General features: G+C 69.4%; 53 protein-coding genes and 3 pseudogenes (1 of these 56 running past the window's edge). 25 read left to right on the top strand and 31 right to left on the bottom strand.

Features of this window, described 5'->3' with window-relative positions:
- From ACIQFX_RS38160 to ACIQFX_RS38140, 5 genes are all read right to left on the bottom strand, one after another.
- A protein-coding gene (locus tag ACIQFX_RS38160) for a Fic family protein (RefSeq protein WP_402472974.1) crosses the window boundary here: on the bottom strand, positions 1 to 185 show its start. It extends 469 nt beyond the left edge of the window; 185 of the gene's 654 nt are visible here — the first part of the coding sequence; its start codon is at positions 183 to 185; its stop codon lies beyond the left edge, outside the window.
- On the bottom strand, positions 185 to 856 hold the full coding sequence (locus ACIQFX_RS38155) for a hypothetical protein (RefSeq protein WP_402472972.1): 672 nt from the start codon (positions 854 to 856) through the stop codon (positions 185 to 187). Before ACIQFX_RS38155 ends, ACIQFX_RS38160 begins: the two co-directional genes overlap by 1 nt.
- Positions 857 to 935: 79 nt before the next feature.
- The gene (locus tag ACIQFX_RS38150; protein WP_402472970.1) at positions 936 to 1,469 is read right to left on the bottom strand and encodes a hypothetical protein; all 534 of its coding nucleotides are present in this window, start codon (positions 1,467 to 1,469) and stop codon (positions 936 to 938) included.
- A gap of 92 nt (positions 1,470 to 1,561) precedes the next feature.
- Positions 1,562 to 2,020: a DUF6461 domain-containing protein gene (locus ACIQFX_RS38145; RefSeq protein ID WP_402472994.1), complete on the bottom strand. Its 459-nt coding sequence runs from the start codon at positions 2,018 to 2,020 to the stop codon at positions 1,562 to 1,564.
- Positions 2,017 to 2,166 (bottom strand): DUF6461 domain-containing protein, encoded by a 150-nt coding sequence (locus tag ACIQFX_RS38140; RefSeq protein ID WP_402472967.1) that lies wholly within the window; start codon positions 2,164 to 2,166, stop codon positions 2,017 to 2,019. The genes ACIQFX_RS38145 and ACIQFX_RS38140 overlap by 4 nt, the downstream gene beginning before the upstream one ends.
- A gap of 265 nt (positions 2,167 to 2,431) precedes the next feature.
- Between ACIQFX_RS38140 and ACIQFX_RS38135 the strand changes: the two genes are divergently transcribed.
- Entirely contained in the window at positions 2,432 to 3,082 is a 651-nt protein-coding gene (locus ACIQFX_RS38135) for a hypothetical protein (RefSeq protein ID WP_402472965.1), read from the top strand.
- Positions 3,083 to 3,143: 61 nt separating this feature from the next.
- Here ACIQFX_RS38135 and ACIQFX_RS38130 read toward each other — a convergent pair whose 3' ends face one another.
- Complete coding sequence (locus ACIQFX_RS38130) at positions 3,144 to 3,896, bottom strand: hypothetical protein (protein WP_402472963.1); 753 nt, start codon at positions 3,894 to 3,896, stop codon at positions 3,144 to 3,146.
- A gap of 441 nt (positions 3,897 to 4,337) precedes the next feature.
- On the opposite strand from ACIQFX_RS38130, the gene ACIQFX_RS38125 reads away from it, so the two are divergent.
- Positions 4,338 to 4,910, top strand: a complete 573-nt coding sequence (locus tag ACIQFX_RS38125; RefSeq protein ID WP_402472962.1) for a GNAT family N-acetyltransferase — start codon at positions 4,338 to 4,340, stop codon at positions 4,908 to 4,910.
- Here the strand turns inward: ACIQFX_RS38125 and ACIQFX_RS38120 are convergent.
- Positions 4,880 to 5,107 (bottom strand): hypothetical protein, encoded by a 228-nt coding sequence (locus ACIQFX_RS38120; protein WP_402472959.1) that lies wholly within the window; start codon positions 5,105 to 5,107, stop codon positions 4,880 to 4,882. The genes ACIQFX_RS38125 and ACIQFX_RS38120 overlap by 31 nt on opposite strands.
- A 44-nt stretch (positions 5,108 to 5,151) precedes the next feature.
- Positions 5,152 to 5,655, bottom strand: a complete 504-nt coding sequence (locus tag ACIQFX_RS38115) for a GNAT family N-acetyltransferase (RefSeq protein ID WP_402472956.1) — start codon at positions 5,653 to 5,655, stop codon at positions 5,152 to 5,154.
- Between the two features lie 387 nt (positions 5,656 to 6,042).
- Between ACIQFX_RS38115 and ACIQFX_RS38110 the strand changes: the two genes are divergently transcribed.
- Together ACIQFX_RS38110 and ACIQFX_RS38105 are read left to right on the top strand one after the other, a co-directional pair.
- Positions 6,043 to 6,345 (top strand): hypothetical protein, encoded by a 303-nt coding sequence (locus ACIQFX_RS38110; protein ID WP_402472954.1) that lies wholly within the window; start codon positions 6,043 to 6,045, stop codon positions 6,343 to 6,345.
- Between the two features lie 265 nt (positions 6,346 to 6,610).
- Positions 6,611 to 7,702 (top strand): hypothetical protein, encoded by a 1,092-nt coding sequence (locus ACIQFX_RS38105; protein WP_402472952.1) that lies wholly within the window; start codon positions 6,611 to 6,613, stop codon positions 7,700 to 7,702.
- A 773-nt stretch (positions 7,703 to 8,475) separates the two neighbouring features.
- Here the strand turns inward: ACIQFX_RS38105 and ACIQFX_RS38100 are convergent.
- Positions 8,476 to 9,561 (bottom strand): annotated as a pseudogene (locus tag ACIQFX_RS38100) (VanZ family protein); the annotation flags it as partial.
- Between the two features lie 266 nt (positions 9,562 to 9,827).
- On the opposite strand from ACIQFX_RS38100, the gene ACIQFX_RS38095 reads away from it, so the two are divergent.
- From ACIQFX_RS38095 to ACIQFX_RS38075, 5 genes and pseudogenes are all read left to right on the top strand, one after another.
- Entirely contained in the window at positions 9,828 to 9,971 is a 144-nt protein-coding gene (locus ACIQFX_RS38095) for a hypothetical protein (protein WP_402472950.1), read from the top strand.
- Positions 9,972 to 10,334: 363 nt separating this feature from the next.
- Positions 10,335 to 10,823, top strand: coding sequence for a GNAT family N-acetyltransferase (locus ACIQFX_RS38090; RefSeq protein WP_402472947.1), 489 nt, complete (start codon positions 10,335 to 10,337; stop codon positions 10,821 to 10,823).
- A gap of 82 nt (positions 10,824 to 10,905) precedes the next feature.
- Positions 10,906 to 11,034 carry a hypothetical protein gene (locus tag ACIQFX_RS38085; protein ID WP_402472944.1) on the top strand — a complete coding sequence of 43 codons (129 nt, stop codon included), beginning with the start codon at positions 10,906 to 10,908 and terminating at the stop codon, positions 11,032 to 11,034.
- 296 nt (positions 11,035 to 11,330) lie between these two features.
- Entirely contained in the window at positions 11,331 to 12,740 is a 1,410-nt protein-coding gene (locus ACIQFX_RS38080) for a DUF4157 domain-containing protein (RefSeq protein WP_402472942.1), read from the top strand.
- Between the two features lie 132 nt (positions 12,741 to 12,872).
- Positions 12,873 to 12,998: pseudogene (locus tag ACIQFX_RS38075) on the top strand (IS5/IS1182 family transposase); the annotation flags it as partial.
- A 73-nt stretch (positions 12,999 to 13,071) separates the two neighbouring features.
- Here the strand turns inward: ACIQFX_RS38075 and ACIQFX_RS38070 are convergent.
- Together ACIQFX_RS38070 and ACIQFX_RS38065 are read right to left on the bottom strand one after the other, a co-directional pair.
- Positions 13,072 to 13,575, bottom strand: a complete 504-nt coding sequence (locus ACIQFX_RS38070; protein ID WP_402472940.1) for a YfbM family protein — start codon at positions 13,573 to 13,575, stop codon at positions 13,072 to 13,074.
- 162 nt (positions 13,576 to 13,737) lie between these two features.
- Complete coding sequence (locus ACIQFX_RS38065) at positions 13,738 to 14,187, bottom strand: winged helix-turn-helix transcriptional regulator (protein ID WP_402472937.1); 450 nt, start codon at positions 14,185 to 14,187, stop codon at positions 13,738 to 13,740.
- A 120-nt stretch (positions 14,188 to 14,307) separates the two neighbouring features.
- On the opposite strand from ACIQFX_RS38065, the gene ACIQFX_RS38060 reads away from it, so the two are divergent.
- A complete protein-coding gene (locus ACIQFX_RS38060; protein WP_402472935.1) occupies positions 14,308 to 15,225 on the top strand; it encodes an NADP-dependent oxidoreductase in 918 nt (305 codons plus the stop codon).
- 303 nt (positions 15,226 to 15,528) lie between these two features.
- The gene (locus ACIQFX_RS38055; RefSeq protein ID WP_402472932.1) at positions 15,529 to 15,918 is read left to right on the top strand and encodes a DUF4267 domain-containing protein; all 390 of its coding nucleotides are present in this window, start codon (positions 15,529 to 15,531) and stop codon (positions 15,916 to 15,918) included.
- 204 nt (positions 15,919 to 16,122) lie between these two features.
- Here the strand turns inward: ACIQFX_RS38055 and ACIQFX_RS38050 are convergent, their stop codons facing one another.
- The gene (locus tag ACIQFX_RS38050; protein WP_402472930.1) at positions 16,123 to 16,596 is read right to left on the bottom strand and encodes a hypothetical protein; all 474 of its coding nucleotides are present in this window, start codon (positions 16,594 to 16,596) and stop codon (positions 16,123 to 16,125) included.
- Positions 16,597 to 17,131: 535 nt separating this feature from the next.
- Here ACIQFX_RS38050 and ACIQFX_RS38045 point away from each other — a divergent pair.
- The 3 genes from ACIQFX_RS38045 to ACIQFX_RS38035 all read left to right on the top strand — a co-directional run bounded on the left by ACIQFX_RS38045 (position 17,132) and on the right by ACIQFX_RS38035 (position 24,439).
- On the top strand, positions 17,132 to 18,136 hold the full coding sequence (locus tag ACIQFX_RS38045) for a trypsin-like serine peptidase (RefSeq protein WP_402472927.1): 1,005 nt from the start codon (positions 17,132 to 17,134) through the stop codon (positions 18,134 to 18,136).
- Positions 18,126 to 23,135: a trypsin-like peptidase domain-containing protein gene (locus tag ACIQFX_RS38040; RefSeq protein ID WP_402472924.1), complete on the top strand. Its 5,010-nt coding sequence runs from the start codon at positions 18,126 to 18,128 to the stop codon at positions 23,133 to 23,135. The genes ACIQFX_RS38045 and ACIQFX_RS38040 overlap by 11 nt, the downstream gene beginning before the upstream one ends.
- A 113-nt stretch (positions 23,136 to 23,248) precedes the next feature.
- On the top strand, positions 23,249 to 24,439 hold the full coding sequence (locus ACIQFX_RS38035; protein WP_402472922.1) for a hypothetical protein: 1,191 nt from the start codon (positions 23,249 to 23,251) through the stop codon (positions 24,437 to 24,439).
- 301 nt (positions 24,440 to 24,740) lie between these two features.
- On the opposite strand, the gene ACIQFX_RS38030 is transcribed toward ACIQFX_RS38035, so the two are convergent.
- The 5 genes from ACIQFX_RS38030 to ACIQFX_RS38010 form a co-directional block, all read right to left on the bottom strand.
- Complete coding sequence (locus tag ACIQFX_RS38030) at positions 24,741 to 26,852, bottom strand: trehalose-6-phosphate synthase (protein ID WP_402472919.1); 2,112 nt, start codon at positions 26,850 to 26,852, stop codon at positions 24,741 to 24,743.
- Between the two features lie 143 nt (positions 26,853 to 26,995).
- Complete coding sequence (locus ACIQFX_RS38025) at positions 26,996 to 27,214, bottom strand: hypothetical protein (protein ID WP_402472916.1); 219 nt, start codon at positions 27,212 to 27,214, stop codon at positions 26,996 to 26,998.
- Positions 27,215 to 28,002: 788 nt separating this feature from the next.
- The gene (locus ACIQFX_RS38020; RefSeq protein WP_402472992.1) at positions 28,003 to 28,470 is read right to left on the bottom strand and encodes a DUF2199 domain-containing protein; all 468 of its coding nucleotides are present in this window, start codon (positions 28,468 to 28,470) and stop codon (positions 28,003 to 28,005) included.
- Between the two features lie 301 nt (positions 28,471 to 28,771).
- On the bottom strand, positions 28,772 to 29,296 hold the full coding sequence (locus tag ACIQFX_RS38015; RefSeq protein ID WP_402472914.1) for a VOC family protein: 525 nt from the start codon (positions 29,294 to 29,296) through the stop codon (positions 28,772 to 28,774).
- Positions 29,297 to 29,663: 367 nt separating this feature from the next.
- Positions 29,664 to 30,104, bottom strand: coding sequence for a VOC family protein (locus ACIQFX_RS38010; RefSeq protein WP_402472911.1), 441 nt, complete (start codon positions 30,102 to 30,104; stop codon positions 29,664 to 29,666).
- Positions 30,105 to 30,466: 362 nt separating this feature from the next.
- Here ACIQFX_RS38010 and ACIQFX_RS38005 point away from each other — a divergent pair, with 362 nt between their 5' ends.
- The gene (locus tag ACIQFX_RS38005; RefSeq protein WP_402472910.1) at positions 30,467 to 31,621 is read left to right on the top strand and encodes an MFS transporter; all 1,155 of its coding nucleotides are present in this window, start codon (positions 30,467 to 30,469) and stop codon (positions 31,619 to 31,621) included.
- Positions 31,622 to 31,922: 301 nt separating this feature from the next.
- Here ACIQFX_RS38005 and ACIQFX_RS38000 read toward each other — a convergent pair whose 3' ends face one another.
- Genes ACIQFX_RS38000 through ACIQFX_RS37990 form a run of 3 tightly spaced genes read right to left on the bottom strand, consistent with a single transcriptional unit; the run spans position 31,923 to position 34,248 of the window.
- The gene (locus tag ACIQFX_RS38000; RefSeq protein ID WP_402472990.1) at positions 31,923 to 33,203 is read right to left on the bottom strand and encodes an MFS transporter; all 1,281 of its coding nucleotides are present in this window, start codon (positions 33,201 to 33,203) and stop codon (positions 31,923 to 31,925) included.
- Between the two features lie 29 nt (positions 33,204 to 33,232).
- A complete protein-coding gene (locus ACIQFX_RS37995) occupies positions 33,233 to 33,772 on the bottom strand; it encodes an ArsR/SmtB family transcription factor (protein WP_402472907.1) in 540 nt (179 codons plus the stop codon).
- An 11-nt stretch (positions 33,773 to 33,783) separates the two neighbouring features.
- Positions 33,784 to 34,248, bottom strand: coding sequence for an alpha/beta fold hydrolase (locus tag ACIQFX_RS37990; RefSeq protein ID WP_402472904.1), 465 nt, complete (start codon positions 34,246 to 34,248; stop codon positions 33,784 to 33,786).
- 364 nt (positions 34,249 to 34,612) lie between these two features.
- On the opposite strand from ACIQFX_RS37990, the gene ACIQFX_RS37985 reads away from it, so the two are divergent.
- A complete protein-coding gene (locus tag ACIQFX_RS37985; protein WP_402472902.1) occupies positions 34,613 to 35,455 on the top strand; it encodes a hypothetical protein in 843 nt (280 codons plus the stop codon).
- Between the two features lie 39 nt (positions 35,456 to 35,494).
- On the opposite strand, the gene ACIQFX_RS37980 is transcribed toward ACIQFX_RS37985, so the two are convergent.
- The 5 genes from ACIQFX_RS37980 to ACIQFX_RS37960 all read right to left on the bottom strand — a co-directional run bounded on the left by ACIQFX_RS37980 (position 35,495) and on the right by ACIQFX_RS37960 (position 41,423).
- Positions 35,495 to 37,138: a SulP family inorganic anion transporter gene (locus ACIQFX_RS37980; RefSeq protein ID WP_402472900.1), complete on the bottom strand. Its 1,644-nt coding sequence runs from the start codon at positions 37,136 to 37,138 to the stop codon at positions 35,495 to 35,497.
- Between the two features lie 131 nt (positions 37,139 to 37,269).
- Positions 37,270 to 37,938, bottom strand: coding sequence for a GAP family protein (locus ACIQFX_RS37975; protein WP_402472898.1), 669 nt, complete (start codon positions 37,936 to 37,938; stop codon positions 37,270 to 37,272).
- Between the two features lie 158 nt (positions 37,939 to 38,096).
- Positions 38,097 to 39,578 (bottom strand): DUF1254 domain-containing protein, encoded by a 1,482-nt coding sequence (locus ACIQFX_RS37970; protein WP_402472895.1) that lies wholly within the window; start codon positions 39,576 to 39,578, stop codon positions 38,097 to 38,099.
- Between the two features lie 125 nt (positions 39,579 to 39,703).
- A complete protein-coding gene (locus ACIQFX_RS37965; protein ID WP_402472893.1) occupies positions 39,704 to 40,378 on the bottom strand; it encodes an NAD(P)H-binding protein in 675 nt (224 codons plus the stop codon).
- A 163-nt stretch (positions 40,379 to 40,541) separates the two neighbouring features.
- The gene (locus ACIQFX_RS37960) at positions 40,542 to 41,423 is read right to left on the bottom strand and encodes an oxidoreductase (RefSeq protein ID WP_402472891.1); all 882 of its coding nucleotides are present in this window, start codon (positions 41,421 to 41,423) and stop codon (positions 40,542 to 40,544) included.
- Between the two features lie 253 nt (positions 41,424 to 41,676).
- Here ACIQFX_RS37960 and ACIQFX_RS37955 point away from each other — a divergent pair, with 253 nt between their 5' ends.
- From ACIQFX_RS37955 to ACIQFX_RS37945, 3 genes are all read left to right on the top strand, one after another.
- Entirely contained in the window at positions 41,677 to 42,687 is a 1,011-nt protein-coding gene (locus ACIQFX_RS37955) for an AraC family transcriptional regulator ligand-binding domain-containing protein (RefSeq protein ID WP_402472888.1), read from the top strand.
- Positions 42,688 to 42,960: 273 nt separating this feature from the next.
- Positions 42,961 to 43,838, top strand: a protein-coding gene (locus ACIQFX_RS37950) for an IS5 family transposase (RefSeq protein WP_402472987.1) whose coding sequence is annotated in 2 segments (ribosomal slippage) — positions 42,961 to 43,312 and positions 43,312 to 43,838 — 879 coding nt in all. Because the reading frame shifts where the segments join, the coding sequence is not laid out codon by codon here.
- 628 nt (positions 43,839 to 44,466) lie between these two features.
- Positions 44,467 to 45,075, top strand: a complete 609-nt coding sequence (locus tag ACIQFX_RS37945; protein ID WP_402472885.1) for a barstar family protein — start codon at positions 44,467 to 44,469, stop codon at positions 45,073 to 45,075.
- A 426-nt stretch (positions 45,076 to 45,501) separates the two neighbouring features.
- On the opposite strand, the gene ACIQFX_RS37940 is transcribed toward ACIQFX_RS37945, so the two are convergent.
- Together ACIQFX_RS37940 and ACIQFX_RS37935 are read right to left on the bottom strand one after the other, a co-directional pair.
- Positions 45,502 to 46,575 carry a pentapeptide repeat-containing protein gene (locus tag ACIQFX_RS37940; protein ID WP_402472884.1) on the bottom strand — a complete coding sequence of 358 codons (1,074 nt, stop codon included), beginning with the start codon at positions 46,573 to 46,575 and terminating at the stop codon, positions 45,502 to 45,504.
- A gap of 628 nt (positions 46,576 to 47,203) precedes the next feature.
- Positions 47,204 to 47,503 (bottom strand): hypothetical protein, encoded by a 300-nt coding sequence (locus ACIQFX_RS37935; protein WP_402472882.1) that lies wholly within the window; start codon positions 47,501 to 47,503, stop codon positions 47,204 to 47,206.
- A gap of 531 nt (positions 47,504 to 48,034) precedes the next feature.
- Between ACIQFX_RS37935 and ACIQFX_RS37930 the strand changes: the two genes are divergently transcribed.
- Positions 48,035 to 48,601, top strand: a complete 567-nt coding sequence (locus ACIQFX_RS37930) for a DUF4291 domain-containing protein (protein ID WP_402472879.1) — start codon at positions 48,035 to 48,037, stop codon at positions 48,599 to 48,601.
- 156 nt (positions 48,602 to 48,757) lie between these two features.
- Here the strand turns inward: ACIQFX_RS37930 and rpsN are convergent, their stop codons facing one another.
- Positions 48,758 to 49,063, bottom strand: a complete 306-nt coding sequence (gene rpsN / locus ACIQFX_RS37925; RefSeq protein ID WP_402472876.1) for a 30S ribosomal protein S14 — start codon at positions 49,061 to 49,063, stop codon at positions 48,758 to 48,760.
- On the bottom strand, positions 49,063 to 49,299 hold the full coding sequence (gene rpmB / locus ACIQFX_RS37920) for a 50S ribosomal protein L28 (RefSeq protein WP_402472874.1): 237 nt from the start codon (positions 49,297 to 49,299) through the stop codon (positions 49,063 to 49,065). Before rpmB ends, rpsN begins: the two co-directional genes overlap by 1 nt.
- A 308-nt stretch (positions 49,300 to 49,607) precedes the next feature.
- On the opposite strand from rpmB, the gene ACIQFX_RS37915 reads away from it, so the two are divergent.
- From ACIQFX_RS37915 to ACIQFX_RS37895, 5 genes are all read left to right on the top strand, one after another.
- Positions 49,608 to 49,853, top strand: a complete 246-nt coding sequence (locus ACIQFX_RS37915; protein WP_402472871.1) for a type B 50S ribosomal protein L31 — start codon at positions 49,608 to 49,610, stop codon at positions 49,851 to 49,853.
- Positions 49,853 to 51,004, top strand: coding sequence for a CobW family GTP-binding protein (locus tag ACIQFX_RS37910; protein ID WP_402472868.1), 1,152 nt, complete (start codon positions 49,853 to 49,855; stop codon positions 51,002 to 51,004). Before ACIQFX_RS37915 ends, ACIQFX_RS37910 begins: the two co-directional genes overlap by 1 nt.
- Before the next feature lie 44 nt (positions 51,005 to 51,048).
- On the top strand, positions 51,049 to 51,285 hold the full coding sequence (gene rpsR / locus ACIQFX_RS37905; RefSeq protein WP_402472866.1) for a 30S ribosomal protein S18: 237 nt from the start codon (positions 51,049 to 51,051) through the stop codon (positions 51,283 to 51,285).
- Positions 51,286 to 51,664: 379 nt separating this feature from the next.
- Positions 51,665 to 52,234, top strand: a complete 570-nt coding sequence (locus tag ACIQFX_RS37900) for a restriction endonuclease (RefSeq protein WP_402472863.1) — start codon at positions 51,665 to 51,667, stop codon at positions 52,232 to 52,234.
- Between the two features lie 196 nt (positions 52,235 to 52,430).
- Complete coding sequence (locus tag ACIQFX_RS37895) at positions 52,431 to 52,898, top strand: hypothetical protein (RefSeq protein WP_125819619.1); 468 nt, start codon at positions 52,431 to 52,433, stop codon at positions 52,896 to 52,898.
- Between the two features lies 1 nt (position 52,899).
- Here the strand turns inward: ACIQFX_RS37895 and istB are convergent, their stop codons facing one another.
- Entirely contained in the window at positions 52,900 to 53,721 is an 822-nt protein-coding gene (gene istB, locus ACIQFX_RS37890; protein ID WP_402472860.1) for an IS21-like element helper ATPase IstB, read from the bottom strand.
- 3 nt (positions 53,722 to 53,724) lie between these two features.
- A pseudogene (gene istA, locus ACIQFX_RS37885) lies at positions 53,725 to 54,977 on the bottom strand (IS21 family transposase).
- Positions 54,978 to 55,517: the final 540 nt, after the last annotated feature.

Raw genomic sequence — 55,517 nt, 5'->3', positions numbered from 1 at the left:
GCCAGGACCCTCGCAGTCCCCTCAACATCGCGGCCACCGCGGGTCGCGTTGAAGAAGTCCCGGAAGGCGTCTTGGTGCGATGCCCCATGGTGGATGTCGGTTCTGCTCCAACGCGGCCATGAGATCTGCGGACGGATACGCAGCCAGTCGGCGAGGGCGTCCTTCGGGCGGTCTGAGGTGGACATCACCTGGTCTCGCCCACGGCCCGGGCGAACTTCGAACTCACCGCATCGACCACCGTGGCGTCCGGTGCGATCCAACTGCCGAACCGGCCGCCGACCGCCCTCTCCACGATCTCGCCGGCTCGCTCCGCTCCGACGCCGTTGTAGGCGAGGAACCAGCCGAGCACCTGCTCACAATGTCCGTACCAGCCGCTCTCGGCCTGCGTCCGGTCGGCCACCACGGTGACCAGCCGCGTGCATGCCCGCTCCCAATGCCAGGGATCCACCGTGGCCCCCTCCGAGCGCAACGGTGGCGCCAGCGCGGCGAAGCGCTCCGCCAGATCCTCCAACCAGTCACGCCACTCAAGCAGGCCGGCGACAATCAGAGGAGCCGTCTCGTCCGCCGTCGTCACGGAATGGGAGGTACAGCACCACGCGCCGACGCCCCCACCATCGGTGTCACCCTCGCCCACCGACCAGTTCCACCCGCAGGCCCACCGGCCGTACAGGTCCACCAGAAACTTGGTGACCGGCTCCAGCGAGCGCAGGCGATTCTCGGCGGCGGCCTCGGGGCTGGGCAACAAGGCGCTGACACGTCCGGTCAGTGCCTTCGTCGCATCCGCGTCCAGCTCGAACGGATGCCGCGACGGATCCACTTCCGTCCAGGTCAGCGCGTGCGCCCACAGCTCAGTCACCACACCACTCTGCCGTGTGCAGCCGCCACAGCTCCAGCCGATATCGAGCGGACTCCGGCAAGGCAGAGACGATCCTCGCTCAGCCTTCTGCCTCAGGGTCGACTGCCTCGGGGAAGCCCAAGCGATCCAGCAGGTTGGCGAAGACTTCCTCGGCGAACGTCTCGTCGGATCGCAAGATCTCCTCGATCGCGGTTGCTGCCACGCCGTCGCCGACTCCCGCAGAACGAGCCCAGTCCAGGGCGCGGCGGGCGTCGTCGGGTACGGCGGCGTCCATCTCGGACAAAGGACGGTCCACCATTCCTGCCGCGATCTCCAGATTCAGCCACGCATCCCACATGTCGCCCCCAGGTCCCAACCCCGAGACCAATGCGACGTCGCTGTCGTGCACCAACGCCACGCAGGCCGGAGCCCCGGTCCACTCGACCACGGCTCGCAGGACGTCTTCGGGTCTGCCGGGAAAGGTCCCGTGGAATTGCCACGTCTGCCATCCACCGGGCCGTGGCCAGCAAGCGGTTATACCGCCCTCGTCGTCCTCTTGCGCACCGCCGAAGACCGGGGCCTCAATGAGCGGACGCTCACTGCGGCCGAAGACCAACTCGCCTGAAAACCCCATGGTCGCTCCTCTCCAGCACCGTTGCTCGCACGATAGGGGCGACCTCTGACAACGGAGCCTCGTCGAACTCCTGCCGTGCTCAGGGGTAGCGGTCAGCGGATTCGTATGGTGGCGCAGGTGAACGTCGTGTCCTGGAGCAGCGCGGGGGTGATGGCGATGCCGGTCAGGTGCTCGGCCAGAGCGAACGCCGCCGGCGAGGACAGATCCGTTTCCGGGTCGTCGTCGTCGAAGTGGAAGCCGATCCGCTGCATGACGTCGAGGAGTTCGTCGGGCGCCGTGCCCCAGCGGTCCTCCGGGAACATGGGGTCGAAGCACAGTCGCAGGACCTGGTCCTCTGCCCAGAGGAACGTGCCGACGCCGTTGATGTTGACGAAGTGCGAGACCCAGCTCGCCCCGGCGGAGGTCGGCAGCGCTCGTTCTTCGGTGACCCTGTAGTAGCCGTTGGGCTCGATCAGCAGGGTCCAGCTACCCACCGTCGTCATGGCGACCAGCTGCCGGTCCTCTTCCTCCACGTCGTACTGGGCGAAGGCCGCGTCGACGACTGCTGCTATGCCCTGCAGGGGTGCCTCTGGTCGTCCTTCGAGCCGGGACTCAGCTCCGCGGGCGACAGGCCTCGTACCAGGGTGAAGCAGTACGCCTCGGCGATGTCTGGAAAGTCGTCCTCGAACCACGCGTAGTCCGCTCCGGTCTTCGTCATGCCGCCCATCCTTGCCCCTGTGTCTGACAGTGGCGGACGCCCGGTCGTGAGCAGGGTGGGAAACGATCTCCGTTGGCTTGGGGAGCGATCTTCGTACGCCTCTGGAGTGCCTGGTCAGGCGTACTCGTGAACACCCCTGGCCAGGCTGCTCGTCGAGCTTTCCAGAGCGGAACGCAAGCTGGGCGGCATCGCCGAAGCCCGTACTACCGCCCAGGAAGCCCTCTCCCTCGTCGACGGGTCCCCCTCCGGCACCCACACCCTCGGCGTGAGCGTCCGCCTGGCCCTCATCGCCGCGGAAACCGAGGCCGGCCTGCTGGCGCAGGCCGCCGCACGAATCCTCGACGTCTTGCACCTGGCCGCGGACGCCCCCTCGGAACTCACGGTCCAGGCGTACTGGACGTGCTCCGGTGTGAGAATCCGACAGGGACTCTTCCAAGAAGGCAGGAAGCTGATCGCACACGCCCTGTCCGCCATGGACAGCCGACGCGACCTGCTCGGCTGGGCGCGCTTGAGACTCGCCGCGGCATCCCTCGAACTGCGCTGCCCCGAGCCCTCCTCTCCCGAGATCCACAGCCGGCTCCAGGAAGCCGCAGAGGCCCTCCGCCATGTGGGAGACCCCATCCATCACGCCGAACTCACGGCCGTGGCCGCCCGCGTGCACCTCGTGGAAGGCCGCCCGGCGGACGCTCTGACACAAGCGGCGGCCGCGGAGGACACGGGCCTCCTCACCTTCCACGACAGATTGCGCACCAGGCTCCTGCGCGCCGAGGCCACCATGAGACTGGGCCGGAACCAAGAGGGAGTTCGGCTCGCGCAGAGTGTCGCCGGGGAATCCGAAGGCGCCGGATACCTGGATCTGGCAGCGGAAGCATGGAAGGCGGTAGCGATGTCCAGGGAACTCCCACCAACTGTGTGACGCACCCCGCCCCCTCTTCCGTACGCGATCGACGGCCCTCACCGCCTGCTGGGCCTGCTGTTCAGTCGGCCCAGGTGCCGAGCGCGCGGGCCAGGCGGTCGCTCTGCTCCCGGGTGATGCCCCGGGCGAGGCGCGTCCCGCACCGAGGACTCATGTACCCGTCACAGTGCAGGATCCCGAGGAAGGGCTCCTCGCCGGCGGAGAGCGGGGAAGCGGCGGGAAGTGTCCATTCGGCCGGCTCCCACAACGGGTGGTCCTCCAGAAGCGCCTCCGCGAGACCCGGGGCCATGGCTGCGGGGACACCCGCCTCCGCCAACGCCTGGCCGACCACGGCTGCGGCGTCGCCGGGCAACTCCTCGTCGCCGAGCGCGGGCAGCAGCAGAAGCAGGCGTGCGTACTCGGCGTGGACCCCCGGAGCGTCGAGGTCGGGTGTGCGGGTGATGTGGAGGAGCTCTCGCCATGACAAGCCCGGGCCGGCCTGGTGACCGCTCACGCTGGCCAGGTGGCCGTGCCGCCCCCACTCCGGGTGGGTGACGAGGTACTCCGTTTCCGGATCGTCGGGAAAGTTGCGTCCGAGGACCAGCGCGGTGTGGCCGTCGGAAAACGGGATCCGAAAGACAGGCCAATGATCCTCGTGGCCGAGCGCATCGCAGGCCGCGTCGGCGTCCGCCCCGTCGACGCCGAACCATTCCGGAATCGGGTCGTACTCCTCCGTCTGACTCAGCCACATCAAGTAGGCCGCCCAGAAGCCCGGCAGGGCCAGCAGCTCCTCGCCCGGGCTGACAGGGGCGTCTCCGTATCCTTCGATCAACACAGGTCCAGACTCTCATCCGCCTACGACAGCCGTACCCCCGGTGAGCGCAGTCCGTGAGGAGGGCACCTTCGCGGCAAGCGCGGCAGACGAAGACGTGGCTCAGCCGGCCGCCGAGGTTCATCACGGTCCGCGCGGAGACCCCTTCCTCCAGATGTGCCGCGAACTCCATCGTCCCCGTACACGAGGGGCACGCGGGACGTCGGAGTCGGCCGGTGCCGTGCCGTCGTAGATCATCGACGCCGTTCTCGCCGTCGTTCTCGACGCATGGGCCGCCGCGCGATGGCCCGACGTGCCCTTCCCCTGGGTCCCGGAGGACGCCGAACGCATGCTGGAGATAGGTAGGGGTGCGTGGCCTGCGCGGAGGGACAGTCGAACGTGGCATCCGACCTGAGGCCTTGCCTGCTCTGGAGTTCGACCCACTGACCGTGCAAGATCGGGTACATGCCCACCCGACGAGAGATCGTCCTGCCGTCAAGCATTCGGTTACCAGGAGACGGGATACTGCTGAGGGAGTGGACCGAGGCGGACCTGTCGGCGTTGATCGAGCTCTACGACGACCCCGAGATGGACCGATGGACCCCGGTGCCCTCCCCGTTCGACTCCACCGCGGCGGGCGAGTACCTGACCAAGGCCCACGAAGGCCGGGAAAACGGCCGCAGGACAGCACAACTGGCGATCACCACTGACGGCGAACTGCCGCGTGGTGAGGCACTCCTCTTTCGCTGCCAGCTCGACGCGCGCGATGTGGAACTCGCATACGGCGTCGGCAGCCGACACCGGCGACAGGGCCTGGCCTCACGCTCCGTCAGGCTGCTGACTGACTACGCCGGTCGCCAACTGGGCGCAAGGCGCGTGCTGCTGCGCATCGACCCCGGGAACCTCCGAAGCGTGGCTGTCGCCCGCACGACCGGCTTCCGGCTCACCGACGACGAACCCATCACGCGGGAGGCCAAGGGCCGCCAAGTGACGCTGCTTACCTGGTGTCATGAGAACGGCGGGGCTGTCTCCCCGTAGACAGTAGACAGTCCCGCGAACGTGCGCTCTGCCACCCGCCGCCTCGGCAGCACCACAAACCCTGCCATGTCGTCGGTGCGATTGACGATTTCCAAGGTCAGAGCAAGCTTGTCCCTGCACCAGCCGACAAGGCCGCCGGTGTAGCCGCCGCCGGCCCACGCGAGGGTGGTGTCGCGGTGCATGCGGTGCAGCCGCATCAGCAGGCCGCCACGAGATCCCAATCGGTACGGGCAACAATCACTTACGTGTCGGGGTGCTGCGGCAGGGCGAGCCAGTCCGACCAGGAGATCTCACGGCCGAGGAAGCGCGGCTGCTCGAACGGCCAGTCGGAGGCGATCCACTGCGGCACCAGTGCGTCGAGAGCCTGCTCGACCTTGCTGCCCACCAGCTCGTCCACCACCCACCAGGAGATCTCGCCGTCCGCGCCGGCCCTCTCCGGCGGGTCGATGTAGACGCAGCCGAGCAGAACTGTCTCCGCCGCGTCGAACAGTGCGTAGTTGAAGGACTGGTGCGCGGCGATCTCCTTCTCGTGCCGCAACAGGTCGGCCTGGTCGGCCTCGTAGGTCATGGTGGCCGAGGGCCAGCCCCAGGCCGGACCGAAGATGGTCCACAGGCGCTCGCGCGAACCCATCACAGCCGGATAGTCGAGCGGGGTGTCCGCCTCCCGGATCGGCCGCAGGTGGTGACTACCACCCGGCAGCGGTACCAGGACGGGGTGGACGAAGTCATCGGGAAGCCAGCTCATGGCGCCCGACCGTAGCAGCGCGCGGCCGTCCGCTCCCATGGATTTTCCCCGCATACCGCCAGGCCCTGCTCTCATATCGAGCATGGCCCACGATCACCCGATCGAGACTTCCGTTCGATCGACAGACTCCATGATCGGTATGGCAACGGCTTCTGTCGAGCTCGAACGGTCCCAGCACTTGGTCCTGACGGTGTTCGTGGGCGCAGGGCAGCGTTGGCCGAGGTCTGTGTCGCGGAGGATGTCCCGGTGCGGTGAGCAGGTCGGAAATCCCGGCAGATGTGTGCGTCCCGCGACGACAGGTGGCTGTCGCAGATCAGCAGCGCTGATGACCTGAGACACTGAGTTCGCTTGCGCCGTGCTTGACGGTGCCAGGGGGGAGGGAAACCGGTGTCCCGTTGGATCGTGCTGGCCATACCTGTCGACGGCATCTCGGAAGGGCGAAGTCGGAATGCCCGGACTGTCGCTGAATTCGATGGCAGTGCGGAGGAGGCGGAGGCTGCGCTGCTCCAGGCAGCGTCGACGTTTGAGTACGACCTTTGGAAGGTCCGTCGGCGCGAGATCTTCACGTGTTCAAGTCGCTCGTACTTCGTCCGTATCGAGGGGCGCATGAACGCGTACGGGTTCCTCCTTCAGCTTGGTGAGCGTGTCCAGGACTCCGGCGTGCAGAAGGAAGCCGGCGACGAGGAGTGATACGGCCTGGTACGACCAGCCGGCCGGGTGAGCCCGAGTGATGAACTGCGGCGGAAAGCGTGATGCCGCCGTCGGGCTGCCGGAGGAGCCGTAAGTGAGCCTTTCCAACCCCAGGTCGAGGCGTGGTGAAGGGCGACGACGGCCTACCTCCTGACCATCACAGACACCAGGTTGGAAAACGCTGAGTAGACAGAAGTCCGGGAGATCGGAACGGTTCGGTCCTGGCCTGATGACGACGAGCAGGTCACGGGCCTAAGGTGTGCCGGTGATCTTCAAGTGGAAGCGGAAGGCATCGGACCTCACCACCGGCGTGTCCGAGCTGGAGGAGGCGGTCGCCGCACGCGACGGTGACCGCACTGAGCGTGCCTTCACCGCAGTGATGAACGATGTGCAGTCGGCATCGGACCCGGAGCGCGTTCTGGCGGGGCCGCGGTTGGCCGCGTTGCTCCCGGCTTTCCCGTCCAACGGTCCCCGACCGATGCTGGCGATGGCGGCCGGCTACTGCGTCGAGCACGGGGCCGATCCGGTGGCCTGCGCCGAACCGATCCTCGACGGCGTCCACCAGGACCTGCTCGACGCTCTGGAGTTCGCCCGTCGCTGGACCGCCACCGCCGCCGTCGGGGCCGCAGCTACGGACGAACTGCCAGAGCCGGACGGGAAAGTCATCGATGACGCCCTGCTGGCGCGTCTGGGCGGCGACGCGTTCGAGGCCACGCGGCTGGCGCTGGCATGGTGCGCTGTCGAGGAGTGGCAGCCGTCGGCGCTTGCCGTGTTGTGCCGCAGTGCCGAGGTCCGCCGTCGACACGCATCCGTGCTGCTCCCCGCCTGCCGTGCGCTGATGGCCCTGGGGCGTCATGACCTCAAATGTCTGGCGTATGCGTTGGCGGTTCTGGACGATGAGCCCCTCGTCGTGCTGCACAGGCCCACCGGCACCGGCTTCGAGGTGCGCATCGGCGGCATCGGCGACAACTTCCAGCTGCACACGCTGCTCGCCCACGTCCTCATCGGCGGCGGCCACATCCCCGGCACCAAACCGTCAGCGGAGAGCGTCCGCCTGGCCACGGACCCCGAGCCCGCCAAGGGGCCTACCCAGGCGGTTGCGACAGGCGCCTTCGAACTTCTGGCCCCGAACGGCGACCGGATCTGGAACGAGGGCCTGCCCGATGACATTCCCGTGATCGAGGACCGCCGCTTGCTCGTGCTCGACGACCCGCTCTACCAGCGCAGCTGGAACGCCGACCGGTTCTTTCCACACCTCCCGGGCACAGCGGAGCTGGCCCGCGTCCTCACCGCAGGCGAGACGCAGACCTGGTTCGCCCGCACGAAACCTGACAGCGCAGTCCGGCAACCAGGCTGAGCGTACTTCGAAGGCCGGTTGCGTTTACTGACCCAAACGAGAAGCTATGGCCCGACGCCACTACCCGCTCCCCGCATCTGCGGCGGCGGGCCCGGCTCCGCGGGGGTCCCGCGGGGCCGCCGACTCCGCGGTGACTCGATGGCGCGTGGAGATGCTGCTGCGCGACCGGGGCATGACGGGAAACGTGTCGCTCCCGTACGTGTTCCTCGGGATACTTGATCGGTGCGTGTGAACTTTGATGGGGTCACTCCCGCTCCGCGAATGCTGCTGGTCAGTGAGTTTCTGCTCCGCCCTGGCTTTCAGGTCGAACTGGATGGGCCGCTACTCGTATCGGCGGGCGACCAGGTCTCGTACGAAGTTGGCGCCGTCGTGGTGACGCGCCCGACCGGTGGGCGGCGTAGGCATCCAGTGCGAGACAGCTACTGGATCTGTCAGTGATGGTCCGGCAGATTGCGATTACCTGACGGGGACGGGTTGATGATGCTTGGACCGGGCGGCCGTCGAGTAGAGCCGGCAGAGGTCGGCCGGCCTTCGCGGGACTTTCGGTCCGCGCTCCGTTCGAGGCGAGGCGGTAGGAGCCGTGTCCGGAGCCGGTTCTGGTTTCGATAGTGGTGCCGGCGAAAGCGCGGAAGTCAGGGATCGTCGGCTGCTCGCGGCTCTTGGGAGATCCCTGCGCAGTTACGGCTGCCGCCTTTGAAGCGAGTGAAGCAGGTCAGTCGTGTAGTGCTCGGCAGCGCTATGAGCGATCAGGTGATCAGGGCATCAGTTCTCCCTCAGCCGCAGGAGCGGCACCCCCCCGACACAGGAATCGTCGATGCGTTCACCACCTCACCGGTGGTGGCGTCCAGCGTGGCCGACAGCAGGGCGTCCGCCTGGCGAGCCGACAGCCGCCAGTGGACGCGCCATTCGCCCTCCTGGCGCTCGACCAGATAGACGGGCGCCTCGCGCCTGGCCTCGCCGTGTTGCAGTCTGTGGTGGGACTCGAAGGACTTCCACGCCGACTCCTCGGTGACGAGGCCTCGGGGCACCTTGGGGTCGTCGACATGTCGGGCGACGAGGTCGGTCATGCGGCCGGAAGGTTCCAGAAGGATGCTCGAGCGCATGGGCATGAGGAGATTGCCGTGCCAGCGGCGCCGTTCGACGAGCCAGCCGAGGTTCTTCTCGCTTGCGTCCACTGGTGAGGCCGTGACTTTGGAAACGCGCAGGGCCCAGGGTGCGTATCTCTGCGCGAAGAGGGTGGCGACTTGTCGGGCTTCCGCGGCTGTGATGAGGGGACGGCTGGCGTCGGGAATCCAGTAGGCGTGGGATCCCTCGCCCTGGTCGGTGGGAGTGAAGTGAACCGTGATCTTCTCGCGGTCCGGCCAGGTCAGTTCGGTGAAGCCACCTGGTAGGGGAGCGCTGACGGTTCTGGGGCCGTCGGCGTTGTTCATGATTTCAGCCTTCTCGATGGTGTACGCGTCCCCAGAAGCCCGCTTGAGCTCTGCGTTGAGCGCCCGAACCTGTTCGGGCGCTGCGGCGGGATCCGAGGCCGGCGGCATGGCGCGCCCCGGCTCGATGGTGGTGACCCAGGTCGCGGCGACGAGTGATGAGAGGGCGACTCCGGCGATGGCGGTGCGTTTGACCGCGGCCCGAGCGAGGGGCGTGCCGTAGTGCGTCCTGCGGCAGACGAGCGCCCCGAACGCCGCGCCGGCGAGTACGCCGGCGGTGTTGGTTGCGAGGTCATCGGTATCGCAGAGGCGGCTGATGAACGGCGCGGTCGCTTGAGCCGTCTCCACCACCGCGGTGAACACGATGCCGAGTGCGGCACTGAAGACGGGCCGCCTGGTGGCAAGGGCGGCGAACAGGTCGAATGGCGCGAAGAGAGCAAAGTCGAGCCGGCCCTGTGTGGTGCCGAATGCCTCGAACGCGGCTGGATTGACGGTGCAGCGATGGCAAGTGCGAGAAAGGTGAGGTGCCCCTGAAAGACTGCGTTGACCACGAGGTGCCTGTTCCTGGGGAGGGAAAGGCTCACGTCCTCCGTGATCGGGTCAGGAGGGCGCCTGCCTTACAGCGTGCCGCTTGTGGTCTGGTAGGGCACGACGTGTGGTGTTGACGCTCGCGTTGGGGTGCGGCAGGGAGGTGGGGGATGACAAACGAGAGGGACTGGCGGAACAGCCCGCACGGGTATCTCTTGGTGCTTGTTCCGGTGCTGGTGGCCCTGATCGTCGAGGACGACAGCATCACCCGAGGTGTGCTGGCGTGGGCGCTGTTGTCCGGTGCGGTGCTGTAAGGGTGTGAGTGGGCGAAGCGGAGTCGGCGGAAGTCCGCTCCTTAACAACCCAGCTGGAGAACGTCTCTGGGGGAATCCCGGCATGAAGCGACGCCTTCCAGGCTGGGCAGGGATCGCCTACCTGTCATCGGCGACAAGAGAAGGTCCCTCTCCGGCACCTCCCGCGCCGCAGAGAGGCGGCCTCCTGGCCGTCGAGGGCCTGACCGCGCTTCCTCGCCGTTGCCAGCGCACGTGGGGAGTGGCCCTGCCGAGGGTCAGTACGGCGTGCAGGACGCGTAGGGCGTCCAGGGGAGCCTGTCGGGCTGATGAGGAAGCTGTCTGTCGCCGGGGGATGATGACGTGATGTCAGACGAAAGAGTGGAAATGATCATGGGTTTCTCTGACCGTCAAGGTCGGCGTGTGGTGCTCGAGGAAATATCCGACGAGAACTGGAGGAGCGTCGCGGATGTGGCCCCTGCTGACGATCAGCGCCGCTTCGTGGCCGCTCTCGGTGCGCGCTATCTGCTGCTCTCCCTGCGCGACGGGCTCTGGAATTCTCTTGCCGTGCGGGCAGGCGACGAGGTCGTCGGTCATGTCATGTGGGCCCATGACGACGAGGAGGGCACCCACTGGATCGGCGGCATGATCGTCGATGCCGAGGAGCAGGGCAAGGGCATCGGTCGCGCGGCGGTACGAGCGGTGTTGCGCCACCTCGCGGCGCTTCCGGACTGCCGGGAGATCCGCCTCTCCTACCACCCGGACAACGCACCCGCGGCAGCCCTGTACAACTCGCTGGGCTTCGTGCCCACCGGCGATTTCGAGGACGAGGAGATCGTCGCCGCCCTGAGCAGCTCTGCGGCCGGCGTGGTCTGACCTTCACGGGCAACGTGACCTGCCGGAGACCGACAACGTCGAAACTCCGCGGTCGGCGCGAACTCTGCGCTGACCGCGGGGCATGGAATGGAGCTACTGGAGCTCATGGAGCTCATGGAGCTACTGGAGCTACTGCGACAAGGCCAAGGGGTACCTGGCCTTCGATCCCGGCATCGTCTACTACTGCATGATCCCGTTCAGGGGGGCCTGAGGGGCTGATCGGCTCAGATCTGTGCAGTTCGACTTTGTATTTCTGGTGGCGGTGCCCGGCGATAGCCGTGGCTAAGGGCTGTCCCGTAGATGGTTCCGAGTCGCTGCGGGCGCAGGGGCGGCAGGGCAACGAAGGGTGCCCGTCACACTGCCTTCCCGCGCCTTTCCCCCGCCGTCCGGTCAGGCGATCCTGCGACTGCCCGCTGGATCTACGCCCGGAGCTCACCGATGTCACACCAGCACGAAGTACGTCATGCCCCCGCGAAGAGGCCGCCCGGCCCCAGGGGGCCCGAGCCCATGGGTCCCGCGGGGCTTCTGGCCCTCCAGCGTGCCGCCGGGAACGCGGCCGTGGTGCGCGCGCTCCAGCTCGCCGGCCATCCTTACGCCCAGCCCCAGGCGGCGGAGCAGCACCAGCACGGTGCGGGCTGCGGCCGCCAGGAGGCCATGGAAGGACCCGCCGTGCAGCGGTCGGCCGTGCACCAGGTGCTGCTCGGGACCGGGCGACCGTTGGAAACACCGCTGCGCGCCGAAATGGAGGCCCGGTTGGGCGCCGACTTCTCCGACGTCCGCGTCCACGACGGAAGCGCCGCCCGTGCCTCTGCGAGCGAGATCGGTGCCCGCGCCTACACCTCGGGCAACAACGTCGTCCTCGGCGAGGGCGGTGGCGACAAGCACACCCTGGCCCACGAGCTCACCCACGTCATCCAGCAACGCCAGGGGCCTGTCTCCGGCAGCGACAACGGTTCGGGCCTGTCCATCAGCGACCCCGCAGACCGTTTCGAACGGGAGGCTGACGCGAACGCGAGCAAGGTGATGGCCCGCGACCCCGAGCCGCGGACCGCCGCGGCCCCCGAGTCCGCCTCCACCGGCCAGGCGCGATCCACCCCCGCCCATCCGGCGGTCCAACGCATGATGGGGCGCCCCCGGCTGACCCCGCAGCAGATGGCCCAGCTGGAACAGGAGCGGCAGGATCAGATGCAGCAACAGCTGCAATACCTCAACCAGCAGACCATCGCTGCTGGAAACCCGAACTTCAACTACGGGCAGGGTTATAGCAGGCCGAACATCCCGGACGCCGCCACACGGCAGATCTTCCCGTACCAGACCGGAGCCCTCGCCTCACCCGGAGCACAGCTCCGCGCGGAGGAGATCCAGGCGCAGGGCGGAACGTTCAACCCCTACGACCAGTGGGGACACAACAACTTCACCGGTCCCAACGGTGGCGTGGGAGCGACCCCGGCCGGCGTCTCCATGTCCCGGAACCATCGGCTGTCCGATCACTACATAGCGAAGATCCTCACAAGTGCCGCCCAGAGCTACAACCACACGAACCAGGCTCACCAACAGGCCACGCTGAACTTCTTCCGGGCCTGCGTTCCTAGCAGCGACGTACAGACCGCCATCGACCAGTTCGTGACCCTGAGGAACCAGCCGGTCAGTCAGACACAGGCCGTGTTCCGCCAGTTGGTCTCCACGGTCTCGAACAGTCCGAAGAACCTTCGCTTCGGTGTCTCCTCGACGAACAGCGGCATCGGAAAGGCCATGGACGCGGGCTACTACAGGAATGACGGCGGCCTGACGCCCTTCTCCGATGAGATCCACGGGGAGGTCTACGGCCTGGCCGATGCGAACCTCATCCCGCTCGCGCTCGCCCAAGAAGCCCTGCAGGTGCGTCTTGGCAAGGAGACGTCGTCCGGTCTTCTCTGAGGACGGGAGTCGCCCCGGATCGGGTTCAGGCCCCGGATCGGGTTCAGACCCGGATCGGCGACCGGACAGGACACGAGGGTTCCGGTGCCCTCGTCGATCCGCGGTGGGTGGTCGAGTGGCCCGGCCGCCCACCGGCGCCACCTCGTTCACGTTTCCGCCCGCATGAAGACCTGGAAGATCCCCTGTGACTGTCGCTTGAAGGGCGACGGCGTCCATCACGCGATGAGCGGAATCGCGCACCCGTCCGACCTCGCACTCGGCTGGTGGACGAGCCAAGTGAGCAGCAACCGATCACGGAACCACCGACTCGAAGATCTTTACGGGGCAGCCCTTAGTCGAGCCAGACGAGCATGGCGTCACCGGCGCGTGCTGCCGCTTGAAAGAACGGAACCAGTTCCTGGTAGTGGCTGGTGACGTAGTCCAGCGATTCGCCGCGTTCCCAGACGATGTGGGGATAGATGTCAGCCTTGGCAAGGTCTGCCGGACCCACGCCCTCGGTCAGAGCACGGTGCGGCGTGCCGGCGAGCGCCTCGGCGGCGACACGGACGCGTTCGGGGGTGAGGTAGCGGGGCGGTCCGTAGCCCCAGTCTTCGGCTTGGGGAAGCTCCTCCTCGCCGTGGATGACGTCGACAGGAAAGGTGATGCGACGCAGCAGGAAGTCCAGGGCGTCCCACGCCTTGTCGACATCGTGGCACCGCGCTTGGGACACGTCGGGTTCCTCATCCAGCTCTGCCTCGATCAGCTCGCCGACGAACTCCTGGGCCCAATCGGGGTCGCGGACAGCGCGATCGAGTTCGGCAGGGGTCAGGCGGGCGTACTCGCCGATCATGCTCATGCCTGAATGCTAGGGGAAGGCACTGACTCCTCCGCCGGTGGCCTGGTGAACCCGCCCGGCAGCACCCCTGGCGCACGTACCGCGACAGGGCACGTGGACCCAACTCAAGGAACGCCGAAACCACTTCGGTTCGTCTTGTTCCGGGTTCGATGAGCAAAGTGGTCAGTGTTCGGCTGACGCGCGATGGTGCTCCTCCCGGTGGGCGAGTACTTCGGTCATGTGCGCTTCGGCCCAGTTCTTGAGGCCGGCCATGACGTGGTTCAGGGACAGACCGAGTTCCGTCAGTTCATAGGTGACGGTGACCGGCACGGTGGGTGTGACGGTACGGGTGACCAGGCCGTCGGCTTCCAGGGAGCGCAGGGTCTGGGTGAGCATCTTCTGGCTGGCACCCGCGAGTCGGCGGGAGAGTTCGGAGTAGCGCATCGACCGGGGACCGTCCTCGTGGGCGATGCCGGGTCGGTGGGGGCCGTCACTGCCGAGGGCGGCGAGGATTAACGCAACCCATTTGTCGGATATCCGGTCGAGTAGCTGGCGGCTGGGGCAGCCCTCCATGAACGCGTTGTAGCTCGTCTTCGCCTCGGCCCGGTGCTGGGCCGCTGTCCGTGTCGACATCGCTCGTCCCTTCGGTCGGCAAGGGGGGTTACGCACTTTCAAGTGCCTTCTTACGGGCGGAGGTTAACGAAACCAGCATGGGTCTCGGAAGCGATCACCCCACCGCAAGGGAACAAAGCCATGGGTGCTGCCACTTTCCGTACCGCCGTCGTCCGCGTCCCGAACGGGCCCGACTCGATCGAGGTCATCGACGTTCCCGCCGTCGAGCCCGGCCTCGGTCAGATCCGCGTCGCCATCGCCGCGGCGACGGTCAACCCCACCGACCTCGGCGTGGCGGCGGGCTTCTTCCACGCGATCGGGCTCGTCCAGCAGCCCGAACACACCGGTTTGGGATGGGAGTTCGCCGGTGTCGTGGACGCGGCCGGGCCGGGCGTCGACCTGACCGTCGGCACCAGGGTGGCCGGCCTGGTGGTCGGCTTCGACCGCGACTACGGCACCTACGCCGAGCAGATCGTGGTCGCGGCGGCCGATGTCGTCCCGGTCCCCGACGGGTTGGACCTGCTGGCCGCGACCACGGTCCCCCTCAACGGACTGGCCGCCGCGCGGGCCGTCGACCTCCTCGGCGACGCGCCCACCGGGGCCACCCGGCTGCTGGTGACCGGCGCCGCGGGGGCGGTCGGGGCGAACGTCACCGTACTGGCCCAGGAGCGCGGCTGGCGGGTGACCGGGCTCGCCCGCGCCGGCGACGAGGAGTTCGTCCGGGGCCTCGGTGCCGACTTCACGGCCCAGGCCGAGCCGGAGTGGGACGCGGTCGTCGACGCGGCACAGCTCAACGACCGGGCCGTGGAACTTGTCCGCGACGGCGGTGCCTACGTCGGTCTCCGACCCGGCCTGGAACCCCCGACCGAGCGCGGAATCTCCGTCACCTCCGTGGTCACCGCCTCCGACCCCACCCGACTCGCCGGCCTCCTCACCCGCGCCGCCGCCGGCGTCCTCCCGACGCGCGTCCACGCCGTCGTGCCCCTGGACCGGGCCGCCGAAGCCCACCGGGCCACCGCCGAGGGCGGCCTCCGCGGCCGCTACATCATCTGCCCCTGACGAGCCCGACGCCGAGCACTCGGCCGACCGCGGACACAGGGCTCCGCCCATCGGCAGCCTCGAATACGGGGGAGACGAAACTGACGAAGCCGCTGCCCGCTCGCCGCTACCAGCAATGCTCCTGAGATGCCTCCGCGATGCCTCCGCGATGCCTCCGCGACGGCTCCGCGACGGCTCCGCGACGGCTCGCGAGGCGATGCGACGCCCGGCGCGAATCCCGTAACGCCCTGCTCCACCCTGTCCCGTCCCAACCCCGCCCTCCCCTGCCCTGCCCTGCCGTACGACAACTTCAGGAGACCCGCCATGACCATGAAGCGCTTTGCCACCACCCTTGCCGTCCTCGGTGGCCTGTTCCTCCTCTACACGGGGGTCAGTTTTCTCCTGGCCCCGCAGGCGACGGCCGAAGGGTTCGGGGTCCCGCTCCGGCCGCAGGGCGGAGGGGAGGGCTTCCTGATGGTCAAGGGAATGCGGGACATCGGCTTCGGCCTGGTTATACTCGTGCTGCTGGCCGGGCAGCGCAAAGCGCTCGGGATGGCGATGGCCGCAATGGCCGTAGTCCCGGTCGGCGACATGACGATCGTGCTGAGTCACGGGGGCCCGGCGGCGACCGCGTACGGAGTCCACGGGCTGGCTGCGGCGGTGGTCGCCGTGACTGCGGGACTGCTGCTGCGCGAGCGGTCGGCGGCTGCCTGAGCCCCGTACGGAGTGAAGTTGGCCCGAGGTGCAAGGAGACGTGGGGCCGGCCGCCATCCCCTGTGTCGGGCCGTCGAGCGGGGAGCCTGCCTCGGCTCCTCCAGCCTCGGTGGAAGGTAAGGAACGGAAGGGGCGTCGGGTCGGAGGCCGGCCACTGCATCGGCAGCAGCTGCCGGACCCGATTCTGAGCGCTGTCAGCCCGCTCTATCGAACTGGCCCGCATTCGTCGACGATCACGTTCGGCTCCGACAGGAAGACATCACGGTCGACGGGGCCGTAGGCGATGTTGAAGGTGTCGAGCCAGTACGACCAACCGCGGATGCCCAGGGCACTGCTGAACCGGTGGTTCAACTGCCAGCGGACCCACTGTCCGGGAAGCAGGCGAACTGCCGGGGGCCTGCGCGGTCGAGGCGGCAAGCCGAAGAGCGGCTCCACGCGAGCGAGTACTCGGAGCCGATCGCCTTCGTCGCGCAGGCTGACACCGATCTCGCGAAGGTCCTTCTGGTTCGAACGCGGCTCGAAGCCGTCGTGCTCGTGCATCTGAACGAAGTGGGCAAACCCGGAGGAGACCTGAGGGATCGAGAAGCCGACCGGCGCCGCGTTCCTGCGGGCGGCGGCCTCCCCGCCCCGAGACTGCTTCGTCCAGGACGTCCTGATCCACTGCACCGTGATGTCCATGTCCGCTGCACCTGCCTTTCCCCGAGAGCTTACGGTCAACACGTCTCGGTTCATCGATGCCGGTGTGCCTGGATCCGCCAACTGCAGCCGCTCGCCGTCTGGACGGTTCCTTGCCCCATATGTCATCCGTTCGAGCTTTCCTCCTGACCTGCTCGCCGTGGAGCTCGCGAAGGCAGCGGGCGAGCTCTTCCTCCGCCGGGTTGAGCCCGGTGAGTGCGGCCAATCCGCGTGGCTGGTTGGCTCCTCTTGGTGATGGTGTCAGCGGCACGAACCTCTCCCCGCGGAGGACGGGAGCCGAGGGCGGCGATCCACCGCCCTCGGCTCCACACCACGGGGATCTGCCGCCCTCGGCCCCACACCAGTCACCGCGTGGAAGACCGCCTACCCGACGAACTGCACTACCCAGCCCGGACGTTCGTGCAGCGCGGACCAGGCCTTCAGGAACACTCCCGCGCCCCACGAGCGCCCTCGTATCATCCCCTTCAGGGATCGCGAACGCCGTCCCGTCGACCTACCAGGGCCAGGGGGCCGAGTCTTGGACTATAGGCAACTGTTCTCCGACGACGAGGTGCGGCAGGAGTTTCTCGACCGCTTCGACGAGATCGCTGCGGGTGCGACAGCACTCGGCGGGTTCGAGGGCATGGACGGTGGTCTCACGGTCGACCGGGCCGCCGAGGTCGTGGAGCGGATGGCCCAGGGGGACTGGGTGTCCGGCGATTCGGGCTTGGAGGCGATCATCGAGCGCTTCGCCCGGCCGGTGCACCTGGTGCAGCGGTCGACGTTCCGGCTGCCGCCGGACGGTCGTCCCACCAGTGCGCACGTGACGGCGCGCCTGGAACGCGCCCGTCGGCCGCTGGAGCGGGCGATCCCCAGTGTCGGCCGTATCGACCTGCGCAACCACCGCATGCAGTGGGCGGGAACCGGATGGATGGTCGGCCCCCGGCTGGCCGTGACGAACCGTCATGTCGCGGAGGTGTTCGCCAAGCAGGCCCAGTCCGGGGCGGGCGCCGGGTTCGCGTTCAAGCAGTCCTGGACGGGCAAAGCCGTGCGGGCCGAACTGGACTGGTACCAGGAGCACCAGCAGCCGGAGGAGTCCCGGTTCAGGGTCACCGAGGTCGTATGGATCGAACCGGACGGGAGCCACGACGTGGCCCTGCTGCGGATCGGCGCGACCGATGAGGACGGTGGCAAGCCGCCGCCGCCCATCGAGCTCGACACCTCCGGGGCGCGCACGGGCCGCTGGGTCGGGGTCATCGGCTATCCGGCGCGTGACTCCCGGGCCGACCCCGGCGACCAGCAGCGGATCTTCGACGGTGTCTACGACTGCAAGCGGCTGGCCGGTGGGAAGCTCACCGCGGTGCAGGGCAAGGACGTCGTGCACCACGACGCCACGACCCTGGGCGGAAACTCCGGCTCGGCCGTGATCGACCTGGACTCCGGCAAGGCGGTCGCCCTGCACTTCGCAGGCGAGGCCGGTCAGCGGAACGTGGCCGTGCACGCCGCGGCCGTGGCCCGGATCGTCCGCGCGCATGGCCGCTGAGCACGCCGCCCCGCCGGGCGACGGGCACGATGGCCTGGACCCCGCCGGTGCGGCGTCCCCGGCGGGGGAGGGGCCTGGCGGGCGCCCGGCCGGTGCCGAGGCGTCCTCTCCGGGGAAGGGGCCCGGCCTGGAGGAGGACGGGGATACGGCTTACGAGGCCGGGCTGGAAGTCATCACCCGGGCCGGCGCCGGGCTGGTCGACCCGGCGGACCTCATCCGGGTCCTGCGCGACATGATGGCCCGGGTCGCGCGCGTGGAGATCGGCGGTCGCCCCGTGGGGACGGGCGTGCTGGTCGCGCCTGACGTCCTGCTAACGGCCGGTCACGTGCTGGGGACGGTGCAGGAACCGGGGATGCTGCCGGACGGGATGGAAGCGCGGTTCGGCTTCGTCACCCCTTACGGTGACGGCGAGGTCGCACCCCATGAGCGGGGAATGCGGGCGCGGTTGACGGAGCTGCTCGTCTCCAGTCCTCCCACCGAGGCCGAACGGAACGCCTCCCCTCTCGCCTGGGACGCGTCGCCGAGGCACCTGGACTACGCCCTCCTGCGGCTCGGCAGACCGATGGCGTACAGTCCTGCGTCCCTGCCCTCCGGATCCGGCCCCCGAGGGCACTACCTGCTCGAACGGGAAACCTACGACCTCTACCACGCGAATCTGCTGTTCGTCGTGCACCATCCGCTCGGCGAGCCGGTGCGCGTCTCGTACACAAGCGCTCCGGTGGTGGTGAACGACCAGGGGACGAGGATCCGCTACCAGAACGTGAACACCACGCCCGGGTCGTCGGGCGGCCCGATCGTGGATCTCCGGGGCCGGCTCGTCGGCATCCACCACTACGCCGCGGGGGCGGTCAACCAGGGCGTTCCGGCCTCCATGATCGCCCGGGCCGTGGCGATGAGCCGGCACGCCGGGATTCTGGATCCGAGTCCACCGGCACCCGCATGGCTGCTGAGCGGTGCCGCCCCCGCCGGGACACCGAGCGGTGCCGCACCCGCCGTCATGCTGAGCTGGGTGCCTCAGGACCGGTCCTGGGCCGACCTCGTCCACGACGTCCTGGCGGCCTCGGGGCATGAGGTGCTGATGGGCCCGTCCGTCGACCGGCCGGGGCACCGCACGCTGCGGGAGCACGTGGACGGTGGCGGGAAGGTCCTCGCCCTGGTCAGTCCCGCCTATCTCGCCGACCCCGGCATGACGGACGAGCGTGACCACATCGTCCACGACTTCGACCACGCCAGCGCGCCGAGTCGCCTGGTGCCCGTACTGGTCGAGGGCGAGGCCTCGGGAAGCCTCGCGCTGCTGTCGCCCGTGGACCTGCGTGAGGCGCACGTCGCCCCCGGCACCGGGCATCAGGGCCGTGACCACTTGAGAGAGGCCTCCGCGCGGCTCGCCTCCGCCCTCGGCGCCTCGCCGTCCGCTCCGGCGGGGCCGCCGGCCCCCGCCTCCCGCGAGTCCGTCCTCGGCTTCCGGCCCGGCGACCCGCTGCCCCGGCTGCGGCTCCTCAGCGACCGTGCGCGCAAATCGGCGGGCACCGTCTCGGGCACCGTGTTCGCCGACGGCCAGGAGAGCCAGTTCGCGGCGGGCCTCTACGTCACCCGCGACCTGGAGGAGGAACTGCTCGACCGGCTGGACACCGACGCCCTCACCCCCCTCGTGGTGGTCGGGGAGGCCGGGTGCGGCAAGACCAGCATCCTGTGGAGCCTGGCCCGGCGCCGCTGCGGAACGGACACCGGGGAAGTCTTCTTCCTGAAGGCGACCTGGCTGGTCCCCGGGCCATCCGGTCCCTCTCGGCCGTCCGGCCCGTCCGGAGGCGCCAGGGTCGACCCGGACGTGCTCGTCGAGGCGATCGGGCAGGCCCGCGCCGACGGGCGGACCGTCACGGTCCTGATCGACACCGTCGACGTGCTGGTCAACAACGAGGGCGACTGGGAGCGGCTGGTCACCGTCGTGCACGCGGCGGGAGACGCCGGTGCAACCGTCGTCGTGACCTCCAGGGTGTCCGAGGCGGCCGAGCTCCCCCCGGAGTGGGGGCGGCTGCCGCTCAGCGACTACGCCACCGACACCGGGACCGGCCCGTACACCACGAGCGAGTTCGAGCGTGCCGTACTGGCGCACAGCAGGTTCTTCACGAACGACCCCCAGGAGAGGGAAGACCTGATCAGCAGAATGCTGGCGATCGTGGCCCGGGACATCTCCCTGCACCCGTTGTGCCTGCGCCCGTTGACCCTGCGCATGCTGTTCGAGATCTACACGCCCGGTCAGGTCCCCGACGTGGTCGACACGACCGGCCTGTACGAGACGTACTGGGACCACCGGGTGACGTGCGACCGCCGCTCCTGGGACCCCGGCGGCAACGCTTCCGACCACGACCGCGACCTCGGTGGTACGGCCGTGGCACTCGCACTGGAGATGCTGCGGACCGGCCGCCCCGAGGCGTGGATCGACCGGGTCCGGCGGCCGGCGGATCTCACCGCCGCGCGGCTGAGGGAGGAAGCGGCCCTGCTGGAGAAGCGCGGGGTCGGGCACGTAGCGAACGGCGTCTTCCAGTTCTTCCACCAGACCTTCTTCGAGTACGCCGCGAGCCACGCCCTGGTCCACGGCCGGGGTGCCGCCGGGCTCGGCGCCCTCGTCGAGCGGCTCCAGGCAGCCGACGGCGAGGACTACTTCTCGCTCGCGGTGCTGGAGCAGGCATGGCTGTGCGCCGACCGGACGCAGGACGCCGCCGACGCCGCGGCGGAGACGGTGGGCAAGCTCCTCAAGACCATCTGCGACGACCTCGACGAGGAGCGCACCACGGTCCGGTACGGTCTGCGCCGCGCGGTCCTGTCCGTCTGCGCCCAGAGCTCCCTGCCGACCGAGGAGATGCTGACCGACCTGCTGCGCATCCTCCGCTCCCCGAGGCTGACGCTGCCGGCCCTGCGACAGTTCCTGGAACTGCTGCCCGCCCCGGGACGCGCGTACGAGCCCCGCGACGCCGACTGCCTCAAGGCCGCCGCGGCCCGCACCGACAACGCCTGGCTCGCCGTCCTGGAAGTACTCGACCGGCTGCTGCCCCGCGACCCGGGGGAGGTCGTCGACGCCGTCCGTACGACGGGGCTCGTGGAACGTGCGACCGAAGGCGGCCACGTACTGTCCACGCGGGGCGAGTTCGCCGACTTCCTCGTCCGACTCCTCCCCGCGCGCCCCTCGGACGCCTTCCCGCTCGTCAGGTCCGTGGTGCGGGCCGCACTGGCGGCCGAGAACCACCAGTACGCGGCGGACGTCCTCTCGCGCATGGCCGCGTCGAGCGCCGCGCACACCGAACCGCGCCGGTGGGCCGCCTGGGCGGACGACCTGCTCGGCGACACCCGCGTCGTCTCGTCCGCGCTGATCAAGGCCCACACCTCCGTCCAGCTGCCCGCCCTGCGCACGCTCACGTTCCCCGAGCTGGTCGACCGGCTCACCGAGCTCGCCCCCCGGCTGTCGGCCGCCCCCGGCCCGACGACGGCCGACCGGTCCCTCCTCGGCGGCCTGCTCACCGCCGCCGCGGACGTGTGCCCACCCGACGCCGACCCGGCAACGCTGATCGACCTCCTCGCCCAGGTCACCCGCAGGGAGCAGGTCGCCGACCTGTCCCGCGGCTCCCTGGTGCGCCTCGTGGACTCCGACAACCCCGTCGGCCGAGCCGTGCGCGACCTGTTCGTCGACTGGCTCGTCCAGGGCATGCCGATCGCCGACCGCGACGACAAGGAACTCGTGCACATCCGTGCCAAGGTCGCCCGGACGGCCCTGGAACAGCTGGACCTGCCGGCCCACCGCGTCGCCGACGTGGCCGGCCGCGCGGCCGCCGCCTGGCAGGCGCCCGACGGCGACCCCGTCCAGGTCTGGCGCTCGACGGGATGCCTGCTGTCCCTCCTGGTGCGCGGCGCGGTCGCCGGTGTCCCCGAGGCCGCCGCGGCACTCGACGAGCTCCCGGGCGGGTTCGCCGTGAGGGGGCCGGACGTCACGGCATGGTCGGAGCCGTACAACAAATGGCCCGCGGACGCGGTCGAGGCCGGCATGATGGTGGACCTGCTCGTCCGCATCGGCGAACTCCGGCAGGCGAAGACCATGCTGGTCAACGGCGTGGCACTCGACGCCGCCGCACTCACCCACCTCACCCGCTCGGCCCTCGGCACACTGCGCGCCGCCGTACCACCGGTCCGTCCCAGCACGATGAGCCACCCGCTCCGTACGAAACTGAAGGCCCTCGCCGAACTGCTCGTCGTACTCCGGCGGAGGGGCACCGCGCTGGATCTCCCCTGGACGGAACTGGCGGGCTGGATCGACCGCGTCACCGAGCCACTGGCCCAGGGCTGGCTGGTGGAACTCGTCGGAGCGGGGCTCGAGCGGCGCGAGTACCCGCCCGCCGACGCCCTGCGACTCCTGCGCGCGCAGTGCGGCGCAGACGGCACACTGGACGGCGAGAGCGAACTGGGCCGGAAGGCCCGCCTGTGGTGCGTGTGGTGGTACAGCGTCCACGGCGCCGCCTCCGACATCCCCGAGGCGCTCCGGCTGGCCTTCCACGAACCCGTCGACGCCCACACCGTCATCAAGGTGAGCAACTTCGCCTTCCTGGACCGGCGCGACACCCCCCTCACCGAGGACGAGTGCACCGGCCTCCTCCTCGACGTCGGCCGCCGCCTGCGCACCAGCCCGCTCGGCTCGGGGCGCCGCAAGGACATCGCCAAGGCATGGCAGGCGGCGATGTGGTCGTTCGTCCCGAGCGCCACCCCGGACACCCAGCTCCGCATCATCCGCGAACTCCCCTTCCTGGACGACCCGTTCGCCGCCAACCTCCTCCACTGCGTCCCGGTCAACCGCACCCCCGAGCTCCGCGCCGCCCTCGGCGGCATCGCAGCCCGCCCCGACCTCGGCGCCCGCCTCCAACGAGCCGTCCACCAGATCCTGGACCTGCACAAACGCCACTCCTCGGAGGGCGGCTGGCCCACCCTGTTCGCGGACCTGGCCCGCGCCGGAGCGTGAAGGCCGCGCAGAAGCGCGATGCGCGTCGCTCCAAGCACTCGATATTCGACGGCGCTCGGCGTCGGCGGGCCGTAGGGTGGCGCGCCGATGCAACCTGGTGGCGGGGGAGACACGTGCGGTCTGAGGAATGTGTGGAGTGGGAGCGGGACTTCCCCGTCCGGTATCTCCTGGTGCAGGAGGACCTCGGAGATGAGGACGACGTGCTGTGGGGGCGGTGCGCTGACGTCGAGGGCCTGTTCATGGACCCGCCTCCGCTGCCGCGGGAAGTCCTGACACTGCGCGGCTGCCCGCGCGAGAGCGTATTGGCCCAGGCCGTGGCCGACACCGGCGAGCGGACACGGCTGCTGGGGGACGGGACGCTCTCGCTCGAGCCCGCGGATCCCTCGGTGGACGGACCGCCCTGGTTCTGGGACCTGGAGGACGCAGCCGTCCTGGCCCAGTGGCCCACGCGCGGAGACGCCGATCGCGTGGACATCGCCGTGGGTGTCGGCGTCAGGGAGGACTGCTACCAGGGCAGCAAGCGGCTGCTTTCGAGCCCGAGGTTCGAGCTGTGGTTCCCGTCGCTCCGGGAGGATGCCCCGTCCGCCAGCTGCCGTTCTGTCGACGGCTTGTTCACCTCGCGCCCGCTGCGGCCGAGCCCGCCCCTCCACCTGATCGGCTGCGAACCCGCCGAACCGCTCCTGACCCTGCTCCGCCGTCCTCACTCGCGGAAGGGCGATTCGGCAGCGCTCTGGTGCCTCGACCGCCATGGCCGGACGATGACCGGCCATCGCCTCGACCTGCACACGGTCGAGGCACGCCCGTCCGTCCTCGGCGGAACCCTGATCGACGTCACCCTCACCGATCCCGGCGACGACCGCCCCACGCGGGCCGCCCGGCCGGTCCGGGAAGTCTGGTACGAAGGCGTGCCCACCCTGACCGATCAGTGGGCGCGGTTCGACGCCAAGGGCCGGTCCGAGTGGCTGGACCTCACCCGCACCGGCCCCTACGGAGCGGACGGCCTCTCCGGTGGGACGTACCACCTTCACGGAGAACACGTCACGGACGCGATCAGCCTGCTCCTCGCACTCGGGGAAGCCCTGCTCGGTCCCGGCGCCAACTACGGCCGAGACCTTGATTCGGTGAAGGACCATCTGGGCGGTGGACCCTCCGTCGTCCCCCCGTTCACCCTCGTCTGGCACCGCGCCGACGTCGCCCGCCGCGCCCTCGCCGGACACGTCCTGGACCACCGCACCGGCCAGTCCTACTTCGACGTCACCGTGCACCTCCTGCGCGAGCACGGCGTCACCGTAGTGCTCCGCTGACGCGGACGACGACCAACTCTGGACGGGACCCGCGGCCACACTTGGGCGCTCAGCATGCACGTCCTTCCGTGACTATGAGAGCGGGGCCATGCCTCCCGGGGGCCGTCCCAGGACGCTCCGGACGTCCCTGGGGCGCCCGTACGGCGAGGAACGAAAGCCTCCGTGCTTGCCGACATGCCACGATCCGGGGCATGCTGAAGATCAGTTCTGCCCTCTCCGTAGGCGGACTTCTTCCAGCCGCTGCTCGTGGCCCGAGCGGCACGTAGGTGATTCCTCGCGCCCGACGCGGGGACTGCTGACTTCAGCCGACCTTGGCCGCCTGCTCGGTTCGGGCGCGGATGTCGGCGAGGACGTGTGCGGCCTGCGAGGGGGTCCTGGCGTGGTCGATGGCGTCGATGCAGGCGCGGGCCCACTCGTCGGGGGCCGGGATGTCGAGCAGGCTGTGCAGCTGGTGGATGTGTGCGGTGCGCTCGTGTACGGGCATGGCCAGCGCGGTGCGCAGGGTGGCGACGAGGTCCTCCGCGCTGTGGGGGTCGGTGAGCAGGGCGGCGGATCCGGTGTGTCGGGCCACTCCCGCGTACCGGGACAGGACGAGTGTCCCGGGGCGGTCGGTGGCGTGGTGCGTGGTGACGTACTCCTGCGCGGTGAGGTTCATGCCGTCAGCAAGGGAGGTCACCCAGAACACGTCGGCGGCCAGGTAGTGATCGACGACCTCGGGAAAGTCGAGGTTGTGGGGGATGTAGTCGACAGGCTGCCAGGCGGGTGTGGACCAACGGTGGTTGATGAGCTTGATCGCTGCTTCGAGGTCCTCCCGGGTGGTGTCGTAGGCCTCGATGCCGGGTTCCGGAGGCGGACAGATCAGACGGTACGTCACCTTCCCCTGGAGCTGCGGGGTCTGTGCCAGGAGCGCGTCGAGCGCGTGGATCTTGTGTACGGGGGCTTTGGCGTAGTCGAGCCGTTCCACGGACAGGACGAGCTGGACGTCGCGGTCGCTGTCCCGACGAGGATGACTGACGCGTGACTTGGCCACCTCCGCCACGGCGTGGCGGTCGATGCCGAGGGGATGCACACCCAGGCGTGGAGCCGGCATGGCGGCGGAGGCGAACAGTCGGCGGAAGTTGTCGGCGTCGTCCGCGGTGTGGAAGCCTGCCCAGTCCAGGTGCGCCAGGGACGCGATGAGCTGCTCGGCCGCTGGTATGCGGAGGAAGACCTCGGGTCGGGGGAACGGCGTGTGGTGGAACAGCCCGACGGCCAGGTCGGGGCGCTGGGACTTAAGTACCGCCGCAACGAGCCACAGGTTGTAGTCGTGCAGCCAGACCGTGCCCCCTTGCGCCGCGAGAGAACCGATGTGACGGGCGAAGGCGACGTTGACCCGCTCGTAGTCGGACCAGTGATCGGGAAGATCACGGATCAGGTCGGGCTGGGACATCAGGGCAGGCCAGAGAGTCTCCTTGCACACGCGATGGAAATAGCCCGTCCACCGCTCGGGACTCAGCGGCAGGAGTGAGAGCGGCACGCCGGCCGCCGTCGCGGCCGTCGCGGTCGGTGCCTTCTCGCCCGTGTGGGCTGCCGCCCAGACGGCGTTCAGACGCTCGTCGGTCAGCGCGCTCCGCAAGGTCGGCAGGATTCCGTTGGGGCTGCACGGCGCATGCCAGCGGCCGTCTACCCACCGTACGGGAGGACGGTGATAGCCGACCGTCACCGACCGACAGTCCAGCCAGCCCAGACGCTCCATTCCCTCCAACACCGCGGCAGCGCCGTCCCACACTGAGTGATGGACCTCCTCCCTCACCGGAACGGCCGCGGCCAGGGCCACTTCGGCATTCGCCACGACGACGGCGTGCGTGCCTCCGGAGAGCATCGACAGGTCGTTGAGCGAGTCCCCTGCCGCGAGGACACCTTGACGCGGCCAGCCCATGCCGCGCCTGAGCAGCTCCAACGCGTTCCCCTTGCTCGCACCGGCCGGCAGCACGTCGAAGAACTGCCCCGAGGAGTACGTCCAGGAGCACCCCAGCTCCTTGACCGCGCACCTCAGCGCACCGGTGAGACCCGCCGGATCCAGATGGAACGAGCACCGGCCTTCCTGCGCCACGCCGTGCTGATAGACAAGCTGCGGGAAAGCACCCAGCTTTGCCCGTACGAGCTCCGCGCCCGGCCACCCCTCACGTAGCTCCTCCTCCAAGTCCTCCACGTGCAGCATCCGCGGGACCTCGATGACGCTCGCACCCACGTCCGCGATGATCCACTGCGGCACCGGTACGAGCGGATCGTCACGCAGAAGAGCCTGCACGGAGGCGAGACTGCGCCCGGTGGCGAAGACCACCTTGATCTGCGGGTGCCGGGCCAACGCGTCGCGCAGGCGGCGCCGTTCCTTCGGTTCGCCGCCGAGGAGGGTGCCATCGAGGTCGGTCACCAGCACCCTTGCCGCCGAAACTGCTCGCCGGTCCATCGGAGTCTCCCTTCACCACTGCCCACCACGCCACCGCGTGGTTGCCGTGCTGCGGAAATCGGTCGGTGGCCCTTCTCTTCTCCGAGCGGATCTCCCCGAGTGGGATCTCACCAAGCGGGATCGTGGGTGACCGGGTCCAGGTCCATGGGAACGGCCTCGTCGCCGGCTTCCTTCGAATCCTCCGACGCCTGCCGGCAGTCTCGTATCGCCTCTCCGAGCAGTGACTCACGAAAGTCGTCGCTCTCCAGGAGCCGAGTGATCAGACCGTCGGGAGCGTTGCGCGCAGCTTCCACGAGACGTTCGGCGGCAGGCTCATGCGGTGCCATCTAGACCTCCAGTTTCACCGAGGCAGCGCGTCGAGCTGCACGGTCCACCGCCCGCCCGCTGAGCAACGGGGACGGAGCACGAGCGCCGGCTTCAGCAGGCTCATCTGCTGCTGCTGTTGTGCGGCGTCGGCCTGATGCAGTGCCCGTACGTACGCGTACGCGACAAGCCAGGCGATGCGCCACGGTCGCCACCCGCCCCACCGACAGGCGGGTGCGGCTCGCTGTCCAGCACCAGGCGGTGTCGCCTGGATGAGAGCCCCGGAAGGGGCGACGTAGGGTGATGCCTCGTCGACGTCGACGTCGGCACGAGCCCAGCGGGCCTACCGCTGCAGGACTGCGCGCGACCTCACCACACTTACATCGGCCATGATCGCTCTCGCTGCCGTGGTGTGCGTGGTTCTAGCGGCCATTGGAGTGAGGGGCCGGGACCGGGCAGAGGAGTGAGGTCGCCGTCCTCGCCCCCTTCTCCCCGCGTCTGGTAGTGCGGCCGATGAAAGTGAACCGACAAGATCGACAAGGCGAAGCAGCAGCAGGTTGGCGCGTGTCGGCGGCTGGGTGCCATACCTGGGCGTTGGCGCCGCAACAGGTCAGTGGTCGGTGGGTGTCCAACCCGGGAAGCGTGGTGTTCCGGCTGTCAGTGGCCGCCGAGGCCCCATGCGTCGAGTTCGCCGTGGATATGGGCTTTCATGCAGCGGGGACGTCGAAGCCATTGGCTTCGGCGAAGTGCCGGGCCCGGCGGGTCAGGCCTTCCGGCGCGCGAGGGGTCAGCGGCACTCCCGCATCCCCCGTCACGGTTGCTTCCTGCCGAGGGAGGGGTGAAGCATCGCCGCGGCGATCTCCCCTACCCGGTCCCGGGTGATTCCCGTGCGCTGTTCGACGGCGAGGGGATGGGCGGTGGGCTCGAGTTCGACGAAGGGGCGCTCGCCGACCGGCCGGGTGTGGACGTGGGTCTTCAGGTTGAGGGTCGTGGGCGAATAGGCCGCGAGGTCAGTGGTGAGCCAGCCGAAGTAGGGCTCCTCCGATTCCCGGCCCGCGGTGTCCCACAAGTCCGCCGCGCGGGAGAAGTTCTCGCGGCTGAGCGAGACCCAGACAGCCCAGGAGAACACCTCGTCGCTGCCGATGACGGGTATCTCGATCAGCCCCTTCACGAAGTAGTGCTGAGCTCCGATCACGCACTGGTCCGACGAGAGCAGACAGCCGTCCGCATCGGCGAAGGCCGGATCCCACACGGCCGGGGCCTCGGCCGTGTGGTTCATGGGCAGCTCGGGGTGGTGCGCCCCGCAGCACGAGCAGAGGAATCCGTGATCGCTGGTCATGACGTGGAGCCTAGGGCGTGCCGCAGACGGGCTTGTGCGGCAGGTCGGGACACCGCTGCCGACGGCCCGACACACCTATGGCGGGCCGCGGCTACGAGTGCGACAAGTACCGGCGCCTTGTCGAGACCCCGCCTGCCAAGAGCTTCGAAGCCTCGCCACAGCCATGCGCGCCGGTCGCACTCAACTCCCGCTGCCGACAGTCAGGTCGGAAGCCGACCTCAGGTCAGGTCGGAGGCTGATCTCAGTCGGTGGGGCGCTGCGGGGCACTTGCCACCCCTGAGCTCCGGCCACTCAGCGCGGCATCCAGGGTCTCCTGCGCCATGCGCATCGCTTCGGCGTACTTCGGCTCCGACATGCGCTGCCAAGCCCGGTCCGGTGCGACGTCCTCGACCCGGCTCGTCACCCACCAGATGTTGCCGAAGGGATCTCGCACCCGGCCGCCGCGATCCCCCCACGCGCTGTCAGCAACCTCGGTGATCACCTGTGCCCCGTGCACGACCGCGGCCGCCATGGCGGCGTCCGCGTCGGGGACGTAGACCCGCAGCAGCGAGGGCATCACCGGCCAGTCGGGCCGTCGGTCGAAGGCCAGCACAACCGTGTCGCCGACGCGGATCTCGCCGTGGCCGATGCTGCCGTCCTCGACCGGCACCCGTGCAAGTTCCTCGCCGCCGAACGCGGCGGTGATGAAGTCGAGCAGTGCGCCGGTGTCATCGGTGACCACCCACGGTGCAACGCTGGTGTAGCCCTCGGGTGTCGTGTGAGTCATCGGTCCCGTCCCCTCGTGTGGTCCTGGCCTTCGCGATGTGACGACCCTAGGGCCCCATTAGGACAGATCCGGACCTAGATGGCGGGGTCTCGTGTCCTCCGCGGAGTGTCGCGAGGTGCGGCGCGCGTATCACCTGGTCGGGGAGCACGGGGCGCGCTTCGGTGTCCTCGGGTTTATGAGGCCTGTACTCCCGTATGGGCGAGAGGTCTGCTGGCGCTCGCTCTACCCGGCAGCTGTCCGGCCGGCCGGGAGGGAGGGGCCTGTCGGGTGAGCGCTGCGAACCCGGTGAACCGGGTGCAGTCCGGGCCGAGCGGTCCGGGCCGGGCCGTCCGGTTGCTCGCGGGTCGGGGCCGTCGGCGAAGGATCGTCAGCTGATCTGCTCGGCCAGGGCGACGATGATGCCTGAGGGCCCGCGGAGGTAGCACAGCAGGTAGATGTCCTCGTACCGTGCGACCTCGCCGATGAGTTCGGCGCCATGGGGCCGAAGGCGGGCGATGGTGTCGTGGATGTCGTCGACGGCGAACATCACCCGGTGCAGACCCAGCGTGTTCGGCGGCGGGTTGTGCGCGCCGTCCCGGATCGCCGCGGGGGAGTGGTACTGGGCGAGCTCCAGCTTGCCGTGACCGTCCGGGGTCCGCATCATCGCGATGTCGCTACGGACTCCGTCGAGTCCGACCGCCTGATCCGCGAAGAGCCCCTCGATCGGCCCCTTGCCCTCGACTTCCATGCCCAGCTCGGTGAAGAAGGCGACGGCGGCGTCCAGGTCTTCGACGACGATGCCGACGTTGTCCATCCGCTGAAGCGTCATGACGGTTCTCCCTCTGCGTTACGCGGCCTTAGCGGCCTTAGAGGCCACCGGTATACCGAAAGGCGGACGGGCAGCCCGTTCTCGACACCCGAAAAGCGGCTGAGTCGGCGAGATGAGCCCGCCCTGTCCCAACGGGCAGGAAAGGGGCGCCACCCAGTTACGGGACAGCCTTAGCCGGAATCCGACATCACCCTTGCAAGGCAACGGTGATGTCGGAGATCTGCCAGCCATTTCGTGATGCGGCCTGCTGGACTGATCACGAAACGCGCTGCCTTTTCACAGGACGGAATGCCATGCAGGCCACAGGCCGGTCCACCACCGCTTCACTCGATGGCACACCCTTACTTCCGCGGTCCCCGCTGATGGGGTGGCTGGCCGTGGTGTCGGTGATGCTGGGGATCTTCGCCATCGTCACTACGGAGATCCTGCCGATCGGGCTGCTGACCTCGATCGGATCCAGTTTCACCGTCTCGGACGGGATGGCTGGACTGATGATGACCATGCCGGGCTTCCTGGCGGCGATCGCCGCCCCGCTGGTCACCGTGGCCACGGCACGCCTCGACCGCCGGCTGATGCTGTGCGTCTTCATGCTCTTGCTGGCGCTGGCGAACTTTCTTGCCGCCGCGGCACCCGACTACTGGCTCGTACTGACCTCCCGGGTCATGGTCGGGGTCACGATCGGTGGCTTCTGGTCGATCGGAGCCGGGTTGGCGGAGCGGCTGGTCCCGCCGGCTTCGGTCGGCAGGGCGACTGCTGTGATCTTCTCGGCCGTACCGCTGGGATCCGTGCTCGGCGTGCCGGCGGGCACGCTCATCGGGGATCTCGCTGGATGGCGCATGGCCTTCACCGTGATGGGAGTTCTGACGGTCGGCGTACTGGTCATGCTGCTCTTGTTCGTGCCGCCGCTTCCACCGGTCCATGCCACACGACTGGGCGTGCTCAACGGCATGCTCCGCAGCGCCGAGACGCGCTTCGCGCTCCTGCTGACGTTCCTCGTCGTGCTGGCTCACTTCGGCACGTACACCTACGTGACGCCGTTTCTGGAACAGGTCACCCACGCCGGCAGTGGTGTGATCACCACATTCCTCCTGCTCTACGGCGCCGCCGGCATCCTCGGCAACTTCCTCGGCGGCGCCCGGGTGGCCGGGTACCCGCGGATCGTCCTCGGGCTCGCGGCCGCCCTGATCGCCGCAGCCACCCTCCTGCTTCCGGTGCTGGGCCGAGGGGAGGTCGGCGCGGCGATGCTGCTGATCGTGTGGGGCGTCGCGTACGGTGCCGTGCCCGTCGCGTCGCAGACCTGGTTCTTCAAGGCGGCACCGCAATCCCCGGAAGCGGCATCAGTCCTGTTCACCGCTTCTTTTCAAGCGACCATCTCGATGGGCGCGCTGGCAGGGGGAGTCCTCCTGGACCGCACCTCGCCGTCCGCGGTCATGCTGCTGGGTGGTTGTACGGCCGTGCTGATGGTCCTGGTCGTAGGAGCCCGACCCGTCGGGCCGGACGGCAGCGAACGGTCCTGATGACGCAGAGATTCGCCCGCGGATCTCTGTCGAACGCACGACCAGAGCAGCAACCGATGTCTCCTCCGCCATGCGGAGGGGACATCAACCTCGGGGAGGAGCCGTGACTGTCCCGGCTCGAGCCCTACCCCTACCCCTACTCACTGTCTGAGCTCCACTTCGACGCACACCAGTACGACGCCGAAGTGGCTCGCGCCGAGGGGGACCGCTGGTGGCAGGTGTACGCGTAGCCCGCTACGACTCGTGTCGTCGTGTCGTCGTGTCGTCGTGTCGTCGTGTCGTCGTGCCTTCGCGGCAGGCGTCACGACGGGCCGGGTGCGCTCTCGTGGACGCGATCCTCGGATGCCTGGTGGTCGGGACCGGCTTGACTGTCGGCCTGGGCGGCGCGCAGTGCCGCATCGACCTTGCGGTTGCTGGTCATGGATGCCGTGACGGCCGTCATCGTCAGGAGGAGGAAGCCGGCGGCGTATATCGGGGTCCGGATGTCGTAGGCGGTGGCGAGCGCGCCGCCGAGAACGGCTCCGACGGGGGCGGCGCACATGGCGAGCATGCGGGAGGTGGAGGCGACCCGGCCCATGAGGTGGCTCGGGACGATCGCCTGGCGGAGGGAGGGCGCGAGCACCATCGTGGCGCCCATGCCGGCTCCGCAGACGGCGAGCGCGAGGCCGGCGGCGTACGGGTCGGGGGCGGAGGCCAGGCCGAGGATGGCGAGCCCTTCGACGGCGGCTGTGCAGGTCAGCGCGGTGCCGGTGCCGAGTCGTCGGCCGAGGAAGGAGGCGATGCCCGCACCGAGCAGGCCGCCGGTGGCTTCCGCCGTGAGGAGCAGGCCGAAGCCGTAGGTGTCGATGCCGAGGTGGTCGTGCGCGAAGAGGGCGAGGACGGCCTCCACGGCGAGGAAGGCGATGTTCCCGACCGCGGGGCGGAGCGCGAGCCCGAGGAGCAGCTGGTTCCGGAAGACGTACGAGGCGCCGGCTTGCGCCTGACGGAGCAGTGAATCGCGGACCTCCGGCACGGGCCGGGGCACGGCGGGCAGCGTACGTACGAGCAGTGCGGAGAGGAGGAACGACACCGCGTCGGCGAGCAGCGGAAACGCCCGTCCGAGCGCGAGCAGCGCACTGCCCGCGGGCGGCCCCGCGAAGCCGGACATGGCGGTCTGGGCGCCGCGCAAGCGGGAGTTGGCCCGCTCCAGGAGCGCGGGGTCGCGGCGGAGCAGATCCGGCAGGTAGGCCGTGGCGGCCGTATCGAAGAAGAGCCCGCCGAGGCCGAGCAGGAAGGCGACGCCCGCGAGCAGCGGAATGCTCAGGACGTCGAGCACGACCGCGCCCACCGGTATCGCGAGCAGCACCGCACGCGCCGTGTCCGTGACCCACATCGTGCGCCGACGGTCCCAGCAGTCCACGAGCGCACCGCCGAGCACACCGAAGAGCAGCCACGGCAGCGTCCCCGCGGCCGCGACGACGGCGAGCGCCATCGGATCCCGCGTCAACGTCAACGCGAGCAGCGGCAGCGCGGCGTGCGTGACTCCGTCACCGAGCGAGGAGATCGTCTGAGCGGTCCACAGCCGTCCGAACCCGGCCGGCAACTTCTGGGCTTCCTTCGGGGCCACTTCGCTCACTTGGAGCCCCCGTCCGCCTGCCCGCGCTGCGCCGGCCGGAACAGCGCGAAGGCGAGGGACACGTCCGGCAGCGACGGATCGGACAGCTCCCGGTACTCGTCCGCCAGAGCGTCCAGGCGCGCGCCCAGTTGTGCGAACTGCTCCTCGGTGAGCCGCAGATGCGCCATCCGCACGTGCCGCTCGCCGTCCGCCGGCGACGCCTCCAGATCCGCCACCACGTGCCGCATCAGCAGGTCCGGCCCTCCCTCGCCCGGATCCGGCAGCACGATCGCCCGCGCGGCCATCGCGTAGTACCGCTCGGTGACCCCCCGTACCTTCCGCGTCCGCACCACCTTCACCAGGCCGGCCCGCTCCAGCAGCCGCACGTGGTAGCTGGAACTCCCCTTCGCGAGGCCGACCCGCTCGGCGATCTGTGTGATCGTCGCCGGTTCGAAGCGGAGCACCGCCATGATCCGGTGACGCGTCAGATTGGAGACGGCGCGCAGCTGCTCGTCCGTGGTGACGTGGAACGTCTCGGGAAGACCGTCAGTAGGCATGCGAGCAATGGTCAACGGCTCTTGACCATTGGGCAAGGGGTTTCGCGCAACCACCCGGGAACCGCTGTCCGGTGCGCGAGGCTTTCTGTCGTAGCGCTCCCTTTGCTTCCCGCGCACCGGGGCGTCCCGGTTGCTCCCCGCGTACCGGGGCGCCCCGAGCCGCGGATCGCTTGTACACGTGAGTCCGCCTGCTCCCCGAGCTGTTCGAGCGCGGCACCGACCTGCCGCGCCTGCTCCGCCATGCCGTAGCCGCCGGCCGGTTTGGCCGAGCTGCCGTGCCCGAGCAGGTCCACCCGCACCACGTGCAGGTCCCGCAGTGCCGGCAGGACCGGGTCCCACCACGCCGTCGAGCCGCCGAGGCCGTGCAGGAGGCCCACCGTGGGCGCGTCGGGCGGTCCCTCCTGGACGACATGGAGGTCCCCGCCGGGAAGGCGCACGATCCGGTCGCCGGAGGCCTCGGCCGTCTGGCCGAGCACGGACACCGTACTCGCCGCCAGGAGGAGGGCCGGCGCACCGGCGATCAGCAGGGTGATCCGCCGCCCCGACGCAGCACCGGCCGTCGTTTGCGCGGGACGTCCGGTGCTGCGTCGGGGCGGCGGCTGGTGTGTTCGGTGTGAGGGGCGGTCGTCTCGTCCATGGCTCCTCCGTCGGTCGATGCGGGGTGCCGTCACTCTTACGCCGGCGGGCGCGGGCGTCTTGGACAAATGTCGCCTCGCGCACGGTGGTCGAGTCCGGCGGCGAGCCGCTCGTACCGCCGCTGCCCGCTCGCCGTGGCGGGCGTGCCGCCCACCGTCGGCGTTGCGCCCGGCCGACGACTGGCGGGACGTCTAGTCTCGGCCTGTGGGACAGCCCGATCAGCGTGCCGAAGGCGCGGGACCGTTCACGACCCGCCTCACCTGGCAGCCGCCCGGTGGCGGCACAGTCGTCTGGGAATCCAGGCCCGCCCGGCGCCGAGGCCTTATCGCCGTCCGCTCGCCCGGCGCGGCCAGCACCCTTCATGCCAGAGCCGACCACACCGCGCTCGGCCGGCTCCGCAGGCTCAACGCCCTGGCGGCCACCGCCTTCATCATCGGCGGAGCGCTCTTCGCGGCCGGTGCCGCCGTGGCCCAGTTCGGCTCCGGCGACGCCACCACCTGCGCCTCGATCTACTTCGCCGGCGGCCTGTTCTTCAACACCGGCGGCTACGTGTCCCTGCTCCAGGTCGTCAACGCCCCGCGTCATGTCCCCGGAGGGGAAGGCGCCCTGGTCGCCGGACGGTGGCGCTGGTGGAGCTACGAACCGACGCGGGTCGACTGGCTGAGCGCCTTCGTCCTGTTCGCGGGCACCCTGGTGTTCGCCGTCGACCTGCTCGATTCCTTCCTCCAGGGCCTGACCACCCAGCAGATCAACCGGCTGATCTGGGCGCCCGACGTGATCGGCTGCGTGCTCTTCCTGATCTCCGGCCACCTCGCGTTCGTCGAGATCTGCCACGGTCGGCGGTGCATCCGACAGCGTGACCTCGGCTGGTGGATCGTCGCAGTGAACCAGCTGGGCTCCGTCCTCTTCATGGTCTCGGCACTCGCCGCCTATACGCGCCCCGCCACCGGCAGCCTGATCAACGCCGACATCGCCAACTGGGGCACCCTCACCGGTGCCCTCTGCTTCTCCGCGGCCGGCATCCTCCAGTACTACGAACGTCCCTGAAGCGACGAAGGGGTCCGACGGGTCCGGGGCCGCCGAGGATCACCGGGTGGTGAGCCGTGCGGTCGCGTCGTCGTACGCGTGGTTCAGCGGCGCGAGCAGGGGTTCTCCGGCGGTCGCGGGGACGACGGTCACGTGGTCGGTGAGACCGGTGCGGCGCAGGACCTCGTGCAGACCGGGCTGTGCTCCGGCGAGGACGAGTCGGCCGCCGTTGGCGGTGAGGGTGTCGGCGTAGCGGCGCAGGGCCTTGAGGATGGCGGAGGAGGGGATGTCGGGGGCGGTGCGGACCACCACGACGAGGATGGCGTTCCGGGCCTTCGCGGGGTCGGGCAGTCCGTCGCGGAGGGTGGGGAGTTCGGCGAAGAGACTGGTGCCCTCGTAGTCGAGGACGGTCACCCGGCCGGAGGGGAGCCGCGCCGGGACGGACGCGGTGGACCACTGGCCGTCCTCGTCCCGTACGAGCGCGGTGAAGCGGGCGCGGCGGGCCGCCTGGGCGCAGTACAGGAGGAGGGAGAGGACCGCGCCGAGGACGATGGCGCGCTGGAGCGGCAGCTGGGTGGTGGCCAGGAAGGTGACGGCCATCGCGGCGGTGGAGACCTTCGAGGTGCGCAGGACGAGGAGGATGTCGTGGCGCTTGCCCCAGACGAGCTCGCCGCCGACGACGAGGATCAGGCCGCCGATGACGGGCATCGGGATGTGCTCGGCGAGCGAGCCCGCGACGAGGACGACGAGCGCGAGGAAGACGCCGGAGATCACACCGGCCCAGCGGGTACGGGCGCCCGCCGAGGAGGCCACGCCCGTACGGGAGAGGGAGCCACCGGAGGGGAGGGCCTGGAAGAGGCCGCCGCCGACGTTGGCGACGCCCTGGGAGACGAAGTCGCCGTTCACGCTCGAACGGCTGCCGTCCGGATTCGGTACGGAGGGCGGGATGCCCGCCGCCTGTGCAAGGGCGACGAGCGCGACCGAGACCGCGCCGGGCGCGAGTTCAGGCATCGCACCCCAGTCGGGTGCGGTGAAGGAGGGCAGGGCGGCGGGGATGCGGGCGATGTCCCGTACGAGTTCCACGTCCGTGCCCAGCAGGGCGACCGCGACGGAGACCGCCACCATGGCGATGAGCAGCGCGACGGGTTCGAGTCGCTTCACGGCCCGCGCCAGAGCCCAGACGGTGATCGTGGCGGCCGCGACGAGCGTGGCGGCGAGCTGCCACTGGCCGGGATGGACGAGCCAGTCGCCGAGTCGGACGAGCTTGTTGTGGCCCTGGGGCTCGTAACCGGTGGCGTCCTTGAGGACTCCGGTGACGATCTGCAGGGCGATGCCGGTGGAGAAGCCGACCATCACGGCGTTGGACACGAAGGAGAGGACGACGCCGAGGCGGAGGACGCCCATCAGGAGCATCACCACGCCGACGAGGACGGTGAGCGCGGCGACGTTCCCGGCGTCGTACGGATCGAGGCCCGCGTCCGACAGGACGCTCTGACCGGTGAGCGCGATGGCGCTGGTCAGCGTGGTGATCATCAGGACCGTCGGGGCGGTGAGCGAGCCGAGGATCGGTGGGACGACGCCCGCGTAGAGACCGGCGACGGGGTTGAAGCCGGCGATCGACGCGTACGCCATGCCCTCGGGGATGGAGAAGAGCCCGGTCACCATGCCCGAGGTGGCGTCGGCGGGAGTGGGACGGCCCCACACGGCCCGCAGCCGGGCCAAAGGGCCGCGGCGATCGGAAAGGCCGCGGCGACCGGAGCGGCCGTCGGCCCGGTCGTGTCCCCCGGCTCGGTCATCGCCGCCCGTCGGGTCCTGCCCGCCGGTCTGCGCGGCTTTCACGACAGGCCGGTGAGGGCGTCGCCGACGTACTTCGTGCCGAGGACGGCGAGCACGGTGGTCATGATGGCCGCGTTGTGTGCGGACATCCACCCCTTCCAGCCGCCGAGAACCTCGGCGGAGCGCTGCCCGCCGAGGAGGTAGACGCCCAGCGGCAGCAGGGTGCACAGCGAGCCGATGAGCACCATGAGCGCCGCCGCGACCGCCTTTCCGGCCGCGCTGGTGTCGGCGGTCGCGATCGAGACGGCGCCGCCGACGGCGAGGACCAGGTTCTTCGGGTTGGCAGCCACGAGCACGACCGCGAGGCCGGCGGCCTTCGGTGCGGTGAACCGGTCGAGTGCGGCCATCCACTTCGGCGGCGCGGCCTCGTGTCCTTCGCGGGGGCGGTCCCGCCACTGCTTGACCGCCATGAGCACGAACAGCACGCCGAGCGCGAGCTTGGTCCAGGAGGCCCACGTCGGCTTCTCGCCCTCGGTCGAAAGGCCACTGCCGGCGGCCACGACGACGGTGACCACCGCGGCCAGGCCCAGCACCCAGCCCGCCGTGAACGCGATCCCGTTCGCCCGCCCGGTCGGCGTCGCCAGCATCAGGATCACCGCGATCAGCGGCAGCGGACTGATCGCGATACCGACCGCCGAGGCCAGCATCGCCCCGATCGCCTCACCCATCCCCACGCTCCCTTCTCATCGGTGAGAAACGGTCCGCCCGAAACGGTCCGCCCGAAACGGCCTGTTTGAAGCCGTCGGCCTGAAGCCGTCGGCCCGAAGTCGCCGTCTCGATGCCGCCCAGGCCGGGCCGCCACTCGGGCGGACCACTACGAGCAGCTCTACGACGCTCGGTCCAGGGCCTCGAAGTCGGCTGGGCGCCACGCGCCGTCGAAGGCGGCCTGCTCGGGGCCGTAGATACGGAAGTAGGCGAACCAGCCGTGCCCCGGGACGGTCTGGATCCACCGGCCCTCCGCCCCCGCGGGCTCGGTCGGGCCGAAGAACAGGTCCACGTGGTCGGCGCCCTCCGGCTCCAGCTTGTCGAACAGCGACCGCAGAGCCGCCTGCCCCTGGTCGGCGACCACCTCGGAGCGGGTGGCGGCGTCGTAGACGGTCACCGACCAGAACAGGGTCTGCGGCACCGGCAGCGGCACCCGCAACCGGTAGGTCCGACCCCCGTCCAAGTACGCGCCGGTCCCGTCCCGCAGCCCCAGCCAGTACAGCGAGCCCGCGCCCATCTCCCGGCGGAACATCGCCGGCGAGGTCACGATCGCCTGCGCGAACCACCGGTCGCGGGCCTCCACGTCCAGCGAACCGGGCCGCTCGAACGTGCCGTTCTCCGGCCGCAGTCCCACCCACTCCCACACCCGGTCCGGCCACACCGTCCGGTCCGGACGGCGGGAGGCGAACGCCGACACCAGCAACTCGTCCCGCCCCTGCCGCGCCGCCTCGACGAGGATCCGCTCCATCCGCCCGTCCGGAGCGAACGGCCGCCCCGCCTCGATGCCGAGCTCGGCCAGCAGCCCCAGCATCGACCGCAGCTCGTCGACCGGCGGCTCGGCGTCGACCACCGCGTGCAGGACCCGCCAGAACTCCAGGTTGTCCTCCCACGCCAGCGGCGTGCTGTCCATCGGCTGCTCGTTTCGGTCCAGAACGGTGAAGACCGGCGGATCGTCCCGCCTGGCCAGCGGGTAGAAGCGGACGGACCCCAGCAGGGCGTTCGCCGCCTCCACGTCACCGCCCAACGGCAGCGCCCGCAGCGCGCACAACACTTGCCAGGTGTCACAGCGCACCACCTCGTACCCCTCCGACTCGGGCGGCAGTGCGCCGTCGTGACCGGGCGGCAGCAGCAGGACCTTGCCGCCGCGCGGCCCGTTGCGGCCCGGCAGCCCGAGGTCGACCAACCACCGGTGGTAGTGGTCGTCCACCAGGCCGACCAGCGGCCCCGACGGCAGCTCGATCACCAGCGGCCCGCTCTTGCGCAGGTCCAGCCCCCCGCCCAGGTACGGGGTGTCGGAGTTCAACGTGAAGCCGACGTGGTGCGGGCGTGCGACGACGATCGGCGCGGACTCGTTGTCCACGGCCCCCGCCGCCCGCGTCCCCCGCAGAATCGCCTCCAGCGACACCACCGGATAGAAGAACCGGTACGCCTCCACCGCCCGATGCCGGTCACTGCGCTCGTACGACTCCGCCGCACTCTCCGCCACCGGATACCCGCCCCGAAACTCCACCCGCTCCACCACGACGCCTCCGCCTCCCGGCCCGGATCCGTGCCCGGGCTCGATGCTCCGGACCTTGGCCTCACCCTCACGCTCAGCACGCACACCAGCGACCGCAGTCCGCCGAACGGGTGGGGGGGCATCACGCATCGCAGCGCAGTGCGGCGGAAGCGGTTCCATGGGGCGCGGCGAGGTTCCCTGATCAACGAGAGGCCGGCCGCGTGACAGCGCTATCGCTGCGTGGCGGCGAGGCGGTTGATGTCGGGATTGCGCAGGACGGTGGGAGCGTCGCCGTCCGGCCGGGTCACGGCGAGCATGGCGCGGCCGACGGCGTCCGTGGTGGTGACGTGCCGGGGCAAGAGGCGCTTGAGCAGCGGGTGGACGACTGCGGTGGCGCGGTAGAGCACGCGGTACAGCGGTGTCCGGGAGACGGCGCCGTCGACCGGCTGGATGAAACCGGGACGGAACATGTACGCGGCCATGGGCAGTGCCCGGAGGTCGTTCTCCGCACGGCCCTTCACGCGGGCCCACATCTGCCGGCTCTTGCCTGTGGGGTCGGTGCCTTCGCCGGAGACGTACACGAAGGTCAGGTCCGGGCTGGCCGCGATCAGGGCGCGTGCGGCTGCCACCGCGTAGTCATGGGTGACACGGGTGTACTCGGCTTCGGTGCGGCCGACGGCGGAGACGCCGAGGCAGTAGAAGCAGGCGTCCAGGCCGGTGAGCCGGTCCTGGAGCGCGGTGTAGTCGGTGAAGTCGGCGTGGACGATCTGCCGCAGCTTGGGGTGGTCCACTGCCAGGGGGGTCCGGACGACGGCGAGGACTTCGGTGACCGCGTCGTCCCGCAGGCAGGCGTGCAGGGCGCCGTGTCCGACCATCCCGGATGCTCCGAAGACGATGACGCGCACGAGTTCTCCTGGTGGTGAGGGGGTGGGGCATGCGGGTGGGGTGTGCTTGGTGAGGCGTGTTCATTGTGAAGGGGGACGGCACGGCGTGGCGTGGCCGTCGCCATGGCCCAGGCCGCCCGCGGCCCCGCGGCGCGGGGCCGATCATGGCGGTCCGTCCCTGGGCTCAGCGGGGAAGGCTCATGGAGCGGGAGATCAGGGCGTCGAAGGCGCGGTCGGGGAGGACGCGCCGGAGGGCGAGGAGAGGGCGTGCGCCGAAGCCGGTGGCGTAGCGGGTCTTGGGCCGGCGTGCAGTGACCGCCCTGCCGATGGCGTCGGCGATGACGGTGGGCGGGGACATGCGCTTGACCATGCCCTCCGAGCGCATCGAGGCGGCGACGGCCTCGGCCTGGTCGGAGTAGGCACCCGCTGCGGAGGACTTCTCCAACTGGTCGGCTGCGATGCCCGCCCACTCGGTCCGGATGCCGCCGGGTTCGATGACGACGACGTCGATCCCGAAGGGCTTGACCTCGATCCGCAGGGAGTCGCTGAGGGCTTCGAGCGCGAACTTGGTGCCGTGGTACCAGCCGCCCAGAGGGGTGTAGATCTTCCCTCCCATCGAGGTGACGTTCACGACCGTCCCGCTGCGCCGGGCACGCATGTGCGGCAGGACGATCTGGGTCAGGCGGACGGCGCCGAAGACATTGACGTCGAACTGGCGGCGGGCCTCGTCCTGCGGGACGTCCTCCAGCGCGCCGTACGAGCCGTATCCGGCGTTGTTGACCAGGACGTCGATGCGGCCGGTCTCGGACATCACGCGGTCGACTCCGCTGCGCATCGAGTCGTCGTCGGTGACGTCCATCGCCAGCGGCCGGACGCCGCGTTCGGCGAGCTTCTGCAGGCGGTCGGTGCGGCGGGCCGCTCCGTAGACGGTGTAGCCGAGGTTGATCAGCTTGAGGGCGGTCGCTTCGCCGATGCCGGAGGAGGCGCCGGTCACGAGGGCGGTTTTGGGGGCTGTCTTCGGGGTGGTCTTGGAGATGGTCACGGGGGTGGTCTTGGGGGTGGTCATGGTGTTCCTTCGTCAGGTGGGGTGCGGGGAGCCGGTGGCTCGGATCCGCTCCCTCGTCGTGCCCACCGCTGAGGCGATCCGGGGTGGTCCGGGGTGGTCCGTTGCTTCCACGCTAGGCGGAGAATGACGACAAGGAACTAGCGGAAGACGCCTCCCTTCTTGCCGTTCACGCCATTGGGGCGTGGCGTCTTCTGCGGGTCGGATGGCGCACACGGCATCCCCGCCGATGTCCGTACGGAACTAGCCTGAAGGCATGGCACCGAAGCAGTTCACCCTGGACCCGGGCACCCGCGCGCTCCTGCATGACCTCGGGATCTCCACCGCCCGCGTACTGCGGCGGGCGCAGCTCCCGGCCGGCTTCTTCGCGCACGGTCCCGTCACCCTGACGACCGAGGAGTACTACCGGTTCTGGGAGGCGCTGGACGGAGAGGCGGCCGATCCCGACCTGGCCGCGAAGATCGGGCGCGCGTTGTCGGTCGAGGTGTTCAACCCGCCGATCTTCGCGGCGCTGTGCAGCGCGGACCTGCGCACCGCCGCCGAGCGCATCGCCGCGTTCAAGCCGCTCATCTGCCCCGTGAACCTCGACGTCGCCTTCGACCACGCCGACCTGACGATCACGTTCCACTGGCCCGAGGGCCCGACGCCGCCCCCGCTCCTCGTCGCCGCCGAGCTCGCGTTCTGGGCAGCACTCGCACGTATCGGCACGCGGCGCCAGGTGTACCCGACACGCGTCGCCATGCGCCGGGCCCCGGAACCCTCGACAGAGACGACCTCCTACTTCGGCACGCCGATCCGCGAGGCCGACACCGACGCCGTCACCTTCTCCGCCGAGGACGCCTCACTGCCGTTCCTCACCGAGGACGAGTCCATGTGGAACTTCTTCGCACCGGAACTACGCCGCCGCCTGTCCGAACTCGAAGCGTCCGCCACCACGGCCGAACGCGTGCGTGCCGCACTCCACGAGCGCCTGCCCGCCGGCGAGAGCTCCATCAACGCCATCGCCTCCCAACTCATGCTCAGCCCCCGCACGCTCCAGCGACAGCTCCAGGCAGAAAACACCAATTACCAGGCCGTCCTCAGCGACACCAGGGAAAAGCTCGCCCGCCGCTACCTCGCCGACCGCTCCCTCCCCACCTCCCAAGTGGCCTACCTCCTCGCCTACGACGACACCAACTCCTTCTACCGCGCCTTCCGCCGCTGGACCGGACTCACCCCGGACGCCGCACGCAACGGCGACAACCTCACCGCCGCAGAACCGGTGTAACGACGCTGGTCACCCCGCGAGGCCTGGCCGCCCGATGAAGCACGCGCACGCGCCCTCCCGCGCCGAGGCGCGTGGGTGAGGGCGGCTTTATTGCACCCCTGGGCCAGGGATGAATTGATCCCTCCGCTAATCGCACCATGGGGATGGGGTGCACGGGAAGGAATTAGCCGTTCCATCTCGGCTCGTGTGCCGCAAAACGGCCATACTTGCACCATTTGCAATGGGGTAATGGCTGAGAGGATGTCTCACGTGGTGTGCCGTCTGTGCGGCATGATGGCGGTCGTGGGTGTTGATTTGTCGCAGCGACTGGTTCCTGATGGTCTGTGGGAGCTGGTCGTTCCGTTGATGCCGCCGTTCTCGTCCCGTCCCCAGGGCGGTGGGACCGCGCCGTTGGACGAGCGGGCCGTCTTCACGGCAGTGGTGTACGTCCTGAGCAGCGGGTGTGCCTGGCGGCACCTGCCGGAGACGTTCGGTGTCTCACCCGCCACCGCGCACCGCCGGTTCACCGCGTGGACGAAGGCAGGACTGTGGCGTCGTCTGCACCGGGCGGTCCTGGACGAGCTCGGCGCCCGGGGCGAGCTCGACTGGACCTCCGCGATCGTCGACGCCGCCAGTGTGCGGGCGAAAAGGGGGGTGCGCTGACCGGGCCGAACCCGGTCGAACGGGGCAAGAAGGGCAGCAAACTGCACGTACTGTCCGAGGCCCGGGGCATCCCCTTGGCCGTCGCCGTGTCCGGCGCGAACACCCACGACAGCCAGGCCCTCAAGCCGCTGATCCGCGGCATACCCGCGGTCCGCTCCCGCCGGGGGCCACGCCGGCGCCGGCCGGTCAAGCTCCGCGCGGACAAGGCGTACTTCTCGGCCGACCACCTCGCCTGGCTGCGTGAACGCGGAATCATCCCGCGTATCGCCCGCCCGGGCATCGAGTCGAGCGAACGGCTCGGCCGGCACCGCTGGAAGATCGAGAGGTCGATCGCCTGGCTGTTCGGTTACCGCCGTCTCGCCGTCCGATACGAACGGAAGGGATCGCACTTCCTCGCCTTCCTCGGCCTGGCCGCCGCCCTGACCTGCTACAAGAAACTCGCGAAACTCGCCACGTCAGACATCCTCTCAGCGAGACCGCGTGGACGGCCCCGGACCGGATTCGCATGACCACCGGGGGAGGCGCGGTCCACGAAGTGACCATCACCCTGAACGGCCGTCCCGACCGGGTTGTCTCCGTCGGCTAGTGACCTGAGACGAAGAAGTCGCAGGAGCACTTCCGGCACATGCCCTGGCAGCGTGGCCGGGGGCATCGGGATCCTTGCCGGCATCGCGTCCGCGCCCGACGTCGGCAAGGGCTGGAGCCGTTTCTGAATTCTTCGACGGCATCAAGAGTGTGGCTCTCCCCGGCAGCATTGGCCGAGGGGAGACCCAGGTAGTGGCTTGGCGATGCCTCGGGAGCTCGGGAGCTCGGTGAGGAAGCCGCGGTAGGTGGTCGGCCGGTCCTTCATCGCCCGGTCGGACATGTCGGTGAACTCGTTCCCGGTAGCCCAGTAAAGTCCTCGGTCTGGGCAACATCGGGGGAGCGATGCGAGCAGCAGGGCGGGGCCAGGAGGGGCAGAAGTACGCGCTGACCTCGGACGAGGACGGCAGTGACTTCTGGGGCTTTGCTCACGAGGCCGAGGGGCTCTTCACGCCTCTGCCGGATGAGGAGGGAGCGCGCCGAGTGCACCTCGAAGGTTGCTTCCCGCAAGGTGGCCTACTGAAGAGCGTCGATCATGTCGGTGGCCGTCGTGCCGTGGCGGGTAACGCCTGGCTCGCCCTTCTCGACGGGGACGGTGCCACCATGGGGACCTACTTCGTCCACGAGGTCACCGTCGTCGACGTCAAACCTTCCGTCCGTGGAGCCGGCCTCGTCGACCTCACGGTGACGCTGTGGTGCGAGAACGCCCTGCCCGGAGCGGAACGAGCGTGGGACCTGGTCCGCTCGGGTCGGCTGACCCACACCGGCATGTGGCACGAACTCGCACCCGAGGCGAGACACGCGTGGCTGTCGGTGGCGCTGTGGTCCCGGAAGTACCAACGCCAGGGAAAGCCCGATGCCCCGGCGGGCCAGGTGTTCACCTTGGACGGCCGACACATCGTCGACGAGGACAGCTTCTACTGTGCGATCGGTGAGGCCGTCAACGGACCCGGCGGATACTTCGGATGGAACCTTGACGCTCTGGACGACTGCCTGCACGGAGACTGGGGCGCCACCGCTCCGTTCACCTTGCACTGGGAGTCCTCGGCCGAGGCCCGGACGCGGTGGGTAGAGCGTGTCCCTGACGGCGACCGTGAGGTCGCGCTGTTCGACCTGCTCCTGGAGATCTTCGAGGAACGGGGCGTGAGCGTCGTCCTTCAGTGACAGCTGATCGCTTGCAGGCATCGGCATCGGCATCGGCATCGATATCGGCATCGGTATCGACATCGGTCTGGGGAAGGTGATTCGGACGCCTCCGATCGACCGCTGGCAGCTGCGCGTTCGCTGAACTCTTCGCCGTACTGGAGACCGGTCGCTGATTGCCGAGCTCGGCCCGTGGGCGCCCAACTGCCGCGAAGGCCTCGTCAGGGTCGAGGCAATGGCAGGAGAACGAGGCCGCTGGCCAAAGACGACCGACCAGGACGGCATGGAGGACGTGATGCTACGCATCCTGGAATGGCTGGGTGGGCAGGGCGTGAACGCCATGATTCAGAGTGGGCGCCGAGCGAGTGGCTGACAACGCGCCGGCGTGGACGTACGTCCCCTCCGGTCGTCACGATCTTGGTCCTGGTGAGTACGCCGTCGAACTCCTCACTGCGCCGTGGCGGGAAGCCCTTGTGTCTTCGCATCGACCTTCGCCCCTGCCAGGCGGGCCCCGGACAACTGTGCGCCGCGCAGGTCAGCGCCCCGCAGGTCGGCGTCGGTGAAGTCGACGCCGCGTAGGTCGGCGCCGCGGAGGTCGGCGAATCTGAAAGAGGTCCGTGCGAGCTTGACGTCCGTGGTGATGAAAGAGGAGCCGGCCCTGCTGAGCGTCGCGCCGTTCAGGTCGGCGCCGCCGAAGTCGGCACGGGTCAGGTCGGACCCGGCCAGGAACGACCTGGCGAGTTTCACGCCCCGCAGGTCGGCGTCGACCAGTTTCGTTTCCGACACATCCGCCTCGACGAGGATGGCGTCCTTCGTGCTGCCGGTGCTCTCGTCGGTGTGACTGAGAACCGCGCCCGACAGGTCGGCACCGGTGAGCTGCGCTTGGGTGAGGTCCGCACCGACGAGAGTCGCCCGCGTCAAGTTCGCGAGATTGAACGCGGTCTCGCGTAGGTCCGACTCGGTGAGCTGCGCGTCGGTCAGGTTCGCCTCTTCGAAGAACGACCGACGGAAGTCGTACCAAGCGATGTTGGCGTCGCTGAGATCGGAGCCCGCCAGATTCGCGTACCGGAAGTTCCGTTTGGAGGTGAAGGGATCATCGAAGACCGGTACGGCGTCGCCTTCCAGCCCGCGCAGGTCGACCTGCTTGAGGTCGATCGTCAAGGGTCGCGCCGACTCCTGCCTGTTCGCCAGGACGGTCAGGGCCGCGGCCACGTCGCTGGGAGGAGTGGGCGTCCCGTCGGTCGGCGCGGGCTTCTTCGTGGGAAGTGGCGCCCGGTCGCGGACGTAGGCGGACAGGACGGAGGTGACGGCGGGGTCGTCGCGTGGGGAGTCCTGCACGATGCGGCCGAGGGCGTAGATGCCACCGAGCCTGACGTGCAGCGACGCCGAGCCCAGGTTGCCGACCGCGGTGTTGAACCGGTCGGTGATCTGTCCGGCCTCGGCGATGCGTAGCTCCTTGCTCGCCTGGCCGACCTGCATCCAGGTGAACAACACGGCGACGAGCGCGGCGAGCCCCGGCAACGCGGAGGCGGCCAGCGCCCAGCTCTGATACCGGTTCCCGACAGCTCGTGAGCCCTGCTCCGAGCCCGTGCCTCGCTCTGGCCCCGTACCCTGCTCCGGTCCTGTTCCCCGCTCCGCGGCCGTCCCCGGAGCCGTACGACTGCCTGCTCCCGCGTCCGGTTCCGGCCCACCGGCGAAGGATCCCGCCGGCCCGGCCGCCGTACGGCGCCGGGCGAGGGTTCTCAGCCGGCCCAGATCCCATTTCCTCTGCACGTAGCCATGGCACACCACAAAGCGCGGCCACGCCGCTCACCGCGCCCCCACTTGGGCGAACCCGGCGAAGAAGCGGGCGACTGCTCGGGAAGGTGACCACCGCTACGGGGCAGGCACGGGCGCCCCCCCCGCGGACGAGGGGGCCGCCCACCCCACGCACGAGAGGGCCCGCCCGCCCCGCCCGCGCCGACCGGCGCGAGCAGGCCGAACCCGTCGCGATCCTGGGTGACGACCCCGGGGGAGAGCTACGCGTTCGACCTCTACGCTTTCTGTCCCTCCCGCGGCGTCCGTGCCGAGCTGCCCGACGGACAGGGCACCCGGGCAAGCCAGGCGTCAGTACCTCTTCCTGAAGACCAGGACCTCGGTGGACGCGAGGTCAGACCGCATCATCAAGGAGCCCGAAGCCTTCCGGAAACCCTTCCATGAACTCCCGCCGTGCGGGGTCGGACTCTGCCTCGGCCATCGTTCCGAGCAGATCGATCAGTTCGCTCCGTTGGTCGCTCGACAGCTTGCTGACCAGGCGGGCGACGCTCTCAAGAACCTTCACGGCGTCGTCCGGATCCATCTGCTCGTCTTCACTGCCCTCGATGAACCACAGGACATCGACCAAGGCTTCGGCCAGGGCGTGAGTCAGAGACGAGTACACGGGCATGAAGGCGGTCTCCCCGCAGGTCACGGCAGCAGAGTCCGGTCATCCCACCACACCCCACTGACATCGCACCTGACCAGCCCTCCACGGAAACGGAAAGTGAGCCAGAGCCCGTTCTCATGAACAAAGCCACGTCCCCGCTGGGGTGACGTCACCCCAGCTTCTGCGCCTTCGGCAGGGACGATCCCTACCGTTGTGTTTCACCGACCCCAAAGGAACCTCGCCGACGATGCCCCGCTGCGCTGCCTGCCTGCGATGGCCTGCGCGACCTTGACCGCTCTGACCGCTGTCACCGCCTCCTGCACCGCCCCGGTCGCAAACCGCCCGGCCGAGACGACGGGAGCGCTCTGTGCCCACCGTGGGGAATCCGAAGGCCGTGGCGAGCCGGCCGTCGACGACGCCGAGATCCCTATGCGCGACTCGCAGTCCGCTACGAAGCGACCGGCCTCGCCGCTGCCATCAACGAGTCTCTGTGACCGGAGCTTTCGGAGTCGGCCGTGCGGCCAGTGCGGGAAATCGGTTGGCGAGACGCGTGGGGCGGATGGCAGGGTCCAGCGCATGGCACCCCGGTATCAGATTCGTGCCGACTACGACGCTCGCACGATCGTGGTCTACCAGGCGTACACGCCTGCCATCGCCGACGCGGCACTGCGGGCGGGCCGCTTCGTCGCGCCGTTCTCATTCCACCGGATGACGTGGATCAAGCCGTCGTTCATGTGGCTGATGCACCGCAGCAACTGGGGCCGCAAGCCCGGTCAGGAACGCATCCTCGCGGTGAGAATGACGCGGGAGGGCTGGGAGGAGGCTCTTTCCCGGGCCGTGCTCACGACAGCCCACCCGGCGGCCGTCGCCGAGGCGTCCGTCCACGTCCAATGGGACCCGGAGCGCTCGTCGCGCGGGGCGGCGCTCAACCACTACAGCATCCAGGTCGGCATCGGCCGCCATCTGATGCGTACGTTCACCGACGACTGGATGGTGAGTCTCGCCGACCTGACCCCGCAGGTCCGCAAGGCTGTCTCCCTGGCGCAGTCCGGGCAGGCAGCGAAAGCCCAGCGACTGTTCCCCGCAGAGCGTGCCTACCCGCTGCCTCGGCCACTGGAGAACCGCCTTTCCTCAGGTGGGTGACCGAACGCGCCCGCTGCGTACCCCGTCCTTCAGGGCGGGGCATGCCGGAGTGGTCCGCAGAGCGAAGAGTCGGGGCGACCCGGACTGCGCGCGCGGTGTGTGAGTGGCTGCGCTCGGGCCGATGCGTCGGAGCGGTGACCGGCCCCTTGGGAGTGCCTACCAGGAGGACTTGGTCACGCCCGGAAGGAAGCCGGCGTGTGCCTGCCGGCGCGTCCGTACGCGGGAGAGGCCGAACTTGCGCAGGTAGCCGCGGGGGCGGCCGTCCGTGCTGTCGCGGTTGCGTACGCGCGTGGCGCTGGCGTCGCGTGGCTGCCGGTGCAGTTCCGCCAGGGCCGTGCCCCGTTCCGACCTCGTGGAGGACGGGCGACGGATGATCTCCTTGAGCTCGGCCCGCCGTGCGGCGTACCGCTCGACGATCTCCTTGCGCCTCTCGTTCTTCGCGATCTTGCTTCGCTTCGCCATCAGATCTTCCCCCCTCGTGCGCGGATGCGCGCCACGGCGGCCTCGACGCCGATCGTGTCCACGGTCTTGATCGCCTTCGTGCTGAGCGTGAGGCGGACGTGGCGGCCCTCGCTGGGCAGCCAGTAGCGCTTGCGCTGGATGTTCGGGTCGAAGCGACGCGAGGTGCGCCGGTGGGAGTGGGAGATGGTCTTGCCGAATCCCGGCTGGGTGCCGGTCAGTTGGCAGTGGGCTGGCATGGGTGGCTGCCGCCTTTCTCGCTGGTTGGGATGGCGATCACTCTACAGTATTGGAAATGAAAATCGTTACCATGTAGTGTGGGTGCGGCACTCGACGACAGAGGCCCGGTCGCCATGCTCCGTTCCACGGCGGGCACGTGGATTCCGGGCTTCCGGGTTCACCCAGGTGACACGTAGGAACCGGCGTAATGAGCCCGCCCGCCCAGTGCTCCGCACGTACGGCCCTGTGCTCGGCCGGCACGCCGACTTCCGCGAAGAGCGCTGCCCCATCCCATCGAGCCGCCTCCATCCCATCGAAAGGCCCCGCAATGAAGCCCGGAATCCACCCCGCCTATGGGCCCGTCGTCTTCCGCGACTCCGCCTCCGGCACCGCATTCCTCACCCGCTCCACGATGACCAGCGACAAGACCGTCGAGTGGGAGGACGGCCACACCTACCCGGTCGTCGACGTGGAGATCTCCTCGGCGAGCCACCCCTTCTACACGGGTACCGCCCGCGTTCTCGACACCGCCGGCCGCGTCGAGAAGTTCCAGCGCCGCTACGGAGCCCGTTGATGACCGACGAACACGCACTGCCCGTCGTGATCGTCGCCGGACTGCACGCCGATGCGCGCAAAGAGGTCGTGAGTCGACTCCTGCGGACCGTCCCGGGCAGCACGGCCCTGCACCACGACCTCGCCGGCGCGCCCGCCGGCACCGTGCTCCGTACCGTCCGCGACGCCTCCGGCCCCCTCTCCTCCAGCGAGACACCCTTGGTCAACGACTGCGCGTGCTGCGCGCTGCGCGCCGACCTCGTACCCGAACTGGAAAGGCTGGCGGACAGCGGCCTGACCCGGCTCGCCGTCGTCGAACTGTGGGACTCGGTCGAACCGAAGGCCATGGCAGAGGTCATCGCCGGCCACGGGGGAGACCGCCTGGCTCTGGCGAACGTCATCACGGCCGTGGACCCCGCGCTCATCCTGCCGTGCCTCGGCAACGGCGACGACCTGGCAGAAGTCGGCCTCGCGGCCGCGGCGACCGATCAGCGGACCGTCGGGGACACCTGGGCCCGCCAGTTGGAGTACGCACCCGTGCTCGCCGTCGTCGACAGCGACAAGGCGGACGAGGAAGACCACGCCCTCCTCGCGCAGCTCCATCCCACCGCCCGGCGCGTCCCGGCAGGATCCGGCGAACTCGTCGAAGCCGCGTTCGCGGGCTTCGACGTCGAAGCCGCCGCCGCCGCCCAGCACCCCGCCTGCGCGCTGCTGCCCCAGGACGCCGACGAGGCCGGTGTCACCACGTTCGTCTGGCGCCGCCACCGTCCGTTCCACCCCGAACGGCTCTACGAGGCACTCGAGGACCTGTGCTGCGCCGCCGCCCGCAGCCGCGGCCGGTTCTGGCTGGCCGACCGCCCCGACACCCTGCTCGCCTGGGACTCCGCCGGCGGAGCGCTGTGCGTGGAGAACGCCGGTCCCTGGCTCGCGTCACTACCGGACGCCGCCTGGGAGATGGTCCCGCCGATGCGCCGCGCGGCAGCCGCCCTCGACTGGCACCCCGAGCACGGCGACTGCTGCCAGCACCTCGTCTTCACTTCACCCGGCCTCGACCGCGACGGACTCGAAGAACTCCTCGACTCCTGCCTCCTCAACGACGCCGAGTACCAGGCAGGACGCGAAGCGTGGAAGCACCTGCCCGCCGCCTTCGACTCCCTCCTCGACGCCTCCTGACCCCGCACGACCCCACTGAAACGCTCAACCGAAGGAACCGCACCATGGCCCGCCGCCACGACCCCCGCAAGCCCGTGAAGTCCCGCACCAACCCGCTCGACGCAGCCGGCATCACATACATCGACTACAAGGACACCGACCTGCTCCGCAAGTTCATCTCCGACCGCGGCAAGATCCGCAGCCGCCGCGTCACCCACGTCACCGCCCGACAGCAGCGCGCCCTCGCCACCGCCATCAAGAACGCCCGCGAAACGGCCCTGCTGCCGTACGCCAACCGCTGACACCATCGGGCCCGGCCCAACCCGAACCGAAGCGGAGACCAACGTCCGCACCCTTGCCCCGCACCTCACCGACCGCCTCCACCGCTCCTCCTCAGCGGGTACCGCATGAACCCGCATTCGACGTAGGCCGGCGCTCCAGCGAGCGCCGGCCACGCGGACGAGTCCGGCCGGGGGACCGCAGCGGGTGGCCATCTCAGGGAGAAGGCGAGTTCCCTCGTGGCGAGGGCAGCTCCGCTGCCCGGGGTGCTCTCCATCCGCAGGACGGCCACCGCCACCAGCACGGTCCGTCCGGAGCCGCCCACGCGTAGAGCACGCTGCGGATGGGGAGCAGTAGCTGGCTGGTGGCGATGCAGGAGAGGACCTGAGTATGGGATCGGGCATGGTTGCGCTGATGGTGTTAGCGGTCTTGGGGGTGGGTGCAGTGATCGGGGCCCTGGCCCGGGCTGGGCGTCGGGAGGCCGCGGCGGAGAAGGTTCGCCTGGCGGAGCAGGCCAAGGTCCAGGCCCAGCGGTCGGTCGAAGCGGTTTGGGCCATGAGTCCTCTGGAGTTCGAGGAGTACGTCGCGGAGCTCTGCCGCCGGGACGGTTGCACCGAGGTGCGCCGTGTAGGCGCCGCGAACGACTTGGGTGCCGACGTCGTGGGCCGGATGCCCGATGGCCGCAAGCTCGTGGTGCAGTGCAAGCGCTATGCGAAGCACCGCACTGTCGGAAGCCCGGACCTTCAGAAGTTCAACGGCACCGCCCGCAGCGAGCATGGCGCGGACGTCCCGCTCTTCGTAGCCTCCTGCAAGTTCACCAAGCAGGCGCGTGCCTTTGCCGCCCGCCACAACCTGGTCCTCGTCGATGTCGACCTGCTCGGTTTCTGGAACAGCGGCACAGGTTTGACCGCGCTCCTCGACTTGGACATCAGCCGGTCCGGCACCAACCGGAGGTTGGCGCCGGACAACTGAGGATTCCTGATGCTCTGAGGCTGGCGCCGATGCCCTTCCAACCGTGCCCGTGCCCGTGCCCGCGACCGCACCGCTGCCGTATGCGGATGGTACTGTCAACGCTCTCTGAAATCTGACCCCCGGCGAGTCTCTGAAAACTGACCCCCAATGTTGTTGGCCGCCGAGTGCCCTGGTCGTGTCGGCAGGGTTGTCAGCCGTGGATGCCAGAATCGGCGGCATGACGCTGTGTGACTACTTCTCCGCCGCTGACGACCAAGCCGCCGTCGCGGTCCTCCAGACTCCGGGAGGACCGGGTCGAGCGGAGCTCGACGTGTTCCTCCTCAAGAACATCGACCCGGTCGTCGCGATCGCCCAACTTGAGGCCATCATGACGGGCTGCAGCTATGAGGAGGCCAGCGAACGCCCGCGGTCCGGAGAACTACTGTCGTCGGAGGAGGACGGCCCGCCCTTTGTGGTCAGCTTGTCGGACACCCTGTTCGATGCCCTCGTCACGGCGCCGCAGGACGACCTCGTTCGCTTTGCTGAGCCATGGTCGAAGACCGACGAACTCCAGCAGATTCGGATCGGCGCCGAAGTCGCGGCGGACGTTCTGAAGGGCCTGGCTGGACTGGCTCAGCGCGCTCGGACCTCCGGTCAGCGGTTGTATTGCTGGTGGGCGCTGTGAATTACCGGCGTTCGGCGCCGTTCTCCTTGTTCAGCAGTTCGCGTCGCTGGCGGGTGCGGTAGGAGTCGCCGGTCAGGGTAAGAACCTCGGCATGGTGGACCAGGCGGTCGATCATCGCGGCTGCCACGACGTCATCCGAGAAGGTCTCTCCCCACCGCCCGAAGGGGAGATTCGAAGTGATCATCACAGAGCCCTGCTCGTAGCGCGACGCGATGAGCTGGAAGAACAGGTTCGCCGCGTCCTGGTCGAACGGGATGTAGCCCACCTCGTCGATAATGATCAACTTGTAGCGGCGGATCTTCTTGAGCTCGGCCTCCAGGCGGCCGGCCTGGTGGGCTGTCGCGAGGCGGGCGATCCAGTTGCTGGCGGTGTCGAACAGGACCGAGTAGCCGGCCTGGGTGGCCTTGACCCCGAGGCCGATGGCCAGGTGGGTTTTCCCGATGCCGGGCGGCCCCAGCAGGATCACGTTTTCGGCCTTCGCGACGAAAGTGCCGGTCGCAAGGTGGGCAAGGACGTTGCGCCGCAGCGATGGCAGGTGGTCGAGGTTGAAGTCCTCCAGCGTCTTGACCTGGGGGAAGTGGGCAGTGCGGATCCGCATCATGGTGCCCTTGGACTTGCGGTCGGCGACCTGCCGCTGCAGCAGGGCGGCCAGATACTCCTCGTGGGACCAGTTCTGGTCGCGTGCCTGATCGGCGAGCTCTTCCCAGGTCGCACCGATCGTGGGCATCTTCAGCACCCGGGTCAGGTAAGCGAGCATGGACGGCATACCGTCCTTCGGCCCGGTCACCGCGGTGGACTGGTCGGGCGTGATGGCCGTGGTCATGGGTCACTTCGCTTTCGTGGACGACGGGTTGAAGTCGACGCCGAACAGGGCGTCGTAGTCCGGCAGGGCCCGCAGCGCGACGCTGTGGTCGTCGGCGTGTTGGCGGGTGGCTGCCGCACGTCTTTCGCGGTCGAACGCCAAGGCCTGACGCAGTCGGGCGGCGGTTGCGACGTGGACCGGGTCGGTGACCACCGCCTGCTTGGCCCAGGACCTGGCATGTCGGGCGACGAGCTGGCCCTCGCAGAGGACCCTGACCTCCTGCGGGGATGCGGTGATGTCGACGAAACGGCCGATGACCTGCGGGTCGACCGAGTAATCGACGGTGTCGACGCGGACGTAGTAGTCCCGGCTCAGCCGGATGCGGTGGTTCAGCCCGATGGGCGGGGTGATCGGCGGCAGCGGGAGCATCGACAAGTAGTCGGTCTCCAGCAGGTCGACCGGCCGGCCCTGGATCGAGCGGACCGTCCGCGCGTTGGCCCTGATCAGCCAGTCGCCGAGCTGGTGGTTGAAGTCGGCCGGGGAAGTGAACTGCCGGCCGGGGAGGAACGAGGTCTCCAAGTACTGGTTGTTGCGTTCAACGATTCCCTTGTATTCCGGGTCGCGGGCGGCGCCAGCTTGATCTTGGTGGCAAGCGTTCCAGCGAACGCCGCCGCGGGAGCGGTCACCCGCCCGGTCCCGCCAATCGCGGACTCACGGTCCCAGACCAGCGTCTTGGTGACCCTGCCGATGCCACTGATCAGTGACCACATGCCCGATAGGATGTCGCCGGCCTGGCGGGTCGGGATCATCGTCGCGGTCATGAAGCGGGAGAACCCGAGCGACATCACCAGCACCGGCAGAACCCGTTCCTGCCCGGCAGCGACTTGCACCTTCGTCTCGGGGAACCACAGATCGCACTGGGCGATCTCGCCGGGCTCGTAGGTCACGCGGTCGACCGGGTCGATGCCGACGTACTCCGGTCGGATCACCGCCAGCCGCTTCCGTAGCGGCGGCATCGAGTGCGGCCAGCCGATTCGCTCGGCGATGACCGGTTCCGGCATCCGCGGCCACTCGTTCAGCAGGACGCGGATCTGCGGCTCGAACGGGTCGACGACCGATCCCCGAGGTGTCCGTTCGTATTTCGGCGGTCGCTCTGAGGACAACGCGGCCCGCACCGTGTTGCGGGCCACCCCCAGTCGCCGCGAGATCTCCTTGATGGGCACACCTTCCGCTCGATGCAGCCGGCGTATCTCTGCCCAGTCCTCCACGTTCAGCACCCTCCAAGAGTCCGGAGGGGGTCAAGATTCGGAGACTGCCAGGGGGTCAGTTTTCACGAAGCAGCGACAGGTACGGGCACGCTTGTGTGGTGGCAGGTCACGCGGGCTGCTCCCCGCGCCCGGGGATGCTCTCAGCGGCGTGCCGTAGGTGAGTTCGGCAACCGCGCCAGCGGTTGCCGGTCGTGCCGAGACGAGGCCTGTCGACCGTTTCGGCATCCACGTTCACGCCGGGCACTGCGCCGACCAGTGCCGCGGTCGAGCGAGTCGGCGGCAACCTGCACCGAGGCGTAGGGGCGCGGGGATCAGGGACTCTTGCACGTGGATCGCGCTGTGCCCTTGGGGGTGGCGGCGCCGAGTGGGCTTAGAGGTCCTAACAACGCGCGAGCGTCTACTTCTGTGAGGTCCGGGCTATCAGAGAAGGTCGGTTTCGTCATAGAGGCGCCACTGCCACCAGCCTCCTCTGCGATGCGGATGCTGGTAGGCGAACGGGTCAGGGAGAGTCCTACGCCGTAGTTCGTCGTCCATCGGCGCCAGTAGGGC

This window comes from Streptomyces sp. NPDC093089 (genome assembly GCF_044754405.1).
GTDB lineage: Bacteria > Actinomycetota > Actinomycetes > Streptomycetales > Streptomycetaceae > Streptomyces.
Note: the sequence above shows the minus strand (reverse complement) of the source record. Positions and strands in the feature narration are given on the sequence as shown.

Bases quoted from the DNA above. Each gene is read 5' to 3' on its own strand.
- ACIQFX_RS38150 (WP_402472970.1), bottom strand. From the start codon at position 1,469: ATGGGGTTTTCAGGCGAGTTGGTCTTCGGCCGCAGTGAGCGTCCGCTC.
- ACIQFX_RS38140 (WP_402472967.1), bottom strand. From the start codon at position 2,166: ATGACGAAGACCGGAGCGGACTACGCGTGGTTCGAGGACGACTTTCCA.
- ACIQFX_RS38125 (WP_402472962.1), top strand. From the start codon at position 4,338: ATGCCCACCCGACGAGAGATCGTCCTGCCGTCAAGCATTCGGTTACCA.
- ACIQFX_RS38120 (WP_402472959.1), bottom strand. From the start codon at position 5,107: ATGCGGCTGCACCGCATGCACCGCGACACCACCCTCGCGTGGGCCGGC.
- ACIQFX_RS38115 (WP_402472956.1), bottom strand. From the start codon at position 5,655: ATGAGCTGGCTTCCCGATGACTTCGTCCACCCCGTCCTGGTACCGCTG.
- ACIQFX_RS38095 (WP_402472950.1), top strand. From the start codon at position 9,828: ATGACAAACGAGAGGGACTGGCGGAACAGCCCGCACGGGTATCTCTTG.
- ACIQFX_RS38090 (WP_402472947.1), top strand. From the start codon at position 10,335: ATGATCATGGGTTTCTCTGACCGTCAAGGTCGGCGTGTGGTGCTCGAG.
- ACIQFX_RS38085 (WP_402472944.1), top strand. From the start codon at position 10,906: ATGGAATGGAGCTACTGGAGCTCATGGAGCTCATGGAGCTACTGGAGC.
- ACIQFX_RS38080 (WP_402472942.1), top strand. From the start codon at position 11,331: ATGGGTCCCGCGGGGCTTCTGGCCCTCCAGCGTGCCGCCGGGAACGCG.
- ACIQFX_RS38070 (WP_402472940.1), bottom strand. From the start codon at position 13,575: ATGAGCATGATCGGCGAGTACGCCCGCCTGACCCCTGCCGAACTCGAT.
- ACIQFX_RS38065 (WP_402472937.1), bottom strand. From the start codon at position 14,187: ATGTCGACACGGACAGCGGCCCAGCACCGGGCCGAGGCGAAGACGAGC.
- ACIQFX_RS38060 (WP_402472935.1), top strand. From the start codon at position 14,308: ATGGGTGCTGCCACTTTCCGTACCGCCGTCGTCCGCGTCCCGAACGGG.
- ACIQFX_RS38055 (WP_402472932.1), top strand. From the start codon at position 15,529: ATGACCATGAAGCGCTTTGCCACCACCCTTGCCGTCCTCGGTGGCCTG.
- ACIQFX_RS38050 (WP_402472930.1), bottom strand. From the start codon at position 16,596: ATGGACATCACGGTGCAGTGGATCAGGACGTCCTGGACGAAGCAGTCT.
- ACIQFX_RS38040 (WP_402472924.1), top strand. From the start codon at position 18,126: ATGGCCGCTGAGCACGCCGCCCCGCCGGGCGACGGGCACGATGGCCTG.
- ACIQFX_RS38025 (WP_402472916.1), bottom strand. From the start codon at position 27,214: ATGGCACCGCATGAGCCTGCCGCCGAACGTCTCGTGGAAGCTGCGCGC.
- ACIQFX_RS38020 (WP_402472992.1), bottom strand. From the start codon at position 28,470: ATGAACCACACGGCCGAGGCCCCGGCCGTGTGGGATCCGGCCTTCGCC.
- ACIQFX_RS38015 (WP_402472914.1), bottom strand. From the start codon at position 29,296: ATGACTCACACGACACCCGAGGGCTACACCAGCGTTGCACCGTGGGTG.
- ACIQFX_RS38010 (WP_402472911.1), bottom strand. From the start codon at position 30,104: ATGACGCTTCAGCGGATGGACAACGTCGGCATCGTCGTCGAAGACCTG.
- ACIQFX_RS38005 (WP_402472910.1), top strand. From the start codon at position 30,467: ATGGGGTGGCTGGCCGTGGTGTCGGTGATGCTGGGGATCTTCGCCATC.
- ACIQFX_RS37995 (WP_402472907.1), bottom strand. From the start codon at position 33,772: ATGCCTACTGACGGTCTTCCCGAGACGTTCCACGTCACCACGGACGAG.
- ACIQFX_RS37975 (WP_402472898.1), bottom strand. From the start codon at position 37,938: ATGGGTGAGGCGATCGGGGCGATGCTGGCCTCGGCGGTCGGTATCGCG.
- ACIQFX_RS37960 (WP_402472891.1), bottom strand. From the start codon at position 41,423: ATGACCACCCCCAAGACCACCCCCGTGACCATCTCCAAGACCACCCCG.
- ACIQFX_RS37955 (WP_402472888.1), top strand. From the start codon at position 41,677: ATGGCACCGAAGCAGTTCACCCTGGACCCGGGCACCCGCGCGCTCCTG.
- ACIQFX_RS37930 (WP_402472879.1), top strand. From the start codon at position 48,035: ATGGCACCCCGGTATCAGATTCGTGCCGACTACGACGCTCGCACGATC.
- rpsN (WP_402472876.1), bottom strand. From the start codon at position 49,063: ATGGCGAAGCGAAGCAAGATCGCGAAGAACGAGAGGCGCAAGGAGATC.
- rpmB (WP_402472874.1), bottom strand. From the start codon at position 49,299: ATGCCAGCCCACTGCCAACTGACCGGCACCCAGCCGGGATTCGGCAAG.
- ACIQFX_RS37915 (WP_402472871.1), top strand. From the start codon at position 49,608: ATGAAGCCCGGAATCCACCCCGCCTATGGGCCCGTCGTCTTCCGCGAC.
- ACIQFX_RS37910 (WP_402472868.1), top strand. From the start codon at position 49,853: ATGACCGACGAACACGCACTGCCCGTCGTGATCGTCGCCGGACTGCAC.
- rpsR (WP_402472866.1), top strand. From the start codon at position 51,049: ATGGCCCGCCGCCACGACCCCCGCAAGCCCGTGAAGTCCCGCACCAAC.
- ACIQFX_RS37900 (WP_402472863.1), top strand. From the start codon at position 51,665: ATGGTTGCGCTGATGGTGTTAGCGGTCTTGGGGGTGGGTGCAGTGATC.
- istB (WP_402472860.1), bottom strand. From the start codon at position 53,721: ATGACCACGGCCATCACGCCCGACCAGTCCACCGCGGTGACCGGGCCG.